The following is a 56,047-nucleotide window of genomic DNA, read 5'->3' as shown; positions in this document are numbered from 1 at the left end:
GGGTACGCCACCCATTTCGACTGCTTCGAATTTAACGCCAGCTGGCGCTGGATTTTGCGCGAGCATTTTTGCGTAAGAGTCGCGGATGTCGCTCATTTTTGTGGTGGTATCGATTCCCTTAAGAACGGGTACCAGATCGCTAAGGCTATTGGCCCAGGTTTGGACGGCTGCTTGGACTTTGGTGTTCATAATGACCTCAATTGATCGTTGGGAGTGGATTAGCTAATTGAGATACTATGCTTAGTATTGGGGAATGGGGTTCCCCATAACAGGTGCTAAGCCGCCCGAACGTTGAGACCACCGAGGCCTTATGGAACTCCATAACCTGAATGATATTGCCGCGTTTGTGAGCTCGGTAAACGCTGGAAGCTTCACTGCGGCGGCAAAACAGCTTGGCCTTACGCGCTCTGCAGTGGGGAAGTCGATAGTCAGGCTCGAGGCTCGTTTACAGGTACGTTTACTGAATCGCACTACGCGTAGCTTGAGCATGACGGATGACGGCCAGGTTCTGTATGAGCGCTGTGTGGGCGTTCTTCAGGATCTGGATGACGTGGAGGATGCCCTTGCGTTTCGTCGTTCGACACCCAGTGGGCGACTTCGGATGAGTCTGCCGGTTGCGTTGGGGAGACTTCATGTCCTTCAGCACATTGAATGCTGTCTTAAGGACTGGCCCTCCTTGAGCGTGGATGTCACATTTTCTGACAGGCTGGTCGACCTGATTGACGAGGGATTTGATTTGGCCATGCGCATTGGCCCTCCCAAGGAGGACTCTCGGTTGCTCACGCGCACTGTGGCCTACCAACAAATGATTACCTGTGCTTCACCCAAGTATTTGGCTGAACATGCAGAGCCTAAAACGCCTGAGGATTTATCCGAGCACCAGTGCCTGCATTTTGTGAGCGGCGGCAGACTGCTTCCTTGGAATTTCCGAGTAAACGGGCGATCTGTGCCCGTTACTCATGGTGGAAGACTCCAGATGGACAGTGCTGAGTCATTACACCAGTCAGCTGTAGCTGGCCTGGGCATCGCGACTCTTCCTTCCTACGTGGTAAACGACGATTTGAGGAGCGGCAAGCTCGTTCAATTGCTCGCTGGGTATGCAGAGGCCGCAGAGCCTATTCGGGTGATCTACCCTAGCAAGCGGCACCTATCTCCAAAAATTCGACTCTTTATCGATAAACTCGTGGAGGCTTGGTCACCATGCCCACCATGGGAGCAGCATTTTGCCGAGGGCATTCACACTGCCTGACCCGTGAGCGAGGCGCAAACACCAAGCAAGCGGAGCGCGCAGGCGTGAGGGATGCGGGCCCGCAGGGGCGAGACGCGCCTTGGCGGGGCTCGATTCACGGCAGCCTGACGCCGCAGGCGGCACGCCATCAGCGCCACTTCGCTCAAGCAAGAGGTAACCCCTATGCCCGACGATGAACTCCGCGAACTGGAAGCCAAGAGACGAAAGGCTTTGTGGATGCTTGCGAACACATCTCCTGGCGATTCGAAGGCGTTCGATGCCTTATCCATCCTTGATGACCTTGACCTTCAAGAACGGAAATACTTCCCCAATGCTGACAAGACACTTGAGCTCAACCAGCTTCGGGATTGTGTCACGGTGCAGCATCACCACTCCGGAATCGACATCATTTTGGAGCAGACTATCCCCCAGCCCTGGAGGGAGCGCTTCAATCAGGCGAGTATCGGGTCGACCAGATTGTTAGATGGGCCTTACGCTGCGAACTGGGATAAATTTTTGGTTGAATGGGAGCGTGAGATGCAGCATCTGCAAGACCATCGACTTGCAAAGGCTGCTAACAGCTAGAACGGCTGGCTCGAGCGATGGCGGCGCAAACACAAGCAGTCGGTGTTGCCGCTGAAAATCGCAACCTCAAACAGGAGCAGCAAGGTGGGACGGCCTTCGTTTTTTGTTGATTTTGAAGCTTCTGGAATAGCTCCTGATAGCTATCCCATTGAGGTCGCCGTCGTGTCGAGTGAGACCTCGTTCAGTTCCTTGATAAGGCCAGCCCGTTACTGGACACACTGGTCGTTCGATGCGCAAGACATGCATGGTCTCACTCAGGATCATTTGCTTCAGGAAGGTGATACCCCACACACCGTGGCGGAACGAATGAATCAGCTGTTTTCAGGACATGTGCTATGCAGCGACTCACCTCAAGACGTATTTTGGTTCGACGTCCTTTATGAGGCAGCAGATCTGATACCTACCTTCGAGTTGAAGCCTTTGGAAGTGTTTGTGGGCAGGGAGGCTGCCAGTGAGATCTACCGGCGACTGCCTACAACCAAGCACCACCGAGCTCTAAATGACGCAATTGCTTTAATGAACGCCTGCCGTGCTTTTTTCGAAGCTTGAATTACAGAGGGGTGGATACCTACCCTCAGCTATGCGAAAGCGGTGAGTCCATTGAGGTATGGATGTAGCACAGCTTGTGCGACCGCTCGAACCGAAGTCAGGTGATCACGTGCCTGGTAGGCATGGCAAGCGGAGCGCGCAGGCGTGTGGGATGGAAGCCCGAAGGGCCGAGACGCTGGCGCTTGCGCCATAGCTCGGTTTACGACAGCCCGTCCCCAAAGGGGCACGGCCCAACATTAGGTCGTAGGAATATAAGACCAAGACCAGGCCTGGTGTAGCCCTCAGAGCTCCGCATCCCATGCATCCATAGCCTCGCTAACAGTCGCGTACCACTCGAGCTCACCGAGCTGTAGAGCATTCGCGATTTGTCTGTTGGTATTTCCGTCGACCCAAGTCGGGAGACTCTCTATGGCTCTTGTGAACAGACTGGCTGTCGCCACAGTGAATCGCCCCGTACCTGTGCACTGGAGGCACACGTAGCGCACAGCAGCGCCAGTCTGCAACCGACGCCAGGCCACCACCTCGATACAGTCCATGGCGCTCACCGGAGCCTCTAGGGTTGGACTCACTAACGGTTCCACCTGGACATCTCCCGCTGCTCTGAATGATCGGTTAGGCGCTTCTGGCCTGTGGACAAGATGCTTCAGCTGCTCACGCGACGCGACTATCTGGTCGCGGAACTCTTCGGGGTCTATAGACATGCCGCCCCGGTCGGTGACCGAAAGAGTCTTTAACCCGTTCGCTGCAGCGATGAAATCACGCTCTCGCGCCTTCTCCCAGTCAGGCCGGCGGTCGGGATTGATGAGATTCCAGAGGCTTGTGAGGAGCTTCAAGAGATTATCCTACGGTGAGGTAGCGTCTGCAGTTACTCCGATCATACGGCAGGCCCAAGCGAATGGGATCAACGCCCGGTGGCTGCGATAGTTTAGCCAAGCAGAAAAGGAAAAACCGACCCTAAGGCCGGTCTCATCACTCGATGCCGCTGAATATCAAATCGATACAGGTGCGGAGATATGCGGGTGCGGGTCGTAGCCCACCACCTCGAAATCTTCGAACTTGTAGTCGTAGATGGATGCAGGCTTACGAAGCAGCTTCAGCTCAGGCAACTGACGTGGCTCACGAGCGATCTGGGTCTTCACCTGCTCCATGTGGTTGGAGTAGATGTGGACGTCGCTGAGTGAGATCACGATTTCACCAACGTCGAGATCACACTGCTGGGCGAGCATGTGAGTAAGGCACGCCAGGGATGCCGTGTTGTATGGGAGCCCCAAGAAGGTGTCGGACGACCTGATGAAGAGGTGCGCCGACAGCTTGTTGTCCACAACATAGAACTGGTACAGCAGGTGGCACGGAGGCAGCGCCATCTTGCCTTGACGGGCATTTTCCTGAGGGCTCACCTTCTCGTCCGGCAGGTACTCCACGTTCCACCCATGGAACAGGATCCGTCGGCTATTAGGGTTGGTCTTCAGGGCGTTGACGACATAGTCGATCTGATTGATCGTCCCGCCATCTTTGGTAGGCCAGGCTGTCCACTGCTTGCCGTAGACTGGCCCAAGGTCACCTTCTTCGGTAGCCCACTCATTCCAGATCTTCACGCCATTTTCATTAAGCCACTTAACGTTAGTATCACCGCCAAGAAACCAAATAAGCTCATTAACAATACTTTTAAAGTGCAACTTCTTTGTTGTGAGCAAAGGAAAGCCTTTCGACAGGTCATGGCGGAACTGCCTGCCGAATACACTTATTGTACCAGTACCAGTACGGTCGCCTTTCTGAGCGCCGTTTTCGAGTACATCACCCAGTAGATCCAGGTAGCTTTTCATGCATTTTTCTCCACCTGGGCAGCTTCCAGGATGCTGATTACCTGCTTGAGTTTATCAATGTCTCGCTGAGACTCCAAGAGACGTTTATTGGCATCAGCCAAAAGGCTTTTATAGGTATCTCTCGAACTCACCATACCTTGATATTTATTTTCGTTGGTCTGAGCTATATCGTGAGCGACCTTAGCCTCAGTAAACCAATGAAGCACTTCAATCCGAGCCGACTCTAACTTCTCAGTTAAAACCACCATAGGATCAGCCGGCTTCTTATTCGAAACCTTCTTGCGCAAAACTTCAATACGGCGGTTCTCCTTGATAATCTCAAGGCGTTCTAAAGGCCAAACACGTTGCCGGATAGTATTGCGGTGCATTCCAGTGATACGGCTAAGTTCGGCAACAGTTGCCTTCAAAGAATCGTTCGCACCAATGTCAAGAAGTGCCTGAGCCAACAACTCTGTGTACTGATCAAAGTCTTCCTTGTTCTTCTGGTCGAACGCACGTGGATCACCCATTTCAGAGCTCCTCTTCCAGCAGCTGAAGGACGCCATAAGCTTCCTCCATCGCAGCTTTGTTCTGCGCGTGCGTATGAGCGTACTCGGGATTCCCAAGCATCGCTTTGTTCTGGTAATACACGTCTCGCCAAGCCGGCGCGTTGGCCTTGCTGACGACGGCATTTTTGCACTGGTTGGGGTTACAACGAAGCCCACCAATACAGGGTAGGGAGCTGTCAAATTCGTCCGCCCCCCCGCCATAGCAGAAGCCAGAGCCCACATTGATGACCGCAATGTGCTGACCAAGCATGGCCTCAAAAATATCGTCCTTTGTGTGCCCAGAGGCCATATAACCCCTGAACACCTTTCTAAGATTTTCCTTGTGGGCCTCGGCATTCACACCAGCATAGCTGCCATCAGGGTCGAAACGCTGATGAATGCTCTCAAGCTCCGCATCCTGACGAAGCGACCTTCCTTTCGTCTTCCGGGCACCACCCCCCTTGGAAATCCTGTCCGCAATTTCGCCATACAGCAGGGTGGTCTTGCTGAACCCACGATCAGAATGCCCAACACCCACGATCTCACCGAAGTGCTTGAGCTGGTGAGAAATAAACGGAAGCCCCAGGTCGGCACGATACAGCTGATAGGCCAAGGTATGACGCATCATATAGGCGTTGAAGTCTAGGCTGGCAAAGGTCTCTGGCGGCAAGATGCGCTCGAAAAATTTCTCCAGCGTAAGCTTCGTGCCGCTGGCAGAGAACGGCTGTCCTTGCTCCCCAAACGCGACCGTATCTACGTTCGAAAAGATATAGTCGTTGTTCTTGTATTTGCTGATCAACTGACACACCCTAACAGCATCACGCACAATAGGAATGGCTAGCCAGAAATCATCAAACAACTCAACAAGATTGTCTTGATGCTTGCTCACATTGCTCGCCAAAACCCAGTAACGGCCATCAGGTCGGAGGCTCGAGCTTGCGAGCAGTTCAGCATATTCCGAAGGACGCATCCCGGTGTATTGACCGATAATGTAAAGGCACGAGTAGTTAACAAAGTTCAGGTAGAGCCTGAACTGATCATCAAGAGCTGAGCCTGTATCTTTTTCATATTGTTTAACAGCGTAGGGAGCTATCACAGAAAAAAGTCGACTAGAGTTCATTACATCGCTGCCCAGAACCTTAGCAACCTCATCCTTCGAGAAGCCCTTATTAGCAAGACGCTTGTATACATACAAGTTGAACTTGAGCGGATCCAACCCAACCTGTTGCGAAGGAAAGTATTCCTTAGCGTTGCGGCGTTTGAGGCTAGCGCTATCAACAACCTCCTCTCCCATAGCATCCAGAAAATCGACAATGGACAGCGAGGCCATCTGGGAGGAAATTTCGAAGACGCTGTTTGGTAAGATCTGCGACTTCTTTTCCGCATCCTCCGCAGGCCTTTTTTTACCACCCAGGACTTTCCATTTCAGCTTGGAAAAGTCGACGAATGGCAGGCTCGCACCGAACACGTTCGCTTGCAGGTAGCCTGACTTCAGTAGCTTGAAAAGCTTCTCGGTATGTTCATCGTATACGTAGTCGAAATCTTCGGCGGCTACGGCATAGAAATGTGCAGGCAAGCATTGGATTGAGATCAGCTCACGATCCACATGCTCCCTTCCAAGCTCAATGGCCGCGACGGAATAAACCTTATCCAAAAAACGAAGCCCGCTCTCATAGTCACTGATCAGAGTATTGGGCTTGAGCGGCTTCTTGCTAACTCGGGTGGATTTCCCGTCCGCCGGGATCCCGCTCAGAGCCTTAAGGATAATCATGAATGCGGCTTTGAGCTCGAGAATCGCCAGCTCTGGAATGTTGGGGTACTTCGTGAAATCGATGCGAAGCTTGGCTCCGCGAATGTAGCGCGAGGCGTTCGGATAATCCGCATTGAAGTCCCAGACCCCGTCTAAGAATGCAGAGCTCTGAGACACTTGTAGTGTGTTGAGATAGGCCAGAAAAGCCAAGGCCTCCTGCTGTTCGCTCTCCGCTTCAAGAACCGAAGCCTGGCCCTGCAACTGCGAAAGGCTCGAACGAAACCTTGAGAAGGTCAAAAGGGTTGAAAAATTAATCTGCTCCATCATCACATCGCCACCCCATCCACCAGCACAGTCGTATCCACGAACTCGGAAAGACGACGGCCCTCGGCCAACTCCTCAGATGTGAAATCAGATTTGGAATGCAGAATGCCATCCAGAAGCGCCAGGTTCTCGCGTACCACGCGTCCATACGGTGTATCCATGATGCGAGAAGACTCCTTGAGCGTGAGGTAGTCCCGCTCCATCGCGAACAGCTCTGGCAGGTTCGACGCAGTGAGCAAAACGTTCTCGCATCCAAGGCACATGTTGTACAACGCACAAGGGCTACCGGGCACATAGGAGCTCAGTTTCTTGATGAACTCAGGTGGGTTGAAAATGTTCCGGCAGCTCGCCAGCGGAGTTTTGAAAACAACCTGTGGCCCATCGAGATTGACGACCCCGATAAGGTTGGCTTCAGCCTCGCTGTTCGAGCGATTATCGGCCAATTCGGCTGCTGACTCATGAAGCTCCCTGAGAGCCACATCCAGTTTGGAGCGTGCGATGTGGTTGAAGTCCATACGATCCAAGTAAGCCAGCGTCGTGTCGATATGCTTGTGCCCCAAAATCAACTGGATCTCACGGATGGGGACGTCACGCTCCACGAGCTCGCTGATGAAGCTCGGGCGGAGACGGGAAGGAGTGAGGCTCAATTGTTGCCCAGCGCTATCCAGGAGCCCTTTACGTTTAGCATAAGCAGCAAAGGCCACCCACAGAGCACTCTCCTTACCAGTTGCGAAGGATTTGATCTCCATGAAGCTTTTAGGAGCACTCGATTGCCAAATGAATAGCTTATCTCGCATAACTGGGGGTGCTGATACGCGGATTTTGGCTGTCAGTGCCTTGATGTCCTCAAAAATCTGAGCGACAGCATACGATTGAGACGTGGTGAGCCAGGTGATGTCAGCTTCGAAAATATCGAGATGCATCAGCTTTTCACCGTCAGAACGCTCTTTCCAGTACCGGAGGCAAGGACGCCCAGTGAGCGGATGCTTAGGCTCGTAGTCATCCACATCAAGCAGCTTGATTGAGTCAGCGTTCAGTCCGGTGACTTGAGCCAGCTTGATCGCGTAAGGCGTAATCACCTGGGCGTCGACCAGATAGTGAACGCCCCAACCCTCTACAATTTCCCGCAGCCCGATGCCTGAACGACTCACGATACGCAGGAAAGCCCTGACATGAGGATCTTCACTGTCCTTCTGATCATGACCAACATGCGCGCAGCCGAGCTTGTTCTCGAAAATCCAGCGAGCATTTTCCAGAGTGTTGCGGCCTGGCTTCAGGCCACCTTTCTCATCGAGAGGATCTTCACCAATACCGCTCCGTTGATAGGGCTTCGCAAGGGTGTTGTAGTGCTCGATATCCTCGTTCACGCTCGCAGAGATTCGAACACGCTCAGCGCTTGAGTAGGGACGGTACGAGTCAGTGACACGATCAGGATCAAACCCCTGACAGTTGATGAAATCTGATCCCGCGTAACCCTTGATGTTTTTGATGGTCGTCAGGGTGGTACGGACGGCACTGACCAAGGTAGTCGCGGTAATCGGAGAAAGGGTGCCCTCAACAATGTGGCGCTCGAGATATGAACGGAACGACGGGAGGCTGAACGGATCGAGAACCTCAGTCAGCGGCTCCATGCCGTTGAAGCCTTGCCCAGCAAGGAGCTTTGCGAACCATTTAAACCCCTCATGGTAATTGCTTGCCCCGGAGTCACTGGTCGTGCCCAGCGAGGCGGTCGCAAACGCATGTTTCAGATCGTTGAATGGCCTACCTTCAGATGATTTTTCAAGACCGTCTAGGGCAGCGAAATCAAGCATCTGTAGTCGTTTGAAATCCACAAGAGCATTCTCCTGCGGCACAAACTCCTCCTTCGACTCAACCCGCTCCTTAACGGTCATATAGTCCGCAGAGGCGACCCCGAGAGACTGAAGATCAAGGTTGATCTCCTGGTAGGCGAGCCGAACACTTTCATGCCTGCTGTAGCCGTATTTGATCGCCTCCAGTGCAGAAGCCGGCACAACTGATTTGGAGAGCTTTAACTTGTTGCCAAAAATCGGTAGCGCGAGTTTCTCTTCTTGAGAGAGCGATTTATACCAGCCCAAAAGCTTCAAACGCCAGTTACAGCCAGCAGCGGTTTCCCCCTGGTGAATGACGCCGTCAATAAGCATATTCAGGATGAGCTTCTGCTCTGCAAGCTCGAACATCTTGATTGATGGGTCGAGATCCTTACTCGCAACATATGAGTCGCTCAGCATCAATGGCGCATAAGCACCACTAGAATTGTCGCTAAGCTCAACTTGGTAATATTGAAGAGGGTTCTCCTCCAGATCTCTAAGCCACCTGAATATTTTGGCACTCTCAAATGCGTGCTCTGAAAAATTCATTTCTTATCTCCCAACATGATTTTCAACGTCGTCTGAGCAGCAAGATCCGCCATGCTTTTCGCTTTAGTCGCGACCTCGCCCGTGTTCGGACAGACCAGATGAAAGATGTCCTGTGGCAACTTGGTATAAATCCCTGTAGTGGATGTGTCTTCGTGGCCGAGCGACTTCTGGGCAATCAGGAGTTTGTCGAGATAGTTATCGCCAAAATCCGGACTTGTCAAAATCGCATATGCGTGTCCATGCCGAAGCTTATGAGGCGATACCATACGTTCAAGTCGCTTGCTCTTTACTGCCCGTTTGGAGAGTCGTTCGAGCAGCTTGCTAACAGCGTCCGGGTTAAAAGGTTTTCCCTCCGAATTGAAAAAGCACGGAGTTACATCGGCAGTTTCATAACGGCGAGCGTGCTTCTTAAACAGAGGAGAAGCGTGATAACGCTTGATGCGTTCGAGCACAGCTCGGCTCACGATTGAGTATCGTGGCTTAAACTCATTTCCACGTGCTTTACTGCCATCAATGTAAAGAGGACAGTAATCAGGATGCACCCAATCAAGATCTCCATCCGCAACAAAGTTAGCTTGAGCAAACCCCAAAGCCTTATTCACGGCACCCAGGGTGACCCTGCCAACTTCACTTCGGCGCAAACCTACATCAAAGATAGCCTGAACCAGGCAGCGCTCCCTTTCGCTGCTCGCAGACTCAATAAGCGCTTTGAGTTCCTGTAATGAACAGGGATAGACTAAGTCCTTCTTTGGAGGGGGCGAAAGAAATCCACCAGCATAAGGATTGTCCTCACGTAATGCCCCCCTGTGCTTCCCGCCAATGCACAGGAAGTCATTGAACAGGGCCATATAACAAGCATCCCTGTTACGGATGGTAGTTGAGGTCAAACCATCCACTTCGCGCAGGTGGGTAAAGTACCGTTGGATACCGTGTTTAGTTACGGCAAGAAGGATTTCGTCATAAGACGAACTTTTGAAAGTTGGCGTGCCTTTCAGGTGTTCTAGTAAGTAACCAATGTTACGCCCATATGTCTCGGCTGACAGGGCCGCTAACTCGGCGCTGCGAACTGCGAAGGTCAGGTACTCGCTTACAAGCGGAACGATCCTCTCTTCTGAATCGAACAGCCCCACCGCCGTCACAGACACCTGGCCTGCCACTGTGAGCCCATCCTCGTTGAGCAACGACCTCCCCAGGTCGAGCATCTGCTTCTCTTTGACTACAACCTTCACCGACAACCCCTTTTTGAAGGCCGCCCATCCTATGCAGAATGTGCAGCTTGTCAAGGTCAAGATAAAGTCGCATGAAAGATAAATTTTTTTAGGCGAGGAGTGCGTACTGTGCGCTTTTTCCTACGTCCGATAAAAGGAACACGTCGGAGCTGCGGATATACAACTGCATCGACAGGTGGCCGTCATGCACGAATGCCTGGTACAGCAGGTGGCACGGCGGCAGGGCCTGCTTGCCGTTGCGCGCGTTTTCCTGAGGGCTTTGGGTTTCGTCGGGCAGGTACTCGACGTTCCAGCCGTGAAACAGGATGCGGCGGCTGTTGGGGTTGGTCTTGAGCGTGTGCACCATGTAGTCGATCTGGTTGATGGTGCCGCCGTCTTTGGTCGGCCAGGCGGTCCACTGCTCGCCGTACACCGGGCCGAGGTCGCCGTCTTCGGTGGCCCATTCGTCCCAGATTTTTACGCCGTTTTCATTGAGCCACTTGATGTTGGTGTTGCCGCTCAACATCCAGATCAGTTCGTTGGCGATGCTTTTGAAGTGCAGCTTCTTGGTGGTCAGCAGCGGGAAGCCGTCGGCCAGGTTATGCCGATACTGACGGGCGAACACGGCTTTGGTGCCGGTGCCGGTGCGGTCGCCCTTGGTCAGGCCATTGGTCACGACGTCGTTCAGCAGTTCGAGATATTGCTTCATGTGCTTACCTGTATCGTTGAAGCCGAGGCGCGCCTCGGCATTCGTATTTAAAGCGCGGCGTTCTTGATGCCTTGCGGGCGGTTGTAGGCCCACCACAGCATGCCCAGGCCGGCGATGATCATCGGCAGGCTCAGCACTTGCCCCATGGTCAACCAGCCCCACGCCAGGTAGCCCAACTGGGCGTCCGGCACCCGCACGAACTCGACGATGAAGCGGAAGATCCCGTAGAACAGCGCGAACATCCCCGAAACGGCCATGGTCGGGCGTGGCTTGCGCGAGAAGATATAAAGGATAAGGAACAGTGCCACACCTTCCAACGCGAACTGGTACAACTGCGACGGGTGGCGCGGCAGTTGCGCCGGGTCACTGAACGGCGGGAACACCATGGCCCACGGCACGTCGGTCGGCTTGCCCCACAATTCGGCGTTGATGAAGTTACCGATACGCCCGGCGCCCAGGCCAATCGGCACCATCGGCGCGACGAAGTCCATCAGTTGGAAAAACGACTTGCCGTTGCGGCGGCCAAACCACCAGGCGGCGATCATCACGCCGATAAAGCCGCCGTGGAACGCCATGCCGCCCTTCCACACCTCGAAGATCAGCGTCGGGTTGGCGACGTACGCCGGCAGATCGTAGAACAACACGTAGCCCAGTCGCCCGCCGACGATCACGCCCATCGACAACCAGAAGATCAGGTCGGAGAGCTTTTCCTTGGTCCAGGTCGGGTCGAAGCGGTTCAAGCGCCGGGACGCCAGGAACCAGGCACCGCCGATGCCGACGAGGTACATCAACCCGTACCAGTGGATTTTCAGCGGACCAATGGCCAGGGCCACCGGGTCGATCTGCGGGTAAGGCAGCATTGCGACTCCTCGTTAAATACAGTTAGTCATGACGCACCGGACCATGCCGATGCGCGATTAAGCCTGCGTTACAGCGGCCAGATCAAATCAGGAAGTTCACATACACGCCCAACAGCCCGGCATGTTAACGGATGGAAGGTGCGCGGCCCAACTGCGTTGTCATGGAACGCCTGCGGTTGTGTGGGTAGAGTGGCCAAAAACACAACAGGGAATCACCCGATGTGCCTGATTGTCTTCGCCTGGCGGCCGGGCCATGCCCAGCCGCTGATCGTCGCGGCCAACCGCGATGAATTCTACGCCCGCCCCACTCTGCCGCTGGCCCAATGGCCGGACGCGCCTGATGTTTACGCCGGCCGTGACCAGGAAGCCGGCGGCACCTGGCTGGGAATCAGTGCCGACGGGCGCTTTGCCGCCCTGACCAATATCCGCGAGCCGCACCAGCCGCCGGCACGCACCTCACGCGGTGAGCTGGTGGCACGGTTTCTCAGTGGTTCGCAGCCCATTGACCGATATTTGGCCGAAGTTAATCGCCGTTCGATTGAATATGCCGGGTTTAACCTGCTGCTGGGTACGCGGGACGAGATGTGGCACTACAACGCCAACGAGAGCCAGCCGACCCGCTTGAAGCCTGGGGTTTATGGTTTGTCCAATGCCGGCCTGGACACACCCTGGCCGAAGTTGCTCAAGGCCAGAGCGGCGCTGCGCGAGTTGCTGGAAGACCCACAGCCGCAAGCCTTGCTGGCGATCATGAGCGACCCGCAGACCGCACCGTTTGCGCAGTTGCCGGATACCGGCGTGGGGTTGGCCACCGAGAGTCTGTTATCCAGCGTGTTTATCGCCAGCGCCAGTTACGGAACGCGGGTGAGTACAGCGCTGATTGTGAATGCCGACGGTACGCGGCGCATGGTGGAGCGCAGTTTCGGCCCGCAGGGTGGGCGGTTGGGTGAAATCGAACTCAACCTCTAATCCCAAAACAGATTCAATGTGGGAGGGGGCTTGCTCCCGATAGCGGTCTATCAGTCAAGTAGTGGTTGACTGACACTCAGCTATCGGGAGCAAGCCCCCTCTCACATTTGGATCGTCTGCAGCATTCAGAGCGTCTTGGCAGAACCCGGGTTGATCATCCGCGTCAGCCCCAGGTTTTTCAGCGCCAGTTGCAGCGAGCTGTGGATAACTTGCGGATTGTCGATGGTCATCAACTCGGCCAGCAGCTCTTTGGCCATGCCCAGTTCCACCTGACGCAGCATCCACTTCACCTTCGGCAAGTTGGTGGCGTTCATCGACAGGCTGTCAAAACCCATCGCCATCAACAGCACCGCCGCTGCCGGGTCGCCGGCCATTTCGCCGCAGATGCTCACCGGCTTGCCCTCGGCATGGGCGTCGCGCACCACATGTTGCAGGGCTTGCAGCACCGCCGGGTGCAGGTAGTCGTAGAGGTCGGCCACGCGCGGGTTGTTGCGGTCCACGGCCAGCAGGTATTGGGTAAGGTCGTTGGAGCCGACCGACAGGAAGTCCACCTGCCGCGCCAGCTCCTTGGCCTGGTACACCGCCGCCGGGATTTCGATCATCACGCCAATCGGCGGCATCGGCACGTCCGAGCCTTCGTCGCGCACTTCGCCCCAGGCGCGGTGGATGAGGTGCAGCGCCTCTTCCAGCTCGTGGGTGCCGGAGATCATCGGCAGCAGGATGCGCAGGTTGTTCAGGCCTTCGCTGGCCTTGAGCATGGCGCGCGTCTGCACCAGGAAAATTTCCGGGTGGTCGAGGGTCACGCGGATGCCGCGCCAACCGAGGAAGGGGTTGTCTTCCTTGATCGGGAAATACGACAGGGATTTATCGCCGCCGATATCGAGGCTGCGCATGGTCACCGGCAACGGGTGAAACGCTTGCAGTTGCTCGCGGTAGATCGCCAGCTGTTCCTTCTCGCTCGGGAATCGCTGGTTGATCATGAACGGCACTTCGGTACGGTACAGCCCAACGCCTTCGGCACCGCGCTGTTGCGCGCGGGCAACGTCGGCCAGCAGGCCGGTGTTCACCAGCAGCGGCACGCGGTGGCCGTCGAGGGTCACGCACGGCAGTTCGCGCAGCGAATCGAGGCCCAGCGCCAGTTGTTTCTCTTCTTCCACCACTTCGGCGTACTGCTTGCGCAGCAGCTCACTGGGGTTGGTGAAGACTTCACCGCGATGGCCATCGACGATCATGTCAATGCCGTCGACCTTGGAATACGGCAACTCCACCAGGCCCATCACCGTCGGGATGCCCATGGCCCGGGCCAGGATCGCGACGTGGGAGTTACCCGAACCCAGTACCGACACCAGGCCCACCAACTTGCCCTCCGGCACTTCGCCGAGCATGGTGGCGGTCAGTTCTTCACTGATCAGGATGGTGTTGTCGGGGTAGACCAGATTGGTGGTGCGGTCTTCCTGCAGGTAGGCCAGCAGACGGCGACCGAGGTCGCGCACATCCGAAGCGCGTTCGCGCAGGTAGGCGTCGTCCATCAATTCGAAACGGTTGACGTGATCGGTGACCACCTGGCGCAGTGCGCCCTGGGCCCACTGGCCGGTCTTGATCACGGTCTTGACTTCGTTACCCAGGGACGCGTCGTCGAGCATCATCTGGTACACGTCAAACAGCGCACGCTCTTCGGGGCGCAGTTGGGTGGCCAGCTTGGTCGACAGGTTGCGCATGTCGGCGCGCACGCCTTCCAGGGCGGTCTTGAACAGTTTGATTTCGGCGTCAATGTCCTTGACGGTCTTGTCCGGCACCACATCGAGGTCGGCCGGCGGCAACATGACCACGGCCGTACCGACCGCTGCGCCCGGCGAACCCGGCACGCCAATGAACTTGGCCTCCTGGATACCCTTGCCCTCACGGCCCAGGCCGCGAATCGAGCCCGTCGCCTCGGCGTGGGCGATAACCCCGGCGAGCTGCGCGCTCATGGTCACGAGGAAGGCTTCTTCCCCTTCATCGAACTGACGACGTTCCTTTTGCTGGATAACCAACACGCCGACGACGCGGCGGTGGTGAATGATCGGTGCGCCGAGGAAGGACGCGTAGCGCTCTTCGCCGGTTTCGGCAAAGTAGCGGTAACGGGGGTGATCGGCTGCGTGCTCAAGGTTGAGGGGTTCTTCACGCGTCCCCACCAGGCCCACCAGACCCTCGTTGGGCGCCATGCTGACCTTGCCGATGGAGCGCTTGTTCAGGCCCTCGGTGGCCATCAGCACAAACCGGTTGGTCTCGGGGTCCAGCAGGTAGACCGAGCAGACCTGGCTGCCCATGGCTTCCTTGACGCGCAACACAATAATCCCCAACGCCGCCTTGAGATCCTTGGCGGAGTTAACTTCCTGGACGATCTTGCGCAGCGTATTGAGCATGGCTCGGGGTCGAACTCCGTCGTCAGTCGCGCGATAAAAGGCGCGGGGCAAGCTCTTTGAGCGCGCGACGATACACTTCGCGCTTGAATGTCACCACCTGGCCCAACGGGTACCAATAGCTGACCCAGCGCCAGCCATCGAACTCAGGTTTACCGGTCAAATCCATCCGCACCCGTTGCTCGTTGGAGATCAGGCGCAAAAGAAACCATTTCTGCTTCTGGCCGATGCACAGCGGTTGGCTGTGGGTACGCACCAGGCGTTGCGGCAAACGATAGCGCAACCAGCCACGGGTGCAGGCCAGAATTTGCACATCTTCGCGTTCAAGGCCCACTTCTTCGTTCAACTCACGGTACAAGGCGTCTTCAGGGGATTCGTCGGGGTTGATTCCGCCTTGAGGAAACTGCCAGGCATCCTGGTTGATTCGGCGAGCCCATAGCACCTGTCCGGCATCATTCGTAAGAATAATCCCGACATTAGGACGGAAACCATCGGGGTCGATCACGGCAACAACCTCGCAAACGCATGTCGCCGCATTGTTCCACAAAGGTTGATCAAGCGGCAACGAGGCTTCTTAGCTTATGTGCACTCTTGTGAAAAGTCCGTATTCTGGACGCCTTTTTACAGACTTTTCAGCGAGTAACTGCAATGCGCCTGGCTTTATTCGACTTGGACAACACGCTTCTCGGCGGTGACAGCGACCACGCCTGGGGCGATTACCTCTGCGAGCGCGGGATTCTCGACGCGGTGGCCTACAAGGCGCGTAACGATGAGTTCTATCAGGACTACCTGGCCGGCCGGCTCGACAATGCCGCCTACCTCAACTTCAGCCTGGAAATCCTCGGCCGTACCGAGCGGGCCCAGTTGGATGAATGGCATCGCGACTTCATGCGCGACTGCATCACGCCACTGATGCTGCCGCTGGCGGAACAGCTGCTGGCCAGGCACCGCGCCGCTGGCGACAAGCTGGTGATCATCACCGCGACCAACCGCTTCGTCACCGCGCCGATTGCCGAACTGCTGGGGGTCGAGACGCTGATCGCTACTGAATGCGAAGAGGTTGATGGGCGTTACACCGGGCGCAGCACCGACGTACCGTGCTTTCGCGAAGGCAAGGTGACGCGCTTGAACCGTTGGCTGGAAGAGACGGGCTACAGCCTGGAAGACAGCTATTTCTACAGTGATTCGATGAATGATTTGCCGCTGCTGGAGCAGGTGACACACCCGGTGGCGGTGGACCCGGACCCGAATCTGCGGGCTGAGGCCGAGAAGCGTGGCTGGCCGGTAATTACCCTGCGCAGCTGATATTGCTCCTGTGGCGAGCGGGCTTGCCCCGCGTTGGGGTGCGAAGCGCCCCCAATCAAGCAAAACGCGGTGTACCTGATACGGCTCAGCGTCTGGCTTTGGGGCTGCTGCGCAGCCCAACGCAGGACAAGCCTGCTCGCCACAGGGAGTCTGCGCTTAACTGAACGGCATTAGGGCAAGCCCGCTCGCCACAAAAAATCTCAAACCGGCTTGGCCCCCATCAACCCGGCAATCACCACAAACCCCACCAGGCTGACCACCGCCAGCACCCGCGTGAAGTTCAGGCTGCCACCCTCGCCCCTGCGCAGGCGATTGAGCCGCGCCACCAGCCAGAACCAGGCCAGCGCGGCCACGGTATACACAATACTCGAGCCCAGGATCCAGGTTTGCCCCAGCGGCCAGCCCGTCAGGTGTGCCAGCCACCAGCCGGTGAACGGCATGCTCACCACGCACACACCCATCAATAACCATACAAACACCCACGGGCGTTGCAGGGTCACCGCCGGGCCTGCGCTGCGTTTGCGCCAGGCCAGCAGCGCCAGGCCAATACCGCTGAGCAACAGCAATACCGTGGCAGCAATGTGGATAACTTTCAGGGTGATCAGGGTTTCCATCGCTCGTATTCCTTAAAAGGTTGCGCCTGCAGCGTAGTCGCTAACCGAGGAAGAGTGTGTAGGCCGGGTTCTCGCTTTCATCCCAGTACGGGTAGCCAATCGCCTCAAGGGCCGCCGGCACCAGGTGACGCTCGTCCGCCGGCACTTGCAGGCCGGCGACCACACGGCCGTCTGCCGCACCGTGGTTACGGTAGTGAAACATCGAGATGTTCCAGCGCCCGCCCAGTTTATTAAGGAAGTTGAACAAGGCCCCCGGCCGCTCCGGGAACTCGAAACGGAACACCAATTCATTGCTGACGTGCGCCGCATGCCCGCCGACCATATGGCGAATGTGCAATTTGGCCAGTTCGTTTTCGGTCAGGTCCACCACCGGGAAACCCTGCTGGGTGAGGCTGGCGATCAGTGCGCTGCGCGGGTCGTTGTCCGGGTGCGTCTGCACGCCGACAAAGATGTGCGCCTCGCTGCCGGAGTGGTAGCGGTAGTTGAACTCGGTGATCTGGCGCTTGCCCACAGCCTCGCAGAACGCCTTGAAGCTGCCCGGCCGTTCGGGGATGGTCACGGCGATGATGGCTTCGCGGCCCTCGCCGAGTTCGGCGCGCTCGGCTACATGGCGCAGGCGGTCGAAGTTGACGTTGGCGCCGGAGTCGATGGCAACGAACGTCTGCCCGCTGACGCCGCGGGTCTCCACGTATTTCTTGATGCCGGCCACACCCAACGCGCCGGCCGGCTCGGTGATGGAGCGGGTGTCGTCGTAGATGTCCTTGATCGCCGCGCAGATTTCATCGGTGCTGACGGTGATCACTTCATCCACATAATCCTTGCAGATCTCGAAGGTGTAATGGCCGATCTGCGCCACCGCCACGCCATCGGCAAACAGGCCCACGGTCGGCAGCACCACGCGTTCGCCGGCGGCCATGGCCTCTTGCAGGCAGTTGGAATCGTCCGGCTCGACGCCGATGACCTTGATCTCCGGGCGCAGGTATTTCACGTACGCCGCGATGCCGGCGATCAGCCCGCCGCCGCCCACCGGCACGAAAATCGCGTCCAAAGGCCCAGGGTGCTGGCGCAGGATTTCCATCGCCACGGTGCCCTGCCCGGCAATGGTGTGCGGATCATCGTAGGGGTGGATGTAGACGTAGCCTTGTTCGTCGACCAGCTTGAGCGAGTAGGCCAGCGCCTCCGGGAAGGAGTCGCCGTGCAGCACCACGATGCCGCCCCGGGAGCGCACGCCTTCGACCTTGATCTCGGGCGTAGTCTTGGGCATCACGATAGTGGCTTTGACCCCCAGCACCTTGGCCGCCAGGGCCAGGCCCTGGGCGTGGTTGCCCGCCGACGCGGTGACCACGCCGCGCGCGCGCTCCTCGCTGCCGAGCTGGGTGAGCTTGTTGTAGGCGCCGCGAATCTTGAACGAGAACACCGGCTGCAAGTCTTCGCGTTTGAGCCAGACCTTGTTGTCCAGGCGTTCGCAAAGCTGCGGGGCGATCTGCAACGGGGTTTCTACGGCAACGTCGTAAACGCGCGAGGTGAGGATCTTTTTGACGTAGTCTTCAAGCATCGGCGGCAATCACTGGGCGAGTGGGACAGGACCGATGAGTCTAACCCGGCCTTTGGCCGTACGACCACACGAATCCCGAGGTTTTGTTGGGTTATACTCGCCGCCCTCGATAACTCCCCGCCCGTTCCGGAGCCCGCATGACCCAGGATCAACTCAAACAGGCAGTGGCCCAGGCCGCCGTCGATTTAATCCTTCCCAGACTCGACGACAAAAGCGTCGTCGGTGTCGGCACCGGCTCCACCGCCAACTGCTTTATCGATGCGCTGGCCCTGCACAAGGGCGCGTTCGACGGCGCCGTGGCCAGCTCCGAAGCCACCGCCGCGCGCCTCAAGGGCCATGGCATTCCTGTGTACGAGCTCAACACCGTTAGCGACCTGGAGTTCTACATCGACGGCGCCGATGAGAGCGACGAGCACCTGAACCTGATCAAGGGCGGCGGCGCAGCCCTGACCCGCGAGAAAATCGTCGCGGCCGTGGCCAAAACCTTTATCTGCATCGCCGATGCCAGCAAGCTGGTGCCGGTGCTCGGCGCTTTCCCGCTGCCGGTGGAGGTGATCCCCATGGCCCGCAGCCACGTGGCCCGCGAGCTGGTGAAGCTGGGCGGCGACCCGGTGTACCGCGAAGGCGTGCTGACCGACAACGGCAACATCATCATTGACGTGTTCAATATGCAGATCACTGATCCGGTGGGGCTGGAAACGCAGATCAATGCCATTGTCGGCGTGGTTACCAACGGCCTGTTCGCTGCTCGCCCGGCGGATGTGTTGTTGCTGGGCACTCCTGAAGGCGTGAAAACCCTCAAAGCCTGACACAGTCGCTAAATGTGGGAGAGGGCTTGCCCCCTCCCACATTGGATCTTCAGCGGTTCAAGCGTCCGGTTTCTTGAATACATAAAACAGGTTCGGTTCGCTCACCAGGTACAGGCTGCCCTGGTCGTCCATGGCGATCCCTTCGGCCTGGGGCACGCGTTTCTTCAATCCATGGCGTCCATTGAGCAACGACAAGGTGCTCAATGGGCGACCGTCGATATCCAGCTCCAACACCAGAAACGACTCATCCGACAGCGCCAGCAAATGGCCGCTGCGCTCGTCGTACTGCAGGCTCGACAGGTCGCGCACGAACAGCCCGGCGTCGCGCTTGGGGTTATTGATCACGTGCACCGAGTAGGTTTTTTCCGCTTTGAAATGGGGAAACCCGTGGACCTCGTAGATCAGCATCGGGTCGCGCTCCTTGGCGACGAACAGGCGCTTGCCCACCGAGTCGTAGGCCAGGCCTTCAAAGCCCTTGTTGCTGCCCATGTGCACGCCCAGGGTCATTTGCTCGGCGTCGGCCGCGTCGAGAAATTGCGTGTCATCGTCCACGTGCACCTTGATCAGCCGTTGCTGGCGCTCATCGCTGATCACGTAGATGTTGTCGCTGATGAACTCCACCGCCTCGGCATCGCCAAACCCTACCAGCGCAATACGCCGCAGGATCCTGCCGTCCAGGGACAGCTCGATCAGTTCGGCGTTTTTGTTGGTCACGGTAAACAGGCTTTTGCGCACCGGGTCGTAGGTGAGCGCCGAGACATCGTCGTCCAGGCCCTCGATTTTCTGCGCTTCGAGGGTGACCTGGTAGTCGTTCAGGCCGATGGAGCGCTGGTCGGCCGGCTGGCGCCACACTTGCCAGTTGAACCAGGCCCGTTCGAACAGGCGAAACTGCTGGGCGACGACCACGCCGGCCACCAGGGCGATCAACAACAGGATGAGAAAAGCAGGTTTGGGACGGGCAAGTCGACGCATCGGGGCGGGCTCGGAGAAAAAAACTGGCGAATAGATATCAAGTTCGCCTGAATTTAAACTTAAACGCGCCCGGCTGTCTGGCGAATGCCGTTTACAGGGATCAAACCGACGCAATCCGCCGGTTATTGATGCTTTTCGAAACGGTAGAACAGGTTGGGCTCACTGACCATGTAGAGGTTGCCCTCGTCATCCATGGTCACCCCTTCGGCACGGGGAATGGTGTTCTTCAGGCCGTTGAAACCACCGAGCAGGGTCATGAAGCTGACTTGCTTGCCATGCTCGTCCAGCTCCAGCAGCAGGTGCGAGTCGGCTGACAGCACCAGCAGGTGGCCGGTACGCGGGTCGACCGCCAGGGCCGAGAGGTTGCGTACATCCAGTTCGTTGCTGCTCAGCTTCTGCTTGGCGCCGACCAGGGTCTGGCTGCCATCGCTTTTCCAGGTGAACAGCGCAGGCGGGCGCTCTTCGCCGAGCACCAGTTGCTGGTTGCGCGGGTCCCAGGCGACGGCTTCAAAGGCCTTGTTCTGGTCCTTGGACGGGCCCAGGTCATAACTGGGGAAATCGGCTTTGTTCAGCGCAGTGGTACCCGCATCGATCCTGACGATGGTAAGGCTGTGCTGACGCTCGTCGACCACGGCGATCAGGCCGTTTTCCATCACCGTCACGGCTTCCGGGTTGTTCCAGCCATTGAGCGGCATCTTGCGCAGAACGTCGCCTTGCAGGCTCAGCTCGACCAGAAACGGGTTCTTGCCCATCACCGAAAACAGCGTTTTGCTGTGCGGATTGTAGGAGACGTCCGACGCCTCATCCCCTTCCATCCCGGGCAGCAATTTGGCGTCGACCACCGCGTGATAGTCCGGCAGCCAGATGCTTTGCTGGCGTTCTGCCGGGGATTCGAAGCGTTCCAGCACCCACAGCACGCCCCGGTCGTCCCAATGCATGGCCCAGGCCACGCCATACAGCACCGCAGCGGCCAGGAATACCCAGGAATACCAGCGCATGAAACGGCGGGGGCGAAGCGTGGATTTGGAGGTAGGCAGAGGCACGGCCATGGGTCGCTTTTCCGGAAAGTCAGCGGTAGGGAATAGCACAGGATGCGAAGGGCTGCGCGTTAGAAGCGAGGATTATCCAGACGGCGTGTGAAAAAAATGCAAAGACGGTAATGCTGTGGCGAGCGGGCTTGCCCCGCGTTGGGCTGCGCAGCAGCCCCAAAACTATGCGCTGCGCAGTGTCAGGTGTACCGCGCTTTTGTTGATTGGGGGCGCTTCGCACCCCAACGCGGGGCAAGCCCGCTCGCCACAACAAGCGCGCTTGTCACAACGGGCGCGCTTGCTACAGAGGCTCCGGTTTGCTGCACGACAGCGTTAAGGCGAAGATTTGCGGAGCCTCCCACAGGTTTTGACCAAGCTTTTAGCGAACGACGCTTTCGAAGCGGGTGCCGCCCGCCAGTTCCAGCACCAGTTCATCGCCCACATTCAGCGGGCCCACGCCGGCGGGAGTGCCGGTGAGGATGACGTCGCCAGCCTGCAGCGAGAAGCAGCCGGCCATGTGCTGGATCATCGGGATGATCGGGTTGAGCATCAGCGCGCTGTTGCCGTCCTGGCGCACTTCGCCATTGATGGTCAGGCGGATGCCGATGTCGGTGACGTCCGGGTACGTGCTGCTTACCACGAAGGGGGCAATCACCGCCGCGCCGTCGAACGACTTGGCGATTTCCCAGGGCAAACCCTGGGATTTGAGTTCGGCCTGCTTGTCGCGAAGCGTCAGGTCCAGGGCCGGGGCGAAGCCGGAGATGGCGTCCAGCACTTCTTCACGGTTGGGGTTGTTGGACAGGGGCTTGCCGATCAGCACCGCGATTTCCGCCTCGTAGTGCACCGAGCCGCGCTCGGTGGGGATGGCGAAACCGCCCTCCAGCCCGACCACGCAACTGCCCGGTTTGATGAACAGCAGCGGTTCGGTGGGCACCGGGTTGTTCAGTTCCTTGGCATGTTCGGCGTAGTTACGCCCGATGCACACCACTTTGCCCAACGGGAAGTGGATATTGGTGCCGTCGATATACTTGTGCTGGTAGCTCATGGAACGACTCCTTCAGGTGCGTTTAAACAGCGAAGATCTTGCCGGGGTTCATGATCCCGTTCGGGTCGAATACCGCTTTCACGGCCTTCATGTATTCGATTTCAACCGGTGAGCGGCTGTAGGCCAGGTAATCGCGCTTGGTCATGCCCACGCCGTGTTCGGCGGAGATCGAGCCGTTGTACTTCTGCACGGTTTCGAACACCCACTTGTTCACGGTGGCGCACTTGGCGAAGAACTCATCCTTGCTCAGGTTTTCCGGCTTGAGGATGTTCAGGTGCAGATTGCCGTCGCCGATGTGGCCGAACCAGACGATTTCGAAGTCGGGGTAGTGCTCGCCAACGATCGCATCGATTTCCTTGAGGAAGGCCGGGACCTTGGAGACCGTCACCGAGATGTCGTTCTTGTACGGCGTCCAGTGGGAAATGGTCTCGGAGATGTACTCGCGCAGTTTCCACAGGTTATGCAGTTGGGTGTCGCTCTGGCTCATCACGCCGTCCAGCACCCAGCCCTGCTCCACGCAGTGCTCGAAGGTTTCCAAAGCATGGTTGGCGACGTCTTCGGTGGTGGCTTCGAATTCCAGCAACGCGTAGAACGGGCAATCGGTCTCGAATGGGGCGGGCACGTCGCCACGGCCCATGACCTTGGCCAGGGCCTTGTCGGAAAAGAACTCGAAGGCGGTCAGGTCCAGCTTGCCCTGGAAGGCGTGCAGCACCGGCATGATCGAGTCGAAGTCGGTGGTGCCCAGGACCATGGCCGTGAGGTTTTTGGGCGCTCGGTCCAGGCGCATGGTGGCCTCGACCACAAACCCCAGGGTACCTTCGGCGCCGATGAACAGCTGGCGCATGTCATAGCCGGTGGCGTTCTTGATCAGGTCGCGGTTCAGTTCCAGCACATCGCCCTTGCCGGTGACGACCTTCATGCCGGCCACCCAGTTGCGGGTCATGCCGTAGCGAATCACCTTGATTCCGCCGGCATTGGTGCCGATGTTGCCGCCAATCTGGCTGGAACCGGACGAGGCGAAGTCCACCGGGTAATACAGGCCGTTTTCCTCGGCGACGTTCTGCAATTGCTTGGTGACCACGCCCGGCTGGCAGACGGCGGTGCGGTCGGTGAGGTTCACGTCGAGAATCTGGTTCATGTAGTCGAACGACACCACCACCTCGCCATTGGCCGCCACCGCCGCCGCCGACAGCCCGGTACGCCCGCCGGACGGCACCAGCGCGACCTTGCGCTCATTGGCCCAACGAACGATGGCCTGCACCTGTTCGATGGTCTTGGGAAAGACGATGGCGGTGGGCGCCGGGGCGAAATGCTTGGTCCAGTCCTTGCCGTAGGTTTCCAGGGAGTCGGCATCGGTCAGCACCTTGCCGGGCTCAACCAGGGTCTTCAGCTCATCAATCAGGGCAACCTGGGTCATCGACAGAACTCTCGAACAATTCATGGTCATCCTGAGAACGCTTCACGTCGCAGGAATAGGTGTTTAGCGGGGTGCGTATGCTAGCATACCGCCCCCGCAGGACAGACCCAAAGGGCGTTTCTGCGGTGACGGCTTTCCTGCCGTCCGGGTCAGCTCTGTGCCCTGATTTACCAATACGTTTCTGTTTGGCGAGTGGCTGTTGTCGTCAGGCAAGGCGCCGCGACGACTCATAGCTGGCTATGGGGAGGAGCGGCAACGCAGCATGACGGCAACAGACGCCGTCAAACGGGAACAGTATTGGTGAATCAGGGCATATCCGGCTATTCGATTCCCTGCCATTTTTCTCCGGGATACAGGTTTACGCAGATGAGCAAGACTTCTCTCGATAAGAGCAAGATCAAGTTCCTTCTTCTGGAAGGCGTCCACCCATCGGCCGTCGACGTCCTGAAGGCCGCCGGGTACACCAGCATTGAGTACATCACCAGTTCTCTGCCGGAAGCCCAACTGAAGGAAAAGATCGCCGACGCGCACTTTATCGGCATTCGCTCCCGCACTCAGCTGACCGAAGAGATCTTCGATCACGCCAAGAAACTCGTGGCGGTCGGCTGTTTCTGCATCGGCACCAACCAGGTGGATCTGAACGCTGCGCGCGAGCGCGGCATCGCGGTGTTCAACGCACCGTACTCCAACACCCGTTCCGTTGCGGAGCTGGTGCTGGCCGAGGCCATCCTGCTGTTGCGCGGTATCCCCGAGAAGAACGCTTCCTGCCACCGTGGCGGCTGGATCAAGAGCGCGGCCAACTCCTTCGAGATCCGTGGCAAGAAGCTGGGCATCATCGGCTACGGCTCGATTGGTACGCAGCTGTCGGTGCTGGCCGAAGGCCTGGGCATGCAGGTGTTCTTCTACGACACCCTGACCAAGCTGCCATTGGGCAACGCCACTCAGGTGTCGAGCCTGAACGAGCTGCTGGGCATGTCCGATATCGTCACCCTGCACGTACCGGAAACGTCCGAGACCCAGTGGATGATGGGCGAGAAGGAAATCCGCGCAATCAAGAAAGGCGGGATCCTGATCAACGCCGCGCGCGGCACTGTGGTCAAGCTGGACGCCCTGGCCGACGCGATCAAGGACAAGCACCTGATCGGCGCCGCCATCGACGTGTTCCCGGTGGAGCCGCGCTCCAACGACGACGTCTTCGAAAGCCCGCTGCGTGGCCTGGACAACGTGATCCTGACCCCGCACATCGGCGGTTCCACCGCCGAAGCCCAGGCCAACATCGGTCTGGAAGTGGCCGAGAAGCTGGTCAAGTACAGCGACAACGGTACCTCGGTGTCGTCGGTGAACTTCCCGGAAGTGGCCCTGCCGGCTCACCCTGGCAAGCACCGCCTGCTGCACATCCACCAGAACATTCCAGGTGTGATGATGGAGATCAACAAGGTGTTTGCAGAAAACGGCATCAACATCTCCGGTCAGTTCCTGCAGACCAACGAGAAGGTCGGCTACGTGGTGATCGACGTCGATGCCGAGTACTCGGACCTGGCGCAGGAGAAGCTGCAGCACATCTCCGGCACTATCCGCAGTCGCGTATTGTTCTGACGTTTCACGCCGCACAAAAAATGGGAGACCCGCAGGGGTCTCCCATTTTTTTTAGCCGAACAACGCTTACTTGACGTTAACGGTGATGACCTTGGACACCACGGTCGGGTTGAACTGCATGTGCAGCTTGTCGCCCGCCACCAGTTGCAAGGTGTGCTTGCCCGGGGTGAGGGTCAGTTCGGTTTCGGTCTGGGCCTTGCCGTAATGGATCACGGTGTCGGTGGCCGGGATCGGCAGCTTGGCGTCCGGCAATTCCTTCTGATCGATCAGCAGGTGATGGTGACCGGTGCCGGCGGCCTGCTCGGTGGCCGGGGCCAGCGTCAAGCCTTCCATGCCGAACTTGACGGTGAAGGTCTTGTCGACGGTGGCGCCGTCCTTGGGCGAGACGATAAACACCTTGGCACCCTCAGGTGGAGCGCTGCGCGGGATGCCGTCAGCGGCGCCAGCCAACATCGATGCACCCAGCAGCAGGCTGGCCAGGGCGGTACGAGACATAAGGGCTTTCATTCGCTTCTCCAGTTTTGTATGAAATCTGTAGGTTCAGGACAACTTCGCGACATATTGCTGTCCAAGGCACTCGACACCCTGACAAAGCGATGCTGATCGGCGCCTCGCACATTCGAATCTAGGAGTGACCATGCGCTTCTCGCCTGGCCTGTTACTGTTGCTACCCCTCTTGAGTCCCTTGGCTCACGCCGAGTTGATCGACGATATCAACGATCGCGGTGAACTGCGCATCGTCCTGCAAGCCAATACGCCGCCTTACAACTTCAAGGACGGCGACAAGCTCACCGGTTTTGAAGTGGAGCTGGGCGAACAACTGGCCAAGGAGATGGACCTGCGCCCCTCGTTCATCACCACCGATGACGCCGACATGCTGTCGGGCGTGGAAACCGGCAAGTACGACGTGGCCATCAACCATATCGCTATGACTGCCGAGCTTGAGGATCGTTTCGATTTCAGCGAGGCGTACAGCGAGAAACCCGAGCTGGCGATTCCGTTTCAGAAGGGCAACCCGGCGTTCAAGGTGAGCCTGGACAACGCGTTGCATCGGGTGAAGGCCGATGGCCGGTTGAAGGCGATGTGGCAGAAATGGTTAAAGCCTGAGTAACACACGGTGAATGTGCAAGGCGCTGGAGCCTCTGTGGCGAGCGGGCTTGTTGTGGCGAGCGGGCTTGCCCCGCGTTGGGGTGCGCAGCGCCGCCAATCAAGGAAAACGCGGTGTGCCTGACACTGCACTGTGCATGATTTTGGGGCTGCTGCGCAGCCCAACGCGGGGCAAGCCCGCTCGCCACAAAGCCCGCTCGCCACAAAGATGTGGTTACCTGAAATTTCAAGTTTTGAATCAGCACATTATTTTTTGATAAGCGCTGGGTCCCGGCCGAGTCAATGCTTAGAAAGGCTCATTGCCCCGCCGGCGAAACCAGCCCGTAAGCGACAGCCGTTCGCGCGTGGCGGGCAACACTTCGTGGGGCACTTCGCCCGACAGGAACACCACCAGGCTGCCGCCGGTGGGCACCACATCGTGTTCGGTGCCGCCCTTGAGGTACATGCGCAACTGGCCGCCGTGCTCGGGCAGCCAGGCGTCATTCAGGTAGATAACGGCCGATACCATGCGCCGATCATCGTCGCGAAAACGGTCTACATGCCTGAGATAAAACGCGCCGGGCGGGTACATCGCAAAATGGCTTTCGAAATCTTCCAGGCCCAGGAACAGGCCACGGTTCATGGCCAGGCGCAGGCTGTCCATCACGGCCATGTAAGTGTCGCAGACGGCGGCGTCGCCCTCCTCCAGCCACTGGATATGGTCACCGCGAATCCCCTCACGAATCTCCTGCGTCGGGCCTCGCCCCACGGCCGCAGGCGCCAGCTCACCTTCGGCCGCACGTTTACGGCACTCAGCCGCCAACTCCAGGGTCAGAACCTCGGGCAGGAAAGCGTGCTGCTGCGACCAGCCTTTTTCGGCCAGGTCGTCGACAATGCGTTGCAGCAAGGGGTGATCGAGGGGTATTTGCATGGCGCGCATAGTATCCATACGCCTGGGAATTCGACAGCGCCGTCGAGCGACTGAACACACTTTAGTCAGGTGACTGATAGGACTTCTCGACAAATCCTACGCCCGACACGGACAATAGTGGCCGACTGACAGGAGTCCTTATGCGTCGTTTGTTTTTTTCCTTGCTGATGTTCTGCGTGTTGCCCGCCTGGGCAGACAGCCATGACCAGTTGTACAAGGTTGCCGGCTGGGCCGAACAACGTGCGCATTTCAATGACGCCCTCAGCGCCGCCCAGCAGCGCTACCGCAACAGCCTGCCGCCGGCGGTGTACCAGGCGCTGGTGGACAACAGCAACAAACGCTTCGCCGCCCAGGCCATGGACCAGCGGGCCGAGGCGCAATTGCGCAAGCACCTGGCCGACCCGCAACCGGCGCTGAGTTTTTTCCAGTCGCCGCTGGGCCGCAAGATCGTCGCCGCCGAGTTGCTCGCCACGCGCCGTGACCAACTGGCGAAAAACGCCCAGGGCCTGCCGAAAATCCAGGCCGACGCCACCCGCAGCCTGATCATCGGCCACCTGGCCCAGGCGTTGCCCGCCCGTGAAGCCGGTGCGGAAGTCAGCCTGGCGATTGCCGGCGTGGCGGCCGACAGCCTCAGCCAAATGATCCCCGGCTTGCTCGGCGGCGGGCAGGCCCAGGGCATGTTGAACGGCCAACGCGAACGGCTGATGCAGCAGATCGATAAGGACCTGTACAACACCTTGCTCTACGTCTATCGGGATTTGTCCGACCCGGAGCTGGAAGAATTCGCGACCTTTGCAGAGTCACCGCAGGGCAAGGCGTATTACCAGGCGGCGCTGGCGGCGATCCGGGCAGGATTGGCGGTGGGCCAAAGCACTTCAAGCCTGGCACCGTAAAAAATGTGGGAGGGGGCTTGCTCCCGATAACAGAGTGCCAGTCGACACCAAGGCGACTGATGCACCGCTATCGGGAGCAAGCCCCCTCCCACATTGCGAGCTGGATTACTTCAGGTGGTCCGTCAAATAGCGGAAGTACGCTTCGCGAATCGGCGCAATCTCATTGGCCAGGTGATGCCTCCCCTTGGCCAGCATCAGCACCTCGGGTTGCTCGAACTTGCTGCGCAGCACCTGCAGGTTGTGCTGCCAGTCTACCGTCATGTCTTCCTCGCCCTGCACAATCACCACTCGCCTTGCGCTGCGTGGCGCCGCTTCGATGCGCTTGATCCATTGCACCAGCGCTCCCACCCAGGCGGTGGGCAGTTGCCGGGGTTGCAGCGGATCGGCTTCAAGAAACGGTTTGAATTCGGGGTCGTGGGTGTTCTCGCTGAACCGCCGCGCGATGCCTTTGACGAATGGCCGCAGCAGGTAATAGCTGAGCTGCGACCAGCCCCAGGCGCGCGGGCGCACCAACGGGGACAGCAGCAGGACCTTGCCCTGGGCCGGACTGTCGGCGCCGTGGCTGAGCAAGTGGTCCACCACCACCGCGCCGCCGGTGCTTTGCCCGAACAGATGCCAGGGCTGCGGCAAGTGCAACGCCTGGGCCTGCTCGAACAACCCATGCACGACGTGCTGATACACCGCGAAATCATCGATGCTGGCACGCGTGCCGCTGGACAGACCGTGCCCGGGCAGGTCGCAGGCGATCACCACAAAACCCTGTTCCAGCGCCCAGTCCACCACATGCCGATACAGCCCCATGTGGTCATAGAAGCCATGAAACAAAAACATCGTCGCCACCGGCACCGGCGGCCACCATACCTGCGCCACCACCTCGAAGCCGTCCACCTCGAAGCGCCCCAGACGGCTCACCACCTTGCGCGAAGGCAAGTCGAGCCCGTAGAAACGCTGGTACACCCGCGCCTCGGCTGACAGCGGTTGCGCATCCACCAGCGGGCGCAGACTCGCGCGCAGGTGATCGGGGTCAAAGGTGACAGGCATAAAGGGTTCCAGACTCACGGTGAAGATGAAGATCGAGCTGCGATATTCATCTGTCGAGGCAGGCATGGCAAGCTACGCGACCCTTGAGGATCGATCCGAATGCGACAGCCCTACCGTTCCGCCCTGTTTGCCGGCCTGTTGCTGGTCCTCTGCACCGGCGTGCTGTGGGCGGCGTATGCCTGGTTTCAGGGCCGCTACCTGCGCGCCTTCAGCGCACACACGGCGGTATTCTCTGGCGATGCGCTGCGCCTGCCCGCCGAACTTGCCGGCCCCGGCCCGATTCGCCTGGTGCACTTCTGGGACCCGGCCTGCCCGTGCACGGTCGGCAACCAGCAGCACCTGGGCGACCTGATCGAGCACTACGCGCCCAGGGGCCGTGCAAAAGCCCGGCAGCCATGGCCAGTTGCCCGCCAACCTGCTGGCGCTCAAAGCCCTCGACGCGCTGCCCGGCGCCGAGCAGATACCGGCCAGCCCGGCCGTGGGTATCTGGGACCGCAGCGGCAAGCTCGCCTATTTCGGGCCGTACAGCGAAGGGCTCACGTGCAACGCCAGTAACAGTTTTATCGAACCGATCCTGCAGGCGCTGGAGGACGGCCGCGAGGTCAACGCCACCCACACCCTCGCGGTGGGCTGCTATTGCTCGTGGAGTTCGGCCCCTGTTGCGCCCTGAACAGGCAACCTGAACGTAGGCTGTTGCGCCGGCGAACTTCGAAAACCGCGGCGTCCGGCTGCGGTATGTTGGCCGCTCCCAGACCACCGCACAGACCCCATGAGCCAACTGACTTTCATCCTCTGGATTCTCAACGTCATCGTTGATACGTCCGGCCAACTGGCCTTCAAGGCCGCCGCCACCCACAGCGCGGAATTTTCCGGCATGGCCCACTGGCGCCACATGCTGGCGCGCCACTGGTTCTGGATCGGCATCGGCCTCTACGTGATCGAGTTCGTGCTGTGGCTGGCCTTTCTGTCGCTGGTGCCGTTGTCGGTGGCGGTGATGCTGGGCTCGTTCAATATCGTGGTGATCATGATTGCCGGTCGCCTGTGGTTCAAAGAAAGCCTGACCAAATGGCGCTTGATCGGCATCCTGCTGATCGCCCTGGGCACTGTCGTTGTGGGGTTCGGCTGATGAAACGTTTTTATATCCTTGGTTTTCTCTCGCTGATCTTTTTCGACACCCTGGCCCAGGTCAGTTTCAAGTACGCCTCGATCCACGCCGAACCCCTGGCGATGGATGTGGCCTGGCTGGTCCGCGTGTTTGGTCACCCCTGGATCTACGGCGCGTTTGTCGGCTATATCGGTGCGTTCTTCACCTGGATGACCTTGATGAAACACGCGCCCATCGGCCCGGCGTTCGCGGCGTCCTACCTGGAGCTGATCAGCGTGACGCTGGTGTCGGTGTGGCTGTTCAACGACACGCTGACCCTTCCCAAGGTCATCGGCGGCCTGCTGATCGTGGCGGGCATTCTGTGTCTGGCGCGCCAGGAAAGCCCCGAGGCCAAGACGGGCGAGACGGCGCTGGAAACCTCGCCCTCCTGAGGGTTACCGCGCAGCCCAACCTTGATGAATCTGCCGGACCAGCCGCGCATTCAGCGCGTTCTGTTGCTGTTGCCAGATCCGCACCTGGTCCGGCGGTAGCGCCACCTGGCCGTCCGACGCACTCAACCAACGCTTGAACGCACTCTGATAATGGTATTCGGACACGTCGCCAGTGATGTCGGCGCCGATAATCCGGCCCTGACAGACCTCGATCAATGCCGCCAGGTGATGCTCCAGAAACTCACCCTGATCCCAATTGGTGTTCACCACGTCCGGGCTCAGCACGTCCTTGTCGATGGACAGGTACACCGGCAGCGCTCGATCAAACTGCGCCAGAAACGCGCTCATCAGCGCATCGGCATGGCTGAAGGCGCGATTGCCGCGGCCACAGCCCACCCAGTTCATCCAGCGCGTATCGACGTTGACGTTCCAGTAGGTCAGCTTGCCCTTGAGCAGCGGCGACCAGTGATTTTCCCAGGCGTGCCCCAGGCCAATGTCCTGCGAGCCGATACCCAGTACATGCACATGCTCGACCTGCGGCAGACGGCTGGCCCAGTACACCCATGAACCGCAGTGGATGCCGAACGGGTAGCGCATGTTGTCAGGGTGGTTGTCGCAGATGATCAGCTGGAATTTCTGCTGCGTGGGCAGGCGCTTGAGCAGCAGATGACTGAGGTGGTGATAGTCGCCGCTGCCGGTGAACACACAGCCATGCTCGTCGGGCATTCGCGTATCGAGGGCTTTTTCCAGCGCGTGGAATTGCCTCCAGCGGCAGCCGAAGCGGATGGTTTCCTGCCAGGCCTGCAACGGCAGGTGCACCGCGTCGGAAATGTCACTCACGGCCCCGTCAAAATCGAGGATCAGCGGTGCGAGGGCCTTCATGACGTGTGTTCCTGATGCCATTGGGTGTCGCTTTCAAAGTGATGACGCCAGCGGTTGCCCAGCTTGCGCAGCAGCGGGTTGCGCACCCACACCAGATGGCGGGTGAAGGTGAAGCTGGCGCCGAGGCTGGCCTTGACCTCAGGGTCGGTCCAGCCCGCCACGTAAAAATCCAGGCCCTGGGCAATGGCGTATTCAAGGTTCACGAACCAGCTGACCACGTACAGGTTGAAGTCCAGCGCCAGCGGGTAGTTGAGGCCGATGTACTTGTCGAGCAGCTTGCCGTCCTGCACGTAGCACAGGTTGTAGCCGACCAGTTCGTCGCAGTGCCAGTAACAGAACACACGCCCATGGCTGTGGGCGTCGCGCAGCAGTTCGGTAAAGAACGCAGGGGTGAGCAGGTCAAAATGGATCTCGCTCTGGTCGTATACCGCGCGGTACAGCCCGTAGAGGCGCGCCAGCCAGGCGTCGTCGTTGAAGCGCGCGTCGCCGGTTTGCAGCACTTCGATGTGCAGCGCCTCACGGCTGCGCAGTTTGCGTCGGATATTGCGGCGACGGCTGTAGGACAGACGCGCGAGGTAGTCGTCGACGCTGCTGAAGTTGATCGGCACATACGCCAGCGCCTGGCCTTCCAGACTGATGAAGCCGCGACGTGTGCAGTCATCGATCAGGAGTTGCGCGTAGTGGTTGTCGGCCTCGCTCAGCAGCGGCGATTGGCACGGCACGTCCTTGACGATGGTGAGCGCACGTTGCGGCGCGCATTCATGCTGCAACCATTGGGCAAGGTCCTGGGGCGACACGCCCTGGGGGAACGGCGCATATTCGCTGACGGTGGTGCCCACAAAGCAGCTGTCGATCCGCAACCAGGCATGCCAGAGCCCGTAGCCTGGCCAGCCGCGCACACGTTCCACGAAGCTGTCGTCGGCGGTGGTCAGCAGGTCGAAGGGGGTGAAGAAGTACGGCAGGCCCTGATGGGAAACCTGCGCGTCAAAACCCACCGGCGGGTGCCGCAAAAAACCTGCAATCAGCGAGGGTGCTTCCAGGCAGCCGGTATAGGCAACCTCGGGACGCAGCGGGGCGGGTAACGGTTGCAGGGCGCAGGTCATGGCAAAAAAGCTCGAAAGTATCCCGCGCCATAGTGCCCCAGCGGGGCGCGGGCCACTTGAACCTCGGCTGTCGAGGCGGCAATCGGCATTTCATCGCCAAACCCATTAGACTTCGATGACCTTTGAAGGCGACTGACCAAGGACCGTCCATGAAACGCAGCCTGATCGTGCTTGCCCTGCTGATCGTCGCCGTCATGGCCGGCGTTGGCGGCTATGTCTACAGCAAACAACCGACCCGCCAGGGCACGCAGACGCTGGCCAACCTGCAAGGCTCGGTCACGGTGCGCTATGACGAGCGTGGCGTGCCGCACATTCGCGCCGGCAACGAGGCCGATCTGTATCGCGCCCTCGGCTATGTGCAGGCCCAGGACCGGCTGTTCCAGATGGAGATGATGCGGCGCCTGGCCCGTGGCGAACTGGCCGAGGTGCTGGGGCCCAAACTGCTGGAGACCGACAAGCTGTTTCGCAGCCTGCGCATTCGCGAGCGCGCCGCTGACTACGTGGCGCACATGGACCACGAGTCCGCGACCTGGAAAGCCCTGCAAGCCTACCTCGACGGCATCAACCAGTATCAGGCCGGCCACCCCAGCCCCCTGGAGTTCGACGTGCTGGGCATTGCCAAGCGGCCGTTCACCGCCGAGGACAGCGTCAGTGTTGCCGGGTACATGGCCTACAGCTTTGCCGCCGCGTTTCGTACCGAGCCGTTGCTGACCTATATCCACGACCGGTTGGGCAGCGACTACCTGAAGGTCTTCGACCTCGACTGGCAGCCCAGGGGCGCCCTGAACCTGGCAGACAGCGACTGGCAACACCTCGGCGCCCTTGCCCGGTTGAGCGATCAGGCCCTGGCCGACAATGGTTTGCCGCAGTTCGAAGGCAGCAACGCCTGGGCCATCAGTGGCAGCCGCACCCAGAGCGGCAAGCCGTTGCTGGCGGGCGACCCGCATATTCGTTTTTCGGTGCCGGCGGTGTGGTACGAGGCGCAGCTGTCGGCGCCGGGCTTTGAGCTGTACGGCTACCACAACGCGCTGTCGCCGATGGCGTTTCTGGGGCACAACCTGGACTTCGGCTGGAGCCTGACCATGTTCCAGAACGATGACCTCGACCTGATCGCCGAGAAGACCAACCCGGACAACCCCAACCAGGTCTGGTACCACGGCCAATGGGTCGACATGACCCGCAGCGAACAGCAGATTGCAGTCAAGGGCCAGGAGCCGGTCACCCTCACCCTGCGCCGCTCGCCCCACGGCCCGATCATCAACAGTGTGCTCGGCGATAACAGCGGCACGACGCCGATTGCCATGTGGTGGGCGTTTCTCGACACCGACAACCGCAGCCTCGAAGGCTTCTACGAACTCAACCGCGCCGACACCCTGGCCAAGGCGCGCGCGGCGTCTTCCAAAGTGTCGGCGCCGGGCCTGAACATCGTGTGGGCCAATGCCAAGGGCGACATCGGCTGGTGGGCGGCGGCGCAATTGCCGATGCGGCCGCCGGGCGTGAATGCCGGGATGATCCTCGACGGCAGCACACCGGAAGGCGACAAACTGGGCTTCTACCCGTTCAGTGCCAACCCGCAGGAAGAGAACCCGGCGCGGGGTTACGTGGTGTCCGCCAATGCCCAGCCGGTATCGCCCACCGGCATGGAAATCCCTGGTTATTACAACCTGCCCGACCGTGGCCAGCAGTTGAATGCGCAGTTGAGCGACAACAGCGTGAAGTGGAACGTCACCAACAGCCAGGCTCTGCAACTGGGCACCACCACGGCGTTCGGCCCGCGCCTGCTGGCGCCGTTGTTGCCGGTGCTGCGCGAGGTGGTCAAGGACCCGGCCCAGTTGCAGCTGGTGGAGCAACTGGCGGCGTGGAAAGGCGATTATCCGCTCGATTCCACCAGTGCCACGCTGTTCAACCAGTTCCTGTTCAACCTGGCTGAGGCGGCCTTCCACCCCAAACTTGGCGACGCACTGTTCAAGACCCTGCTCAGCACCCGCGTGATCGACGCCGCGCTGCCGCGCCTGGCTGCGTCCGTGGACTCGCCCTGGTGGGACGGCAAGCGCGCCGACACCGTCAAGCGCGCGTGGGACAACAGCCTGAGCCATCTCAAGGCTACATTCGGCGACGACCCGACGCAGTGGCAATGGGGCAAGGCGCACACCCTGACCCACGGCCATCCGCTGGGCTCGCAACAGCCGCTGGACCAGATCGTTAACGTCGGCCCGTTCGCCGCGCCCGGCACCCACGAAGTACCGAACAACCAGTCAGCCAATATCGGCCCGGCGCCCTGGCCCGTCACCTACGGCCCCTCCACCCGCCGCCTGATCGACTTCGCCGACGCCGCCCACGCCCTCACCATCAACCCGGTCGGGCAAAGCGGCGTGCCGTTCGACGCGCATTACAGCGACCAGGCACAAACCTACATCGAGGGCGGTTACGAACAGGCGCACTTCACCGACGAGGAAGTCACCGCCAACACGCGCGGCACGCTCAAGCTACTGCCAGCGCGATAGGCATTGGTCGAGGGGCACTCTCAAACCGGCGCCTCACACCGGTGCGGCGAAGTTGAGCCTGAACCGCTGCGGCGTCACCCCCAGCCGGCGGCTGAACACGCTGCGCATGTGCTGTGCATCGCGAAAGCCGCACTGATAAGCCACCGTCTTGAGCGGCGCGCGGGTGCTTTCGAGCATCACCCGCGCGGCATCCACGCGTGCACGCTCGACGAACTCCGCCGGGGTGATGTGCGCTTCACGGGCGAACACCCGGGAGAAATTGCGCGCACTCATGCTGGCCGCCCTGGCCAGATCGGCGATGGTCAAATCCCCGGTTAAATTGGCCAACACATACAACTGCACCCGAGCCACCGCCGAGGAGGTGTCGGCATGGGGTGTGAGAAATGGGCTGAACTGCGACTGCCCGCCCGAACGCTGGGTGAACACCACAAGGCGCTTGGCAACGCTCAAGGCCACCTCCGGCCCGTGATCCTGGGCCAGCAGGTACAACGACAAATCGATACCCGCCGTCACACCGGCCGAGGTGTAGAGGTTGCCGTCCTGCACGTAAAGACGGTCGGCCTCGACCCGCGCCGAGGGGCACAGGCGCGCCAGGTCAGCGGCATCGTTCCAATGCGTTGTCACGGTTTTCCCGCCCAGCAAACCGGCACGCGCGAGCATGAACGCGCCGTTGCAGATCGACCCGAAGCGCTGCGACCGGGCCGCTGCGCCGCGCAACCAATCATAGAACTGCGCGCCGAAGTCCTCGAAGGGCAACTGCGGGCCGCCGGCGACCAGCAGCAGATCACAGGTTTGCAGAGCTTCGCTGTAGTGCTTGTGGGCTTGCAGCGACAACCCATTGGAAGCGGCCATCACGCCGTGACCCACACCGATCACTTCCAGTTGGTAATGGTCCTCGGGCGCCAGGAATCGGTTCGCCTCGCAGAACACATCCATGGGTCCGCTCACGTCCAGCGACTGGACGCCAGGGAAGATCAGGATGGCGACGGTTCTATGCATGACGACACCTTTATAGGGCTGACCCGACACCCCTGTGGGAGCTGACTTGCCTGCGATGCAGACACCTCGGTGTATCAGGTATATCGAGGTGATGCTATCAGGCAAGCCACCGCCCCCATTCGACCGAGTACACCCCTGGCACGATGTGTCGGCATATTGGCCGCAATTGCACCCTCGCCGCGATGGCCGCCCGGCAGGTGCGCGACCAGACTGGGTGCTTCCCACAGGAGAACAACCATGACCACGACCATCGCCGGCATCAAGATCCCCGACAGCGCCCTGGCCAGGGCCGCTACCGACTACATCCGCGACATCGAGTCCGACCTGCTCTACCACCACTCGCGCCGGGTGTTCCTGTTTGGCGCATTGAGCGGTGAACGCAAGCAGTTGGCGTACAACCCTGAGTTGCTGTACGTCGGCGCGATGTTCCATGACCTGGGCTTGATGGAAGGCCATCGCAGCGACGACAAGCGCTTCGAAGTGGACGGCGCCAATGCGGCGGCGAAGTTTCTCAAGCCTTACGGGCTGAGCGATGACGATATCGAGCAGGTATGGCTGTCCATCGCCCTGCACACAACCCCGGGGGTGCCGCAGCATCTGCGCCCCACGGTGGCGCTGGTAACCGCCGGTGTGGAAATGGACGTGCTGGGCATGGACTACGCCGCGTTCAGCAGCGCGCAACGCGAGGCTGTGGTGCATGCGCATCCACGCGGTGAGGGGTTCAAGGAGTGCATCATCTGTGCATTTGCCGACGGCTTGCGCCATCGTCCGCAGACCACGTTTGGTAACGTAAAGACCGATGTTCTGCTGGACCAGGTGCCGGGGTTCAAGCCGACGAATTTTGTACAGGTGATTCGCACCTCGCCGTGGGCAGCGTAATCAACTTGAAATGCAATTAAAGGTGGGAGGGGGCTTGCTCCCGATAGCAGTGGGTCAGTCTCACTTCAATTGACTGACACCCTGCTCTCGGGAGCAAGCCCCACCCCCACACTTTAAACCGGCGCCGGCGCGCGGCGCTTGTCGGGCTGTTTCCAGCCTTCGGCGGCGGCTTCTTCGATGGCTTGCTGGATCGCCTTCTTGCGATGCTCTTCGGCACGCCGGCTGAAGAACCACACCAGAAACGTCACCAGCGACACCGCCAACAGAATCAGACTCGCCACGGCGTTGATCTCGGGTTTGACCCCCAGGCGCACCGCCGAGAACACTTCCATCGGCAAGGTGGTCGAACCCGGCCCCGACACGAAGCTGGCCAGTACCAGGTCGTCCAGCGACAGCGCAAACGACATCATGCCGCCCGCCGCCAGCGACGGCGCGATCATCGGGATGGTGATCAGGAAGAACACCTTCCACGGCCGCGCGCCCAGGTCCATCGCCGCTTCTTCAATCGACAGGTCCAGCTCACGCAGGCGCGCCGATACCACCACCGCCACGTACGCCGCGCAGAAGGTGGTGTGGGCGATCCAGATGGTGACGATGCCACGTTCCTGGGGCCAGCCGATCAACTGCGCCATTGCCACGAACAGCAGCAACAGCGACAGACCGGTGATCACTTCGGGCATCACCAGCGGCGCGGTGACCAGGCCGCCGAACAGCGTGCGGCCCTTGAACTGGCTGATGCGCGTCAGCACGAAGGCCGCCAGCGTACCCAGCGCCACCGCCGCCACCGCCGTGTAGCAGGCGATTTCCAGCGAGCGCGCCACCGAGCCCATCAACTGGGTGTTGTCCAGCAGGCCCACGTACCATTTGATCGACCAACCGCCCCACACCGTCACCAGCTTGGATTCGTTGAACGAGTAGATCACCAGGATCAGCATCGGCAAGTAGATGAACAACAAGCCTGCGACCAGCATGAAGCTGGAGAAACGAAAGCGTTTCATATCTTGCCCTCCAGCTCTTTGGCCTGGCTGCGGTTGAACAGGATGATTGGCACGATCAGGATCGCCAGCATCACCACCGCCAGGGCGGACGCCACCGGCCAGTCACGGTTATTGAAGAATTCCTGCCACAGCACTTTACCGATCATCAGGGTTTCCGGGCCGCCGAGCAGTTCGGGGATCACGAACTCGCCCACCACCGGGATAAACACCAGCATGCAACCGGCAATGATGCCGTTCTTGGACAGCGGCACGGTGATTTTCCAGAAGCTGTTGAAGGTGCTCGAACCCAGATCGGATGCGGCTTCCAGCAGGCTCTGATCGTGCTTCACCAGGTTGGCGTACAGCGGCAGGATCATGAACGGCAGGTACGAATAGACCACGCCGATGTACACCGCAATGTTGGTGTTGAGGATCTGCAGCGGCTCGCTGATCAGCCCCATGGACATCAGGAAGCCATTGAGCAGACCGTTGTTGCTGAGGATGCCCATCCACGCATACACGCGGATCAGGATCGCGGTCCAGGTCGGCATCATGATCAGCAGCACCAGCACGGTCTGCATCTCTTTGCGCGCGGTGGCGATGGCGTAGGCCATCGGGTAACCGACCAGCAGGCACAGCAGCGTGCTGAAAAACGCCATTTTCAGCGAGCCGAGGTAGGCGGCGATGTACAGCTCGTCCCCCGCCAGCAGGCTGTAGTTGGCCAGGTTCAGCACCACTTGCAGCTTCTGCTCAACGTAGGTGTAGATCTCGGTGTACGGCGGGATCGCCACATCGGCTTCGGCAAAGCTGATTTTCAACACGATGAAAAACGGCAGTGCGAAAAACAGGAACAGCCACAGGAACGGAATCCCGATGACCACCTGCTTGCCACTGGGGACGAGGCGGTTCAAGCGCCGCTTGAGTTTTTTTGTGTTCATGAGCGCAGTACCACGCCGCTGTCGTCTTCCCACCACACGTACACCTGATCACCCCAGGTAGGGCGCTGGCCACGGCGCTCGGCGTTGGCGACGAAGGACTGCACCAGCTTGCCGCTCGGCAGCTCCACGTAGAACACCGAGTGACCGCCCAGGTAAGCGATGTCGTGCACCTTGCCGCTGGACCAGTTGTGCTCGCAGGTCGGCATCTCTGAGGTGACCAACAGTTTTTCCGGGCGGATGGCGTAGGTCACCGACTTGTCTTCCACCGCAGTGGCGATGCCGTAGCCCACGTAGATATCGCGGTCCAGGTCCGGGCATTTGAGCACCGCGTGGCCTTCGGCGTCGTCCACCACCTGGGTTTCGAAGATGTTGACGTTGCCGATAAATTCGCACACCAGACGGCTGGTAGGCGTCTCGTAGATATCGATCGGGCTGCCGATCTGCGCGATCCAGCCCAGGTGCATGATCGCGATGCGCTCGGCCATGGTCATGGCCTCTTCCTGGTCGTGGGTGACCATCACGCAGGTCACGCCGACGCGCTCGATGATCTCCACCAGCTCGAGCTGCATCTGCGAGCGCAGTTTCTTGTCCAGCGCGCCCATCGGCTCATCGAGCAGCAGCAGTTTCGGGCGCTTGGCCAGGGAGCGGGCCAGGGCCACGCGCTGGCGCTGACCGCCGGACAACTGGTGCGGCTTGCGCTTGGCGTACTGGCTCATCTGCACCAGCTTGAGCATCTCGGCCACGCGGGCGTCGACTTCGGCCTTGGGGATCTTGTCCTGCTGCAGGCCGAAGGCGATGTTCTGCGCCACGGTCATGTGCGGGAACAGCGCGTAGGACTGGAACATCATGTTGATCGGCCGCTCGTAGGGCGGCATGTCGGTGATGTCGACACCGTCGAGGTAGATGCGGCCTTCGGTCGGGCGCTCGAAACCTGCAAGCATGCGCAGCAGGGTGGACTTGCCCGATCCCGAACCGCCGAGCAGGGCGAAAATCTCGCCTTTCTTGATTTCCAGGGACACATCGTCCACGGCAATCGTCTCGTCGAACTTCTTCGTGACCCGGTCGATTTTGACCAGCACCTTCTTCGGTGTCTGGTCGCCCTCGAGGGCTTTCTTGTAGGCGCCGGAGGCAACAGCCATTTACGAAACTCCCAAAAAAAGAGTGCAGTTCGCCCAATGCGGGCGAACCCTGGATAGTTTGAGCGCTACTTGCCCGTCTTGACCTTGGTCCAGCTACGGGTCATCAAGCGTTGCACCTTCGGGGGTAGCTCGAAGTTGACGAATGTCCGGTCGAGAACCGCCTGCGGTGGGTAAACCGCTGCGTCGGTGCGTATCGATTGCTCCATCAGTGTGTCCGACCCTGGGTTAGGGTTGGCGTAGCCGACGTAATCACTGACCTGGGCGATCACCTCAGGTTGCAGCAAATAGTTGATGAAGGCGTGGGCTTCCTTGACGTTGGTGGCGTCCTTGGGAATCGCCAGTACGTCGAACCACAGGTTGCCGCCTTCCTTGGGAATCGCGTAGGCGATGTTCACGCCCTTGCCTGCTTCGGCCGCACGGGCCTTAGCCTGGAACACATCGCCGGAGAAACCGGCCGCCACGCAGATATTGCCGTTGGCCAGGTCCGAGATGTATTTGGAGGAATGGAAGTAGGTCACGTAGGGCCGTACTTTGAGCAGCTTCTCTTCGGCCTTCTTGTAGTCGGCCGGGTTGGTGCTGTTGGGATCCAGGCCCATGTAGTTGAGCACCGCCGGCAGCATCTCATCGGCCGAGTCCATGAACGACACGCCGCAGCTGGCGAGCTTCTTCATGTTTTCCGGCTCGAACAGCACCGCCCAGGAGTCGATATGGTCGACGCCCAGCACCTCTTTCACTTTATCGACGTTGTAACCGATGCCGTTGGTGCCCCACAGGTACGGCACAGAATACTGGTTACCCGGATCGTTCTTTTCCAGACGCTTGAGCAACGCCGGGTCAAGATTGGAATAATTAGTCAGCAATGACTTGTCGAGCTTCTGGAACGCCCCAGCCTTGATCTGCTTGCCGAGAAAGTGGTTGGACGGCACTACCACGTCGTAGCCGGTGCGCCCGGCCAGCAGCTTGCCTTCCAGGGTTTCGTTGGAATCAAACACGTCGTACACGGGCTTGATGCCGGTGGCCTTTTCGAAGTTGGCCAGGGTGTCGGGGCCGATGTAGTCCGACCAGTTATAAATATGCACCGTCGGTGCAGCCTGCACGCTGACAGCCAGCGTGATACCTGCACCCACCAGCAAGGCTTTGCGAAATAAAGAAATTGGCAAGTGGAGGTCCTCTTCAATAGTTGGCCCTGAAGTTGTTGCCCGGCAACAAAACCGGCGCGCAACTTACCTTCGATAAACCGATCCGGCAAAACTTTCTTTCATTTAATTAATGTGTGGGAGGGCGTTTGCGCCCTCCCACGGGTAGCAGGGCTTACTTGCCCGACTTGATCTTGGTCCAGCTGCGCGTCATCTCGCGCTGGGTAGCGGCCGGAAGGTCGGCAATTGCATACAGCTTGGCTTGCACGTCCGCTGGCGGGTAGATGCCCGGGTCGCTGGTGATGTCTTTATCGACCAGTGCGGTAGCCTTCTCGTTACCGTTCGGGAAACGCACGCTGTTGGTGATCGACGCCATCACTTCCGGCTTGAGCAGGTAGTTCATGAACTTATAGGCGGCATCGACGTTTTCGGCATCCTTGGGAATGGCGACCATGTCGAAGAAGCTGCCCGCGCCTTCCTTGGGAATGTCGTAGGCCACCTTGACCTTGCCGCCGGCTTCGGCCGCGCGGGACTTGGCCTGCTGGATGTCACCCGAGTAACCCACGGCTACGCAGATGTTGCCGTTGGCCAGGTCCGAGATGTACTTGGACGAGTGGAAGTAGCCGATCGAAGGACGGATTTTCAGGAACAGCGCTTCAGCTTGCTTGAGGTCGTCTTTCTTCTGGCTGTCGGTTGGCAGGCCCAGGTAATGCAGGGCAATCGGCAGCATTTCGGTGGGCGAATCGAGGAAGCTCACGCCGCAGCTTTTCAGCTTGGCGATGTTCTCGGGCTGGAGCAGCACGTCCCACGAGTCGATCTTGTCCACGCCCAGCGCAGCCTTGACCTTCTCCGGGTTGTAGCCGATGCCGATGGAGCCCCACATGTACGGGAACGCGTGCTTGTTGCCCGGGTCGCTGACCGACACGGCTTTGAGCAGGGATTTGTTCAGGTTGCTGTAGTTGGGCAACTTGGACGTGTCCAGTTCCTGGTACACACCGGCCTTGATCTGCTTGGCGAGGAAATTGTTCGACGGCACGACGATGTCGTAACCGGACTTGCCCGCCAGCAACTTGGCTTCCAGGGTTTCGTTGCTGTCGAACACGTCGTACACCACTTTGATGCCTGACTCTTTTTCAAAGTTGGCGATGGTGTCCGGTGCAATGTAGTCGGACCAGTTGTACACGTGCAGCACTTTACTGTCTGCCTGGGCCGCGCCCGCCATTGCGCCCATCAGGGACAAGGCGAGGAGGGTCTTGCCAGCGTTTTTCAAACCTGATGCCTTCATTATGGTGATGCTCCGATTTTTTCTTTATTAGCCACAGCCTGCGTTATTTGATGCGTGCTGAGACTAGCACTTAGCCCTGCAATTGGGCCAAGGTCAGGTCCAGGCAGGTACGCGCCTTGGTCACCAGTTCGTCAATTTCCGCGTGGCTGATCACAAGCGGCGGAGAAATGATCATGGTATCGCCCACGGCACGCATGATCAGGCCGTTGTTGAAGCAAAAGTTACGACAGATCATGCCTGCGCCACGGCCTTCATAACGCTTGCGCGTGGCCTTGTCCTGCACCAGCTCAATCGCACCCAGCAAGCCAACACCGCGTACTTCGCCCACCAACGGATGATCCGCAAGCTCGCGCAGACGTTTCTGCAAATAGGGTGCCGTTTCATCCTGCACACGCTGGATGATTTTCTCGTCGCGCAGAATGCGGATGTTTTCCAGCGCCACCGCCGCCGCCACCGGATGCCCGGAGTAGGTGAAGCCGTGGTTGAAATCACCGCCTTCATTGAGCACGGCCACCACGTCGTCGTGCACGATCAACCCGCCCATGGGGATGTAGCCCGAGGTCAGGCCCTTGGCGATGGTCATCATGTGCGGCTTGAGCCCGTAGAAGTCGCTGCCGAACCACTCACCGGTTCGGCCGAAGCCGCAGATCACTTCGTCGGCGACAAACAGAATGTCGTACTTCGCAAGAATTTCCTTGATGCGCGGCCAGTAGGTCGCAGGCGGCACGATCACGCCACCCGCGCCCTGGATCGGCTCGGCAATAAAGGCGCCGACGTTGTCCACGCCCAGTTCCAGGATCTTGGCTTCCAGCTGGTCGGCGGCCCACACGCCGAACGCCTCCGGGCTCATGTCGCCGCCTTCGCCAAACCAGTACGGCTGAGCGATGTGGGTAATGCCAGGGATCGGCAGGTCGCCCTGCTCGTGCATATAAGTCATGCCGCCCAGGCTGGCGCCGGCCACGGTGGAGCCGTGGTAGCCATTTTTGCGGCTGATGATGGTTTTCTTGTTCGGCTGGCCTTTGATCGCCCAATAGTGGCGGACCATGCGCAACATGGTGTCGTTGCCTTCGGAGCCGGAGCCGGCGAAAAACACGTGATTCATGCCGGCGGGCGCGACGTCGGCGATAGCCTTGGCCAATTCCAGGGCCGGCGGGTGGGCGGTCTGGAAGAACAGGTTGTAGTACGGCAGGGCTTTCATCTGTTTGGCGGCGGCATCGGCCAGCTCATCGCGGCCGTAGCCGATGGCCACGCACCACAGGCCGGCCATGCCGTCGAGGATCTTGTTGCCTTCGCTGTCCCACAGGTAAACACCGTGGGCCTTGGTGATGATCCTCGGGCCTTTCTCTTTCAATTGCTTGAAGTCGCTGAACGGCGCCAGGTGGTGATCGTTGCTCAAGGCTTGCCATTCACGGGTTTGCGGGTTGTTGCTGGACATACAGGTCTCCTGGTTCGGTGAAGGGCGCGCCGTCTGCACAGCGCGCCCGGCGCATCAGACGGCGAAGAGCAGGAATTCCCGCTCCCACGAACTGATCACGCGCTTGAAGTTTTCATGCTCGGCCCGCTTGACCGCGACATAGCCGGTGATGAATTTCTGCCCGAGGTATTTCTCGATGGTCTTGCTGTTTTCCATGCGTTCCAGGGCGTCTTCGATGGTCAACGGCAGGCGCAGGTTGCGTCGCTCGTAGCCTCGGCCCACCACTGGCGCACTGGGGTTGTGCTGCTCGACCATGCCGATGTAGCCACACAGCAGGCTGGCGGCAATCGCCAGGTACGGGTTGGCGTCGGCGCCTGGCAGGCGGTTTTCGACACGACGGTTCTGCGGGCCGGCATCCGGTACACGCAGGCCGACGGTGCGGTTCTCTTCGCCCCACTCCACGTTCACCGGCGCCGAGGTGTCGGGCAGGAAGCGGCGGAACGAGTTCACGTTGGGTGCAAACAGCGGCAGCAGTTCGGGGATGAATTTCTGCAGGCCGCCGATGTGATTGAGGAACAGCTGGCTCATGGTCCCGTCTTCGTTGGAGAAGACGTTCTTGCCGGTGGCGATGTCGATGATGCTCTGGTGCAGGTGCATCGCGCTGCCCGGCTCGCCGGTCATGGGTTTGGCCATGAAGGTGGCGGCCACGTTGTGCTTGAGCGCGGCTTCGCGCATGGTGCGTTTGAACACCAGAATCTGGTCGGCCAGGGACAGCGCGTCGCCGTGACGGAAGTTGATTTCCATCTGCGCGGTGCCGTCTTCGTGGATCAGGGTGTCGAGGTCCAGCTCCTGCAATTCGCACCAGTCGTAGACGTCTTCGAACAGCGGGTCGAATTCGTTGGCCGCTTCGATGGAGAAGGACTGGCGACCGGTCTCCGGGCGCCCGGAACGGCCAATTGGCGGTTGCAGCGGGAAGTCCGGGTCTTCGCAGCGTTTGGTCAGGTAGAACTCCATCTCCGGCGCCACGATGGGCTGCCAGCCTTTGTCGGCGTAGAGCTTGAGGACTTTCTTGAGCACGTTGCGCGGCGACAGCTCGATGGGGTTGCCTTGCTTGTCGTAGGTGTCGTGGATCACCTGGGCGGTGGGCTCGATGGCCCAGGGCACGAGGAACACGGCGTTCTGGTCGGGGCGGCAGATCATGTCGATGTCGGCCGGGTCGAGCAGTTCGTAATAGATGTCGTCTTCGACATAGTCGCCGGTCACGGTCTGCAACAGCACGCTCTCGGGCAGGCGCATGCCTTTTTCGGCGATGAACTTGTTGGTCGGCGAGATCTTGCCTCGGGTGATACCGGTGAGGTCGCCAATCATGCATTCGACTTCTGTGATCTTGTGGTCTTTCAACCAATCGGTGAGCTGGTCGAGGTTGTTACTCATAAATGCCTCTGGGCTGGGTTTCCTGGCGTCCATTAAAGGCCAGGCGTTGGTTGACGCAGCATCCGCGTCGTTTTTTCGTTCAGGGTAGGAGCTTACCTGCCATTTGCTGCAACGTTGCATTCCTCAGGCCAACCTTGTGCGTAATTTTGATCGGCGCGGCGGTCATCTGCGGCGTGATCGCAATCGAGGAGGCAAAAAAGAGGAAGACCCGGGCGTCAAGAATATTGGCCGGTGCGCGGTGCTTGGCGAGGCATAAATGGAGAGATGACAGGACTTGTCTGATACAGGTCAAGACGCCAACTGGCGGAAGGCGAGACATGAAGCACCCCGGTATTATTGCTGTTATGGGTTTGAATCGAGCTTAGCCTTGTTCATTTTTTTACACAACACCCCCGTAAAAAATACAACACGGCCCGCTTTAGGCTGCGACTCCCCAGCCGCGCAAACCCAAAAAAGCGCCGCAAAAAGCCCCAAAAAAGGCCACGCGGCGCTTTTTCAGGGCAAAAAAGGCCTCGCTTGACTTCGGCATGCCGTTCGGGTTGACTGAAACCAGAAAAGATCAATGATTGATATTTTTAACAACAAAGGTGTTGCATCATGTCGGTACCCCCGCGTGCCGTTCAGCTTAACGAAGCGAACGCGTTCCTTAAGGATCATCCTGAGGTTCTGTACGTAGACCTTCTAATTGCGGATATGAATGGTGTGGTGCGCGGCAAGCGCATCGAACGCACCAGCCTCCACAAGGTTTACGAGAAGGGCATTAACCTGCCTGCCTCTTTATTTGCCCTGGATATCAACGGCTCGACGGTGGAAAGCACCGGCCTGGGTCTGGACATCGGCGATGCTGACCGAATCTGTTATCCGATCCCCGACACCCTGTGCAATGAACCCTGGCAAAAGCGCCCGACCGCGCAATTGCTGATGACCATGCACGAACTGGAAGGTGAACCTTTCTTCGCCGATCCTCGCGAAGTGCTGCGCCAGGTGGTAAGCAAGTTCGACGATCTTGGCCTGACCATCTGCGCCGCCTTCGAGCTTGAGTTCTACCTGATCGACCAGGAGAACGTGAACGGCCGCCCCCAACCGCCCCGCTCGCCGATCTCCGGCAAACGTCCGCACTCGACACAGGTCTACCTGATCGACGACCTCGACGAGTACGTCGACTGCCTCCAGGACATTCTGGAAGGTGCCAAAGAGCAAGGCATCCCGGCCGACGCCATCGTCAAGGAAAGTGCCCCGGCGCAGTTCGAAGTGAACCTGCACCACGTTGCCGACCCGATCAAGGCCTGCGACTACGCGGTACTGCTCAAGCGACTGATCAAGAACATCGCCTACGACCATGAGATGGACACCACCTTCATGGCCAAGCCCTATCCGGGCCAGGCTGGCAACGGTTTGCACGTACACATTTCGATCCTGGACAAAGACGGCAAAAACATCTTTGCCAGCGAGGATCCCGAGCAGAACGCCGCATTGCGTCACGCGATCGGCGGTGTGCTCGAGACCCTGCCCGCCCAGATGGCGTTCCTGTGCCCGAACGTCAACTCCTACCGTCGTTTCGGCGCACAGTTCTACGTGCCGAACTCGCCGTGCTGGGGCCTGGACAACCGCACCGTGGCGATTCGCGTGCCCACCGGCTCGTCCGATGCAGTGCGTATCGAACACCGCGTGGCCGGCGCCGATGCCAACCCTTACCTGCTGATGGCTTCGGTTCTGGCGGGCGTGCACCACGGTCTGACCAACAAGATCGAGCCGAATGCACCGGTGGAAGGCAACAGCTACGAGCAGAACGAACAAAGCCTGCCGAACAACCTGCGCGATGCCTTGCGCGAGCTGGACGACAGTGAAGTGATGGCGCGGTACATCGATCCCAAATACATCGATATTTTCGTCGCCTGCAAGGAAAGCGAGCTGGAAGAGTTTGAACACTCCATCTCCGACCTTGAGTACAACTGGTACCTGCATACCGTTTAAGCGGTTGCGGTAGTTGAAAAGACGCTGCTGACTTCGGTCAGTGGCGTTTTTTTTGGGTTTATTCGGGGAGACCGAGGTGGATTCATCGGGGGCAAGCCCCCTCCCACACTGGATCTGTGACCACATTCAAAATGTGGGAGGGGGCTTGCCCCCGATAGCGGTCTGGCAGACAACACACCTTCCTACTCATACAATGCCTGCTGCCTTGTAGGAGACTTCCATGTCCACCCGCCCCACCGTCACTCGCAAACCCCGCGCCCGCAGCCAGGCGCGGATCGACACGATCCTGGATGCCGCCCGCGCGTTGCTGGCCGCCGAAGGCGTGGCCGGTTTGTCGATCTACAGTGTGGCCAAGCGCGCGCAGATTCCGGCGGCGTCGGTGTACCACTTTTTTGCCAGTGTGCCGGCGTTGCTGCAAGCGTTGACGGCGGATGTGCACGCGGCCTTCCGTGCGGCCATCGAGGCCCCCATCGAGCATGACTCGCTCAAGCAATGGCGCGACCTGTCCGCTGTCGTCGAGCAGCGCATGCTTAGCATCTACGCGCATGATGCTGTCGCGCGCCAGTTGATCCTCACCCAGCACGGGCTCACTGAAGTGACCCAGGCCGACCGTCAGCATGATCTAGAGTTGGGGGATTTGATGCTGGCCGTGTTCAACCGCCACTTCGAGGTGCCGACGCTACCCAACGATGTGGACGTGTTTGCATTGGCGCTGGAGTTGAGCGACCGCGTGTATGCGCGCTCGGTGCATCAGCATGGGCGGATTACGCCGCGCATGGCGGAGGAAGGGATGCGGGTATTTGATGCGTATGTGGGGCTCTACTTGCCGGCGTACTTGCCCAAGCGGTAAGGGTGGCAGGGCGCGCCTCATCGGGGGCAAGCCCCCTCCCACACGTTGACCTGTGAACACATTCAAAATGTGGGAGGAGGCTTGCCCCCGATGACGGCCTCAAGAGCACTCACAACTTGGCAATCGACACCTCAGTGGATTTCACAAAGGCGATCACTTCACTGCCGATCACCAGTTCCAGCTCTTTGACCGAGCGCGTGGTGATCACCGACGTGACGATGCCCGAGGCGGTCTGCACGTCGATCTCCGACAAAACGTCGCCGACCACGATTTCCTTGATGGTGCCCTTGAACTGGTTGCGCACGTTGATGGCTTTGATAGTCATGGTGTTTTTCCTGTGTGGGTTATTGAGCCCAACGCAATTGCGTCGGCAGCGGTGAAACAGGTTCGGGTTCCGGCGGCACGCCGGGCAAGGACAGCACGCGGTTGAGCACTTCGGCTTCCAGTGCGGCCAGACGATGTGAACCACGGGCACGCGGGCGCGGCAGGTCGACGGTGAGGTCCAGGCCGATTTCGCCGTCTTCGATCAGGATCACCCGGTCGGCAATCGCCACGGCTTCGCTGACGTCGTGGGTGACCAGCAACACGGTGAAGCCGTGCTTTTGCCAGAGGTTTTCGATCAGTTGCTGCATCTCAATACGGGTCAGGGCATCCAGTGCGCCCAGGGGCTCGTCGAGCAGCAGCAGGCGCGGTTGGTGGATCAGCGCGCGGGCCAGCGCCACCCGTTGCTTCTGCCCGCCGGACAACGCCGCCGGCCATTCATCGGCACGCTCGGCCAGGCCCACCGCCTCCAGCGCGTCCAACGCCCGGGGGCGCCAGTTGCCCTTGAGGCCCAGGCCCACGTTGTCGATGATCTTTTTCCATGGCAGCAGGCGCGCTTCCTGAAACATCAGCCGCGTGTCTTCGATCGCCTCGTCGAGCGGCGCAGACCCGGCCAGCAACTGGCCGCCGCTGGCTTTATCCAGGCCCGCCAGCAGGCGCAGCAAGGTGCTTTTACCGCAGCCACTGCGACCGACCACGGCGACGAACTGACCGGCAGGGATATGCAGATCGATCTCTTTGAGTACTTCCCGCGCACCAAAGGACTTGCGCAATTTGCGCACCGCGAGCGGGATGCCCTTGAGCAGGCGCGGAGGTTGTTGAGCAGTCATGCCGCACCTCCCTTATGCACTTGATAGGCCGGGTGCCAGCGCAACCAGACCCGTTCCAGGCCACGCGCGGCCAGGTCGGCCAGTTTGCCGAGGATCGCGTACAACACGATGGCCAGCACCACCACGTCGGTTTGTAGAAATTCCCGCGCGTTCATCGCCAGGTAGCCGATGCCAGAGCTGGCCGAGATGGTTTCCGCCACGATCAGCGTCAACCACATGAAGCCCAGGGCAAAGCGCACGCCCACCAGGATCGACGGCAACGCGCCGGGCAGAATCACCTGCCAGAACAGACTGAAACCGGACAAGCCATAGCTGCGCGACATTTCCACCAGTGCCGGGTCGACGTTGCGGATGCCGTGATAGGTATTGAGGTAGATCGGGAACAGCGTGCCGAGGGCGACCAGGAAAATCTTCGCCGTCTCATCAATGCCGAACCACAGGATCACCAACGGAATCAGCGCCAGGTGCGGTACGTTGCGGATCATCTGCACCGAGCTGTCCAGCAAACGCTCGCCCCAGGTCGACAGACCGGTGATAAAGCCCAGCGCCAGGCCGATGCCACCGCCGATCACGAAGCCCAGGCCGGCCCGCCAGCCACTGATGGCCAGGTGCGTCCAGATTTCGCCGCTGCGCACCAGGTTGACCCCGGCCTCAATCACTGCGCTGGGCGCCGGCAGAATGCGCGTCGACAACCAGCCCGCCGACACCGACAACTGCCACACCGCCAGCAACAGAATCGGCAGCACCCAGGGCGCCACGCGATGGCTCAATTTTTCAACATTCATGGCGTCCCCTCAGCTCTGTGACGCGGCTTTGGGAAGAATGTCGTTGGCGACCATTTCGCCGAACGGGCTGACATAGCCGGTGCTTTTCGGCTGCTCGGCCCGTTCGATATCCAGGTGCGGGAACAGCAGCTCAGCCACGCGATACGACTCTTCCAGGTGCGGGTACCCGGAGAAGATAAAGGTGTCGATGCCCAGGTCCGCGTATTCCTTGACCCGCGCCGCAACCGTCGGGCCATCGCCCACCAGCGCAGTGCCCGCACCGCCACGCACCAGGCCGACGCCGGCCCACAGGTTGGGGCTGACTTCGAGGTTGTCGCGGCTGCCACCGTGCAAGGCGGCCATGCGCTGCTGACCCACCGAGTCGAAGCGCGCCAGGGAGGCCTGGGCGCGGGCGATGGTTGCGTCGTCCAGGTGGGAGATCAGTTTGTCGGCGGCTTTCCACGCCTCTTCGTTGGTTTCGCGCACGATCACATGCAGGCGAATGCCGAAGCGCACGGTGCGCCCGTGCTTGGCGGCCTTGGCGCGAACTTGCTCGATCTTTTCTGCCACTGCGGCCGGCGGCTCGCCCCAGGTCAGCACCATCTCCACTTGTTCGGCGGCCAGGTCCTGGGCGGCTTCGGAAGACCCGCCGAAGTACAGCGGCGGGCGCGGTTGCTGGATCGGCGGGTAGAGCAGCTTGGCGCCTTTGACGCTGATGTGCTCGCCGTCGTAATCCACGGTTTCGCCTTCCAGCACACGGCGCCAGATGCGAGTGAACTCCACCGAGGCCTGGTAGCGCTCTTCGTGGCTCAAGAACAGGCCGTCGCCGGCCAGCTCTTCCGGGTCGCCACCGGTCACCAGGTTGAACAACGCACGGCCGCCGGACAGACGATCCAGGGTTGCGGCCTGACGCGCGGCCACCGTCGGCGAAATGATGCCGGGGCGCAGAGCGACGAGAAATTTCAAGCGCTGGGTCACCGGGATCAGCGAGGCGGCTACCAGCCATGAGTCTTCGCAGGAACGTCCGGTGGGAATAAGCACCCCGCCGAACCCGAGGCGGTCAGCAGCCTGGGCGACTTGCTGCAGGTAGCCGTGGTCGACGGCACGCGCGCCTTCGGCGGTGCCAAGGTAATGGCCGTCGCCGTGGGTAGGCAGGAACCAGAAAATATTGAGGCTCATGGAGTTGTCTCCTGAAGAAATCGAATTACGGCGCTGTGGCCACGGTGGCGGGCGGTGTCCAGATCACGTCCTTGATGCTCAAGGGCTTGGGAATCAATTTGAGCTGGTAGAAGGTGTCGGCGATTTTCTGCTGGGCGGCGACCACTTCCGGGGTCAGGAACAGCGCACCGTAGCCCTGGCGTTTCACCGAGGTCAGGGTGATGTCGGCCGGCAGGCCAAGCAGCGGCGCCACCTGAGCGGTGACTTCCTGCGGGTTGGCCTTGGACCATTCGCCGACTGCGCGCACTTCTTCCACCAGCGCCTTGATCACCTCCGGGTGCTGTTGCGCGTAGGGTTTGGTGGCAAGGTAGAACTGGTGGTTGTCGGCGATGCCGGTGCCGTCACGCAGGGTGCGCGCCTGCAGCTGTTTCTCGGCGGCGGCCTGGTACGGATCCCAGATGACCCAGGCGTCGACACTGCCCCGCTCGAACGCCGCGCGGGCATCGGCGGGCGGCAGGAATACGGTCTGCACATCGGTGTATTTGAGCCCGGCATCTTCCAGGGCACGCACCAGCAGGTAGTGCACGTTGGAGCCTTTGTTGAGCACGACTTTTTTGCCCTTGAGCTCGGCCACCGACTTGATCGTGGAATCCTTGGGCACCAGGATCGCTTCGCTGGTAGGCGCCGGCGGCTCGTAGGCCACGTAGAGCAGATCGGCACCGGCCGCCTGGGCGAACACTGGCGGGGTTTCGCCGGTAACGCCGAAGTCGATGGCGCCGACATTCAGGCCTTCAAGCAGCTGCGGACCGCCGGGAAATTCCGTCCATTGCACCTGCACGCCTTGGGCAGCCAGGCGTTTTTCCAGGCTGCCCTTGGCCTTGAGCAGCACCAGGGTGCCGTATTTCTGATAGCCGATCCGCAAAGTTTCGGCGGCCTGGGCGTTAACAATGACGCCGAAGGACACAGCCGCAGCAAACAGTGCGACCAGACCACGACGCAAGATGACAGTGCGCATGGCGCTCTCTCCAAATAGTGCGATGAGGGGGTTGGCTGCACCTGCTTGGCCGATGGCGGCTGAGTAAGGTGAGTGTTACCGGATGTCGGGGTGAGGCTTAAATGCTCCAGCGAGCACTCAACAAACGTTCATTCAACACGTCCGGATCCAGCGGTTTTGGGCGGCGGGCCATGGCGCTGTAGAGCTGCTCAACGGCTTCGCGCAGTCGCGCCTCAAGCACCGGCACCAGTTGCGCCTGGACACTGCCCTCGCCGTAGGCGATCTGGCTGTCCTCAGCGAAAATGCCGTGCAGCAACTCCTGAGCCTTGAGCGCCGACAGCACTGGCTTCAAGGCGTAGTCCACCGCCAGCATGTGGGCGATGCTGCCGCCTGTGGCCATCGGCAGTACTACCTTGTGCGCCAGGGCGCGTTCGGGCAGCAGGTCGAGCACGGTTTTCAGCGCGCCGGAGAACGAGGCCTTGTACACCGGCGTGGCGATCACCAGGCCGTCGGCATTGGCCACCTGTTGCAACAGGTCGATCACCTTGGGGCTGTCGAAGCGCGCATGCAGCAAGTCTTCGGCCGGGAAGTCCCGTACCTGGTAACTCACCACTTCGACGCCTTTGTCTTGCAACCACTGACGGGTTTTTTCCAGCAGCACCCCGGAGCGGGAACGCTGACTGGGACTGCCTCCGAGTGTTACGACCAACATGCAGGAATTCCTTTGAGCAAGTGCCGGCGTTCGCTGTGTGGCGATGGCGCCAAGATGGGACAGACCTTAGCAGCAGATTTATATATCTATAAATCTTATTTTTTCATTTGTTTATTCCATAAATACATATGCAATTTATGGAAAGCCAGGCGAAAAAAAAGGCCGTCGAAACGGCCTGAAAAACCCCTGCTTTGTGAGCTGTGAAATGCGGCAAAAACTGTGGGAGGTGGCTTGCTCCCTCCCCATTGGGTTGTGTGTCAGCGGTTGGGTTGCGGGGTCAGGCGCAGGTACGGTTTCACGGTGCGGTAGCCTTTGGGAAAGCGCTTCTGGATCTCTTCCTCATCCTTGAGCGACGGCACGATCACCACTTCATCACCATCCTGCCAGTTGGCCGGGGTGGCGACCTTGTGGTTATCGGTCAACTGCAACGAGTCGATGACCCGCAGGATTTCATGGAAATTGCGGCCGGTGCTGGCCGGATAAGTAATGGTCAGGCGGATTTTCTTGTTCGGGTCGATCACGAACAGCGAGCGCACGGTGAGGGTATCGCTGGCGTTCGGGTGGATCAGGTCGTAGAGGTCCGAGACCTTGCGGTCGGCGTCGGCCAGGATCGGGAAGTTGACCACGGTGTGCTGGGTTTCGTTGATGTCTTCGATCCACTTGTGGTGGGAGTCCACCGGGTCTACGGACAGGGCAATGGCCTTGACGCCGCGCTTGGCGAATTCGTCCTTGAGCTTGGCGGTGAAGCCCAGCTCAGTGGTGCACACTGGCGTGAAGTCGGCCGGGTGCGAGAACAACACACCCCAGCTGTCGCCCAGCCATTCATGGAAATGAATGTTACCGGCGCTGGAATCCTGTTCGAAATCGGGGGCGATATCGCCCAGTCTGAGACTCATGGCATGGCTCCTGGTGAGTGCTTATGGCGCCCACTGTGCATGCTTCGGCATTTATTTAAAAAGAATAAATAACGATTTATCCAGACGATAAAAGAATATTAAAAATCTGTTCACTGGACGCTGAGGCACGCGGGGATCAACATCGATTTCAAGGTTCGAGAAGGCCTTGAGACGCTGCAAAGAGGGATTCAGGAAGGGCTTGCGGGGGTTGAGCCCGACTTGAAGCAACACACCTTGCCCGGCATTGCGCCGGGCAAGGCTTTACGCTGTTACTTGAATGCGTAGCTGTAGCTGACGATTACACGGTTTTCGTCCTGATCGCGCGCTGCGGCAACATCGTTGCGCCACATAGCGTTTTTCCAGGCGACGCCGAGGTTTTTCAGCGGGCCTTCCGGGATCACGTAGGCAACGGTGATGTCACGTTCCCACTCGGACTGACCGGTGAACTCGGCACGGCTGCCGTTGACGGTGTCGATGTCGGTACCTTTGAGGTAGACGATACCGGCGGTCAGGCCAGGCACGCCAACCTTGGCGAAGTCATACGCGTAGCGAGCCTGCCAGGTACGTTCGCCAGCACGGGCGAACTTGGCGATCTGCATGTCAGTGGTCAGGTAAGCCGACGAACCGTCGCCCTGGTTCAACCAAGGGAAGTCGCTGTTACCGTTGCTGACCTGATAACCACCACCGAAGGTGTGACCGGCAATGGTGTACAGGAACAGGCCGCTGTACAGGTTGTTGTCAACCTTGCCACGACCGGAGTTCACGCCGCTGTAGTTGCCCGACGAGAAGTAGGCCGCTTCGCTGCCGTTCTTGCCGTCATCGGAGCTGTGGAAGTAACGCAGGTCAGACTTCAATACGCCCGGGCCGATTGCCCAGTTGTGGGTCAGACCCAGGAAGTGCTGCTTGTAGAAATCTTCCAGGTTGCCGTAGTAGTACTGGGCAGTCAGGTCTTTGGTGATCTTGTAGTCACCACCGGCGTAGTAGAACTTGTTGCTGTCACGCCAGTTCACGCCACGGGTGTTGGCACCAGCGATCGACAGGTTGTCGACGTTGCTGGAGTTACGACCCTTGGCCTTTTCGATCTGACCGGCAACCAGCGTCAGGTCCTTGATGTCATTGGTGGTGATCTGGCCACCCTGGAAGGTCTGCGGCAGCAGACGACCGTCGTTGGTCACGATAACCGGCAGCTTGGGTTGCAGCGTACCCAGCTTCAGTTCGGTCTGGGAGATCTTGGCTTTGGCAGTCAGGCCCAGGCTCGAGTAGTTATCAACGGCTTCGCCATTGGACTTGCTCGGGAACACGGTGCCGCCGTACGAACCAGGGCTGGTAGCGGTCGCCGGGCTCGCGCCGTTGGTGCCGCCGCCCGAATCCAGGCGAATGCCCAGCAGGCCGATGGCATCAAGACCGAAGCCTACGGTGCCTTGGGTGTAGCCGGAGATGAAGCGCAGATCGAAGCCCTGGCCCCATTCTTCCTGCTTGCTCTGTACACCAGCGGCCTTGTTGGCAGCACTGCCGGCAGCCGCGTCGCGGTTGTCGGTGTTGATGTAAAAGTTACGCACACCCAGCGTTACTTTACTGTCATCGATGAAACCGGCAGCGCCTGCTTGCTGGGCGATTGCGCCCAAAGCTACAGCCACAGCCAAGGTGGACTTCTTCATGTACCGCTCCTCTCGTTTCTAATTTTTGTGTTTCTTTGGTCGCGGGTCTGACGCCCTCGATCC

At 59.7% G+C, this 56,047-nt stretch carries 54 protein-coding genes and 1 pseudogene (1 of these 55 running past the window's edge); 16 read left to right on the top strand and 39 right to left on the bottom strand.

The window, feature by feature from the left end; all coding sequences use genetic code 11:
* Positions 1-189 carry the 5' end (the start) of an alpha/beta hydrolase gene (locus ACXX81_RS23995; RefSeq protein ID WP_458572506.1) on the bottom strand. Its footprint begins 738 nt before the window's first position, so 189 of the gene's 927 nt are visible here — the first part of the coding sequence; the start codon lies at positions 187-189; the stop codon falls past the left edge of the window.
* Between the two features lie 121 nt (positions 190-310).
* Between ACXX81_RS23995 and ACXX81_RS23990 the strand changes: the two genes are divergently transcribed.
* The 3 genes from ACXX81_RS23990 to ACXX81_RS23980 all read left to right on the top strand — a co-directional run bounded on the left by ACXX81_RS23990 (position 311) and on the right by ACXX81_RS23980 (position 2,362).
* Positions 311-1,249, top strand: a complete 939-nt coding sequence (locus tag ACXX81_RS23990; protein WP_330205892.1) for a LysR family transcriptional regulator — start codon at positions 311-313, stop codon at positions 1,247-1,249.
* 162 nt (positions 1,250-1,411) lie between these two features.
* The gene (locus tag ACXX81_RS23985; RefSeq protein ID WP_164393763.1) at positions 1,412-1,813 is read left to right on the top strand and encodes a hypothetical protein; all 402 of its coding nucleotides are present in this window, start codon (positions 1,412-1,414) and stop codon (positions 1,811-1,813) included.
* Positions 1,814-1,897: 84 nt separating this feature from the next.
* Positions 1,898-2,362, top strand: a complete 465-nt coding sequence (locus tag ACXX81_RS23980; RefSeq protein ID WP_458572505.1) for a 3'-5' exonuclease — start codon at positions 1,898-1,900, stop codon at positions 2,360-2,362.
* 281 nt (positions 2,363-2,643) lie between these two features.
* Here ACXX81_RS23980 and ACXX81_RS23975 read toward each other — a convergent pair whose 3' ends face one another.
* The 8 genes from ACXX81_RS23975 to lgt form a co-directional block, all read right to left on the bottom strand.
* Entirely contained in the window at positions 2,644-3,195 is a 552-nt protein-coding gene (locus ACXX81_RS23975; RefSeq protein ID WP_458572504.1) for a hypothetical protein, read from the bottom strand.
* A gap of 156 nt (positions 3,196-3,351) precedes the next feature.
* Complete coding sequence (locus ACXX81_RS23970) at positions 3,352-4,185, bottom strand: thymidylate synthase (protein ID WP_458572503.1); 834 nt, start codon at positions 4,183-4,185, stop codon at positions 3,352-3,354.
* A complete protein-coding gene (locus tag ACXX81_RS23965) occupies positions 4,182-4,694 on the bottom strand; it encodes a hypothetical protein (RefSeq protein WP_458572502.1) in 513 nt (170 codons plus the stop codon). Before ACXX81_RS23965 ends, ACXX81_RS23970 begins: the two co-directional genes overlap by 4 nt.
* 1 nt (position 4,695) lies before the next feature.
* Positions 4,696-6,789 carry a site-specific integrase gene (locus tag ACXX81_RS23960; protein ID WP_458572501.1) on the bottom strand — a complete coding sequence of 698 codons (2,094 nt, stop codon included), beginning with the start codon at positions 6,787-6,789 and terminating at the stop codon, positions 4,696-4,698.
* On the bottom strand, positions 6,789-9,164 hold the full coding sequence (locus ACXX81_RS23955; protein WP_458572500.1) for a tyrosine-type recombinase/integrase: 2,376 nt from the start codon (positions 9,162-9,164) through the stop codon (positions 6,789-6,791). The genes ACXX81_RS23960 and ACXX81_RS23955 overlap by 1 nt, the downstream gene beginning before the upstream one ends.
* A complete protein-coding gene (locus tag ACXX81_RS23950; protein ID WP_458572499.1) occupies positions 9,161-10,393 on the bottom strand; it encodes a tyrosine-type recombinase/integrase in 1,233 nt (410 codons plus the stop codon). The genes ACXX81_RS23955 and ACXX81_RS23950 overlap by 4 nt, the downstream gene beginning before the upstream one ends.
* A gap of 88 nt (positions 10,394-10,481) precedes the next feature.
* The gene (gene thyA / locus ACXX81_RS23945) at positions 10,482-11,081 is read right to left on the bottom strand and encodes a thymidylate synthase (protein ID WP_458572498.1); all 600 of its coding nucleotides are present in this window, start codon (positions 11,079-11,081) and stop codon (positions 10,482-10,484) included.
* 47 nt (positions 11,082-11,128) lie between these two features.
* Positions 11,129-11,941 carry a prolipoprotein diacylglyceryl transferase gene (gene lgt, locus ACXX81_RS23940; RefSeq protein ID WP_003234701.1) on the bottom strand — a complete coding sequence of 271 codons (813 nt, stop codon included), beginning with the start codon at positions 11,939-11,941 and terminating at the stop codon, positions 11,129-11,131.
* A 219-nt stretch (positions 11,942-12,160) separates the two neighbouring features.
* Between lgt and ACXX81_RS23935 the strand changes: the two genes are divergently transcribed.
* Positions 12,161-12,907, top strand: a complete 747-nt coding sequence (locus ACXX81_RS23935; RefSeq protein ID WP_458572497.1) for an NRDE family protein — start codon at positions 12,161-12,163, stop codon at positions 12,905-12,907.
* A gap of 125 nt (positions 12,908-13,032) precedes the next feature.
* On the opposite strand, the gene ptsP is transcribed toward ACXX81_RS23935, so the two are convergent.
* Positions 13,033-15,312, bottom strand: coding sequence for a phosphoenolpyruvate--protein phosphotransferase (gene ptsP / locus ACXX81_RS23930; protein ID WP_209986037.1), 2,280 nt, complete (start codon positions 15,310-15,312; stop codon positions 13,033-13,035).
* Between the two features lie 22 nt (positions 15,313-15,334).
* The gene (locus ACXX81_RS23925; protein WP_003234706.1) at positions 15,335-15,814 is read right to left on the bottom strand and encodes an RNA pyrophosphohydrolase; all 480 of its coding nucleotides are present in this window, start codon (positions 15,812-15,814) and stop codon (positions 15,335-15,337) included.
* 143 nt (positions 15,815-15,957) lie between these two features.
* On the opposite strand from ACXX81_RS23925, the gene ACXX81_RS23920 reads away from it, so the two are divergent.
* Positions 15,958-16,614 carry a histidinol-phosphatase gene (locus ACXX81_RS23920; protein WP_231422754.1) on the top strand — a complete coding sequence of 219 codons (657 nt, stop codon included), beginning with the start codon at positions 15,958-15,960 and terminating at the stop codon, positions 16,612-16,614.
* Positions 16,615-16,814: 200 nt separating this feature from the next.
* Here the strand turns inward: ACXX81_RS23920 and ACXX81_RS23915 are convergent, their stop codons facing one another.
* Positions 16,815-17,228, bottom strand: a complete 414-nt coding sequence (locus ACXX81_RS23915) for a DUF2269 family protein (RefSeq protein WP_209986043.1) — start codon at positions 17,226-17,228, stop codon at positions 16,815-16,817.
* 40 nt (positions 17,229-17,268) lie between these two features.
* Entirely contained in the window at positions 17,269-18,783 is a 1,515-nt protein-coding gene (gene ilvA / locus ACXX81_RS23910; protein WP_209986046.1) for a threonine ammonia-lyase, biosynthetic, read from the bottom strand.
* A 137-nt stretch (positions 18,784-18,920) separates the two neighbouring features.
* Here ilvA and rpiA point away from each other — a divergent pair, with 137 nt between their 5' ends.
* Positions 18,921-19,592 (top strand): ribose-5-phosphate isomerase RpiA, encoded by a 672-nt coding sequence (gene rpiA / locus ACXX81_RS23905; protein ID WP_231422755.1) that lies wholly within the window; start codon positions 18,921-18,923, stop codon positions 19,590-19,592.
* 57 nt (positions 19,593-19,649) lie between these two features.
* Here the strand turns inward: rpiA and ACXX81_RS23900 are convergent, their stop codons facing one another.
* The 4 genes from ACXX81_RS23900 to ACXX81_RS23885 form a co-directional block, all read right to left on the bottom strand.
* Complete coding sequence (locus tag ACXX81_RS23900; protein ID WP_209986052.1) at positions 19,650-20,564, bottom strand: SdiA-regulated domain-containing protein; 915 nt, start codon at positions 20,562-20,564, stop codon at positions 19,650-19,652.
* A gap of 122 nt (positions 20,565-20,686) precedes the next feature.
* On the bottom strand, positions 20,687-21,613 hold the full coding sequence (locus tag ACXX81_RS23895; protein WP_458572496.1) for an SdiA-regulated domain-containing protein: 927 nt from the start codon (positions 21,611-21,613) through the stop codon (positions 20,687-20,689).
* 358 nt (positions 21,614-21,971) lie between these two features.
* Positions 21,972-22,637 (bottom strand): fumarylacetoacetate hydrolase family protein, encoded by a 666-nt coding sequence (locus ACXX81_RS23890; RefSeq protein WP_057006468.1) that lies wholly within the window; start codon positions 22,635-22,637, stop codon positions 21,972-21,974.
* 22 nt (positions 22,638-22,659) lie between these two features.
* Positions 22,660-24,054, bottom strand: a complete 1,395-nt coding sequence (locus ACXX81_RS23885; protein ID WP_209986057.1) for a D-2-hydroxyglutarate dehydrogenase — start codon at positions 24,052-24,054, stop codon at positions 22,660-22,662.
* Between the two features lie 366 nt (positions 24,055-24,420).
* Here ACXX81_RS23885 and serA point away from each other — a divergent pair, with 366 nt between their 5' ends.
* The gene (serA, locus tag ACXX81_RS23880; protein WP_057006466.1) at positions 24,421-25,650 is read left to right on the top strand and encodes a phosphoglycerate dehydrogenase; all 1,230 of its coding nucleotides are present in this window, start codon (positions 24,421-24,423) and stop codon (positions 25,648-25,650) included.
* Positions 25,651-25,716: 66 nt separating this feature from the next.
* Here serA and ACXX81_RS23875 read toward each other — a convergent pair whose 3' ends face one another.
* Entirely contained in the window at positions 25,717-26,157 is a 441-nt protein-coding gene (locus ACXX81_RS23875; protein ID WP_209986065.1) for a DUF4399 domain-containing protein, read from the bottom strand.
* 130 nt (positions 26,158-26,287) lie between these two features.
* Between ACXX81_RS23875 and ACXX81_RS23870 the strand changes: the two genes are divergently transcribed.
* A complete protein-coding gene (locus ACXX81_RS23870) occupies positions 26,288-26,761 on the top strand; it encodes a transporter substrate-binding domain-containing protein (protein ID WP_231422757.1) in 474 nt (157 codons plus the stop codon).
* 282 nt (positions 26,762-27,043) lie between these two features.
* On the opposite strand, the gene ACXX81_RS23865 is transcribed toward ACXX81_RS23870, so the two are convergent.
* Complete coding sequence (locus ACXX81_RS23865; RefSeq protein WP_209986070.1) at positions 27,044-27,676, bottom strand: 2OG-Fe(II) oxygenase; 633 nt, start codon at positions 27,674-27,676, stop codon at positions 27,044-27,046.
* A gap of 131 nt (positions 27,677-27,807) precedes the next feature.
* On the opposite strand from ACXX81_RS23865, the gene ACXX81_RS23860 reads away from it, so the two are divergent.
* Positions 27,808-28,560, top strand: a complete 753-nt coding sequence (locus tag ACXX81_RS23860; RefSeq protein ID WP_322212134.1) for a DUF2059 domain-containing protein — start codon at positions 27,808-27,810, stop codon at positions 28,558-28,560.
* A gap of 105 nt (positions 28,561-28,665) precedes the next feature.
* Here the strand turns inward: ACXX81_RS23860 and bipL are convergent, their stop codons facing one another.
* On the bottom strand, positions 28,666-29,601 hold the full coding sequence (gene bipL, locus ACXX81_RS23855) for a phospholipase BipL (RefSeq protein ID WP_209986077.1): 936 nt from the start codon (positions 29,599-29,601) through the stop codon (positions 28,666-28,668).
* A gap of 99 nt (positions 29,602-29,700) precedes the next feature.
* Here bipL and ACXX81_RS23850 point away from each other — a divergent pair.
* From ACXX81_RS23850 to ACXX81_RS23840, 3 genes and pseudogenes are all read left to right on the top strand, one after another.
* Positions 29,701-30,271: pseudogene (locus tag ACXX81_RS23850) on the top strand (DUF6436 domain-containing protein).
* A 99-nt stretch (positions 30,272-30,370) separates the two neighbouring features.
* A complete protein-coding gene (locus ACXX81_RS23845; protein WP_209986083.1) occupies positions 30,371-30,727 on the top strand; it encodes an EamA family transporter in 357 nt (118 codons plus the stop codon).
* Positions 30,727-31,137 carry a DMT family transporter gene (locus ACXX81_RS23840; RefSeq protein WP_209986087.1) on the top strand — a complete coding sequence of 137 codons (411 nt, stop codon included), beginning with the start codon at positions 30,727-30,729 and terminating at the stop codon, positions 31,135-31,137. The genes ACXX81_RS23845 and ACXX81_RS23840 overlap by 1 nt, the downstream gene beginning before the upstream one ends.
* A gap of 3 nt (positions 31,138-31,140) precedes the next feature.
* Here the strand turns inward: ACXX81_RS23840 and ACXX81_RS23835 are convergent, their stop codons facing one another.
* Together ACXX81_RS23835 and ACXX81_RS23830 are read right to left on the bottom strand one after the other, a co-directional pair.
* Entirely contained in the window at positions 31,141-32,019 is an 879-nt protein-coding gene (locus ACXX81_RS23835) for a hypothetical protein (protein WP_458572495.1), read from the bottom strand.
* Complete coding sequence (locus ACXX81_RS23830; protein WP_458572494.1) at positions 32,016-33,122, bottom strand: GNAT family N-acetyltransferase; 1,107 nt, start codon at positions 33,120-33,122, stop codon at positions 32,016-32,018. The genes ACXX81_RS23835 and ACXX81_RS23830 overlap by 4 nt, the downstream gene beginning before the upstream one ends.
* A gap of 149 nt (positions 33,123-33,271) precedes the next feature.
* Between ACXX81_RS23830 and ACXX81_RS23825 the strand changes: the two genes are divergently transcribed.
* A complete protein-coding gene (locus ACXX81_RS23825; RefSeq protein WP_458572493.1) occupies positions 33,272-35,626 on the top strand; it encodes a penicillin acylase family protein in 2,355 nt (784 codons plus the stop codon).
* A 33-nt stretch (positions 35,627-35,659) separates the two neighbouring features.
* On the opposite strand, the gene ACXX81_RS23820 is transcribed toward ACXX81_RS23825, so the two are convergent.
* Positions 35,660-36,625 carry a GlxA family transcriptional regulator gene (locus ACXX81_RS23820; protein ID WP_231422762.1) on the bottom strand — a complete coding sequence of 322 codons (966 nt, stop codon included), beginning with the start codon at positions 36,623-36,625 and terminating at the stop codon, positions 35,660-35,662.
* A 237-nt stretch (positions 36,626-36,862) separates the two neighbouring features.
* On the opposite strand from ACXX81_RS23820, the gene ACXX81_RS23815 reads away from it, so the two are divergent.
* The gene (locus ACXX81_RS23815; RefSeq protein WP_322212140.1) at positions 36,863-37,504 is read left to right on the top strand and encodes an HD domain-containing protein; all 642 of its coding nucleotides are present in this window, start codon (positions 36,863-36,865) and stop codon (positions 37,502-37,504) included.
* Positions 37,505-37,617: 113 nt separating this feature from the next.
* Here ACXX81_RS23815 and ACXX81_RS23810 read toward each other — a convergent pair whose 3' ends face one another.
* The 8 genes from ACXX81_RS23810 to ACXX81_RS23775 form a co-directional block, all read right to left on the bottom strand.
* Positions 37,618-38,502 (bottom strand): ABC transporter permease subunit, encoded by an 885-nt coding sequence (locus ACXX81_RS23810; protein WP_458572492.1) that lies wholly within the window; start codon positions 38,500-38,502, stop codon positions 37,618-37,620.
* Positions 38,499-39,419: an ABC transporter permease subunit gene (locus ACXX81_RS23805; RefSeq protein ID WP_057006456.1), complete on the bottom strand. Its 921-nt coding sequence runs from the start codon at positions 39,417-39,419 to the stop codon at positions 38,499-38,501. The genes ACXX81_RS23810 and ACXX81_RS23805 overlap by 4 nt, the downstream gene beginning before the upstream one ends.
* Positions 39,416-40,558 (bottom strand): ABC transporter ATP-binding protein, encoded by a 1,143-nt coding sequence (locus tag ACXX81_RS23800; RefSeq protein WP_057006455.1) that lies wholly within the window; start codon positions 40,556-40,558, stop codon positions 39,416-39,418. The genes ACXX81_RS23805 and ACXX81_RS23800 overlap by 4 nt, the downstream gene beginning before the upstream one ends.
* 65 nt (positions 40,559-40,623) lie before the next feature.
* A complete protein-coding gene (locus ACXX81_RS23795; protein ID WP_209986121.1) occupies positions 40,624-41,718 on the bottom strand; it encodes a polyamine ABC transporter substrate-binding protein in 1,095 nt (364 codons plus the stop codon).
* A 151-nt stretch (positions 41,719-41,869) separates the two neighbouring features.
* Positions 41,870-42,964 carry a polyamine ABC transporter substrate-binding protein gene (locus ACXX81_RS23790; RefSeq protein ID WP_209990556.1) on the bottom strand — a complete coding sequence of 365 codons (1,095 nt, stop codon included), beginning with the start codon at positions 42,962-42,964 and terminating at the stop codon, positions 41,870-41,872.
* An 85-nt stretch (positions 42,965-43,049) separates the two neighbouring features.
* Positions 43,050-44,414 carry an aspartate aminotransferase family protein gene (locus ACXX81_RS23785; RefSeq protein WP_231422766.1) on the bottom strand — a complete coding sequence of 455 codons (1,365 nt, stop codon included), beginning with the start codon at positions 44,412-44,414 and terminating at the stop codon, positions 43,050-43,052.
* Between the two features lie 54 nt (positions 44,415-44,468).
* Positions 44,469-45,827, bottom strand: coding sequence for a glutamine synthetase family protein (locus ACXX81_RS23780; protein WP_057006451.1), 1,359 nt, complete (start codon positions 45,825-45,827; stop codon positions 44,469-44,471).
* 79 nt (positions 45,828-45,906) lie between these two features.
* Complete coding sequence (locus tag ACXX81_RS23775) at positions 45,907-46,146, bottom strand: hypothetical protein (RefSeq protein WP_231422767.1); 240 nt, start codon at positions 46,144-46,146, stop codon at positions 45,907-45,909.
* A 278-nt stretch (positions 46,147-46,424) separates the two neighbouring features.
* On the opposite strand from ACXX81_RS23775, the gene ACXX81_RS23770 reads away from it, so the two are divergent.
* Both ACXX81_RS23770 and ACXX81_RS23765 read left to right on the top strand, forming a co-directional pair.
* Complete coding sequence (locus ACXX81_RS23770) at positions 46,425-47,801, top strand: glutamine synthetase family protein (RefSeq protein WP_003234758.1); 1,377 nt, start codon at positions 46,425-46,427, stop codon at positions 47,799-47,801.
* Positions 47,802-48,021: 220 nt separating this feature from the next.
* Positions 48,022-48,651 (top strand): TetR/AcrR family transcriptional regulator, encoded by a 630-nt coding sequence (locus ACXX81_RS23765; protein ID WP_209986129.1) that lies wholly within the window; start codon positions 48,022-48,024, stop codon positions 48,649-48,651.
* A gap of 109 nt (positions 48,652-48,760) precedes the next feature.
* On the opposite strand, the gene ACXX81_RS23760 is transcribed toward ACXX81_RS23765, so the two are convergent.
* The 8 genes from ACXX81_RS23760 to ACXX81_RS23725 form a co-directional block, all read right to left on the bottom strand.
* Positions 48,761-48,976, bottom strand: a complete 216-nt coding sequence (locus ACXX81_RS23760; RefSeq protein ID WP_003176783.1) for a TOBE domain-containing protein — start codon at positions 48,974-48,976, stop codon at positions 48,761-48,763.
* A 19-nt stretch (positions 48,977-48,995) separates the two neighbouring features.
* Positions 48,996-49,802 (bottom strand): aliphatic sulfonates ABC transporter ATP-binding protein, encoded by an 807-nt coding sequence (ssuB, locus tag ACXX81_RS23755; protein WP_209986133.1) that lies wholly within the window; start codon positions 49,800-49,802, stop codon positions 48,996-48,998.
* Positions 49,799-50,587, bottom strand: a complete 789-nt coding sequence (gene ssuC / locus ACXX81_RS23750) for an aliphatic sulfonate ABC transporter permease SsuC (RefSeq protein WP_209986136.1) — start codon at positions 50,585-50,587, stop codon at positions 49,799-49,801. The genes ssuB and ssuC overlap by 4 nt, the downstream gene beginning before the upstream one ends.
* Positions 50,588-50,596: 9 nt before the next feature.
* A complete protein-coding gene (gene ssuD / locus ACXX81_RS23745; RefSeq protein ID WP_458572491.1) occupies positions 50,597-51,745 on the bottom strand; it encodes an FMNH2-dependent alkanesulfonate monooxygenase in 1,149 nt (382 codons plus the stop codon).
* A gap of 25 nt (positions 51,746-51,770) precedes the next feature.
* Positions 51,771-52,739, bottom strand: a complete 969-nt coding sequence (locus tag ACXX81_RS23740; protein ID WP_209986141.1) for a sulfonate ABC transporter substrate-binding protein — start codon at positions 52,737-52,739, stop codon at positions 51,771-51,773.
* Positions 52,740-52,836: 97 nt separating this feature from the next.
* The gene (ssuE, locus tag ACXX81_RS23735; protein ID WP_057006445.1) at positions 52,837-53,430 is read right to left on the bottom strand and encodes an NADPH-dependent FMN reductase; all 594 of its coding nucleotides are present in this window, start codon (positions 53,428-53,430) and stop codon (positions 52,837-52,839) included.
* 257 nt (positions 53,431-53,687) lie between these two features.
* Positions 53,688-54,326 (bottom strand): peroxiredoxin, encoded by a 639-nt coding sequence (locus ACXX81_RS23730; RefSeq protein ID WP_458572490.1) that lies wholly within the window; start codon positions 54,324-54,326, stop codon positions 53,688-53,690.
* 269 nt (positions 54,327-54,595) lie between these two features.
* Positions 54,596-55,984, bottom strand: a complete 1,389-nt coding sequence (locus tag ACXX81_RS23725) for an OprD family porin (protein WP_209986151.1) — start codon at positions 55,982-55,984, stop codon at positions 54,596-54,598.
* Between the last annotated feature and the right edge of the window lie 63 nt (positions 55,985-56,047).

This window comes from Pseudomonas sp. GNP013, from assembly GCF_054343995.1.
This window is presented reverse-complemented; position numbering and strand designations above follow the sequence as displayed.

What these genes read in the sequence shown, in the direction of transcription:
- ACXX81_RS23990 (WP_330205892.1), top strand. Translation starts at nt 311, where the DNA reads ATGGAACTCCATAACCTGAATGATATTGCCGCGTTTGTGAGCTCGGTA.
- ACXX81_RS23985 (WP_164393763.1), top strand. Translation starts at nt 1,412, where the DNA reads ATGCCCGACGATGAACTCCGCGAACTGGAAGCCAAGAGACGAAAGGCT.
- ACXX81_RS23970 (WP_458572503.1), bottom strand. Translation starts at nt 4,185, where the DNA reads ATGAAAAGCTACCTGGATCTACTGGGTGATGTACTCGAAAACGGCGCT.
- ACXX81_RS23965 (WP_458572502.1), bottom strand. Translation starts at nt 4,694, where the DNA reads ATGGGTGATCCACGTGCGTTCGACCAGAAGAACAAGGAAGACTTTGAT.
- ACXX81_RS23960 (WP_458572501.1), bottom strand. Translation starts at nt 6,789, where the DNA reads ATGATGGAGCAGATTAATTTTTCAACCCTTTTGACCTTCTCAAGGTTT.
- ACXX81_RS23955 (WP_458572500.1), bottom strand. Translation starts at nt 9,164, where the DNA reads ATGAATTTTTCAGAGCACGCATTTGAGAGTGCCAAAATATTCAGGTGG.
- thyA (WP_458572498.1), bottom strand. Translation starts at nt 11,081, where the DNA reads ATGAAGCAATATCTCGAACTGCTGAACGACGTCGTGACCAATGGCCTG.
- lgt (WP_003234701.1), bottom strand. Translation starts at nt 11,941, where the DNA reads ATGCTGCCTTACCCGCAGATCGACCCGGTGGCCCTGGCCATTGGTCCG.
- ACXX81_RS23935 (WP_458572497.1), top strand. Translation starts at nt 12,161, where the DNA reads ATGTGCCTGATTGTCTTCGCCTGGCGGCCGGGCCATGCCCAGCCGCTG.
- ptsP (WP_209986037.1), bottom strand. Translation starts at nt 15,312, where the DNA reads ATGCTCAATACGCTGCGCAAGATCGTCCAGGAAGTTAACTCCGCCAAG.
- ACXX81_RS23920 (WP_231422754.1), top strand. Translation starts at nt 15,958, where the DNA reads ATGCGCCTGGCTTTATTCGACTTGGACAACACGCTTCTCGGCGGTGAC.
- ACXX81_RS23915 (WP_209986043.1), bottom strand. Translation starts at nt 17,228, where the DNA reads ATGGAAACCCTGATCACCCTGAAAGTTATCCACATTGCTGCCACGGTA.
- ilvA (WP_209986046.1), bottom strand. Translation starts at nt 18,783, where the DNA reads ATGCTTGAAGACTACGTCAAAAAGATCCTCACCTCGCGCGTTTACGAC.
- rpiA (WP_231422755.1), top strand. Translation starts at nt 18,921, where the DNA reads ATGACCCAGGATCAACTCAAACAGGCAGTGGCCCAGGCCGCCGTCGAT.
- ACXX81_RS23900 (WP_209986052.1), bottom strand. Translation starts at nt 20,564, where the DNA reads ATGCGTCGACTTGCCCGTCCCAAACCTGCTTTTCTCATCCTGTTGTTG.
- ACXX81_RS23895 (WP_458572496.1), bottom strand. Translation starts at nt 21,613, where the DNA reads ATGGCCGTGCCTCTGCCTACCTCCAAATCCACGCTTCGCCCCCGCCGT.
- ACXX81_RS23890 (WP_057006468.1), bottom strand. Translation starts at nt 22,637, where the DNA reads ATGAGCTACCAGCACAAGTATATCGACGGCACCAATATCCACTTCCCG.
- ACXX81_RS23885 (WP_209986057.1), bottom strand. Translation starts at nt 24,054, where the DNA reads ATGACCCAGGTTGCCCTGATTGATGAGCTGAAGACCCTGGTTGAGCCC.
- serA (WP_057006466.1), top strand. Translation starts at nt 24,421, where the DNA reads ATGAGCAAGACTTCTCTCGATAAGAGCAAGATCAAGTTCCTTCTTCTG.
- ACXX81_RS23875 (WP_209986065.1), bottom strand. Translation starts at nt 26,157, where the DNA reads ATGAAAGCCCTTATGTCTCGTACCGCCCTGGCCAGCCTGCTGCTGGGT.
- ACXX81_RS23870 (WP_231422757.1), top strand. Translation starts at nt 26,288, where the DNA reads ATGCGCTTCTCGCCTGGCCTGTTACTGTTGCTACCCCTCTTGAGTCCC.
- ACXX81_RS23865 (WP_209986070.1), bottom strand. Translation starts at nt 27,676, where the DNA reads ATGCGCGCCATGCAAATACCCCTCGATCACCCCTTGCTGCAACGCATT.
- ACXX81_RS23860 (WP_322212134.1), top strand. Translation starts at nt 27,808, where the DNA reads ATGCGTCGTTTGTTTTTTTCCTTGCTGATGTTCTGCGTGTTGCCCGCC.
- bipL (WP_209986077.1), bottom strand. Translation starts at nt 29,601, where the DNA reads ATGCCTGTCACCTTTGACCCCGATCACCTGCGCGCGAGTCTGCGCCCG.
- ACXX81_RS23845 (WP_209986083.1), top strand. Translation starts at nt 30,371, where the DNA reads ATGAGCCAACTGACTTTCATCCTCTGGATTCTCAACGTCATCGTTGAT.
- ACXX81_RS23840 (WP_209986087.1), top strand. Translation starts at nt 30,727, where the DNA reads ATGAAACGTTTTTATATCCTTGGTTTTCTCTCGCTGATCTTTTTCGAC.
- ACXX81_RS23835 (WP_458572495.1), bottom strand. Translation starts at nt 32,019, where the DNA reads ATGAAGGCCCTCGCACCGCTGATCCTCGATTTTGACGGGGCCGTGAGT.
- ACXX81_RS23830 (WP_458572494.1), bottom strand. Translation starts at nt 33,122, where the DNA reads ATGACCTGCGCCCTGCAACCGTTACCCGCCCCGCTGCGTCCCGAGGTT.
- ACXX81_RS23825 (WP_458572493.1), top strand. Translation starts at nt 33,272, where the DNA reads ATGAAACGCAGCCTGATCGTGCTTGCCCTGCTGATCGTCGCCGTCATG.
- ACXX81_RS23820 (WP_231422762.1), bottom strand. Translation starts at nt 36,625, where the DNA reads ATGCATAGAACCGTCGCCATCCTGATCTTCCCTGGCGTCCAGTCGCTG.
- ACXX81_RS23815 (WP_322212140.1), top strand. Translation starts at nt 36,863, where the DNA reads ATGACCACGACCATCGCCGGCATCAAGATCCCCGACAGCGCCCTGGCC.
- ACXX81_RS23810 (WP_458572492.1), bottom strand. Translation starts at nt 38,502, where the DNA reads ATGAAACGCTTTCGTTTCTCCAGCTTCATGCTGGTCGCAGGCTTGTTG.
- ACXX81_RS23805 (WP_057006456.1), bottom strand. Translation starts at nt 39,419, where the DNA reads ATGAACACAAAAAAACTCAAGCGGCGCTTGAACCGCCTCGTCCCCAGT.
- ACXX81_RS23800 (WP_057006455.1), bottom strand. Translation starts at nt 40,558, where the DNA reads ATGGCTGTTGCCTCCGGCGCCTACAAGAAAGCCCTCGAGGGCGACCAG.
- ACXX81_RS23785 (WP_231422766.1), bottom strand. Translation starts at nt 44,414, where the DNA reads ATGTCCAGCAACAACCCGCAAACCCGTGAATGGCAAGCCTTGAGCAAC.
- ACXX81_RS23780 (WP_057006451.1), bottom strand. Translation starts at nt 45,827, where the DNA reads ATGAGTAACAACCTCGACCAGCTCACCGATTGGTTGAAAGACCACAAG.
- ACXX81_RS23775 (WP_231422767.1), bottom strand. Translation starts at nt 46,146, where the DNA reads ATGTCTCGCCTTCCGCCAGTTGGCGTCTTGACCTGTATCAGACAAGTC.
- ACXX81_RS23770 (WP_003234758.1), top strand. Translation starts at nt 46,425, where the DNA reads ATGTCGGTACCCCCGCGTGCCGTTCAGCTTAACGAAGCGAACGCGTTC.
- ACXX81_RS23765 (WP_209986129.1), top strand. Translation starts at nt 48,022, where the DNA reads ATGTCCACCCGCCCCACCGTCACTCGCAAACCCCGCGCCCGCAGCCAG.
- ACXX81_RS23760 (WP_003176783.1), bottom strand. Translation starts at nt 48,976, where the DNA reads ATGACTATCAAAGCCATCAACGTGCGCAACCAGTTCAAGGGCACCATC.
- ssuB (WP_209986133.1), bottom strand. Translation starts at nt 49,802, where the DNA reads ATGACTGCTCAACAACCTCCGCGCCTGCTCAAGGGCATCCCGCTCGCG.
- ssuC (WP_209986136.1), bottom strand. Translation starts at nt 50,587, where the DNA reads ATGAATGTTGAAAAATTGAGCCATCGCGTGGCGCCCTGGGTGCTGCCG.
- ssuD (WP_458572491.1), bottom strand. Translation starts at nt 51,745, where the DNA reads ATGAGCCTCAATATTTTCTGGTTCCTGCCTACCCACGGCGACGGCCAT.
- ACXX81_RS23740 (WP_209986141.1), bottom strand. Translation starts at nt 52,739, where the DNA reads ATGCGCACTGTCATCTTGCGTCGTGGTCTGGTCGCACTGTTTGCTGCG.
- ssuE (WP_057006445.1), bottom strand. Translation starts at nt 53,430, where the DNA reads ATGTTGGTCGTAACACTCGGAGGCAGTCCCAGTCAGCGTTCCCGCTCC.
- ACXX81_RS23730 (WP_458572490.1), bottom strand. Translation starts at nt 54,326, where the DNA reads ATGAGTCTCAGACTGGGCGATATCGCCCCCGATTTCGAACAGGATTCC.
- ACXX81_RS23725 (WP_209986151.1), bottom strand. Translation starts at nt 55,984, where the DNA reads ATGAAGAAGTCCACCTTGGCTGTGGCTGTAGCTTTGGGCGCAATCGCC.